The sequence below is a fragment of the Amycolatopsis anabasis genome, assembly GCF_009765355.1.
Taxonomy (GTDB): Bacteria; Actinomycetota; Actinomycetes; order Mycobacteriales; family Pseudonocardiaceae; genus Amycolatopsis; species Amycolatopsis anabasis.
Window position 1 is genome coordinate 1 of the sequence record NZ_VTHK01000010.1, and the last position, 57671, is coordinate 57671.

Consider the following 57671-nt stretch of genomic DNA (forward strand, 5'->3'; position numbering starts at 1 on the left):
GCGCGCCGCCCCCGCCCCCACCCGGCGCGCCCGCACCCCCGCCACCCCCACCGAGCGCGCCCCCGCCGCCGCCACCCGCGTCCCCCAATGTGGCTTTCGGGGCGTTGAACGACACCAATGCCGCATTGGAGGCGCCGCCACCCCCACCGCCGCCGCCGGAGTTGCCGGATCCGGTGGTGGCGAAGGCCGAGGCGCTCGTCGCGCCGCTTCCCGAGGACGCGCCGAAGCCCGCGCCCGAACTCCTGCCGCAGGAAGCCCGGAAGAAGGCCCCGGCGATCGGCAAACGGCCGCCGACCCGGCGCCTGCGGCCCGGGGACCTCATCTGCGGCGACTGCGGGGAGGGCAACCAGGCCACGCGGAAGTTCTGCGGCCGGTGCGGCTCCTCCCTCGCCGAGGCCGAGGTCGTCAAAACGCCGTGGTGGCGCAAACTGCTGCCCCGCTCCGGCGCGAAGGTCCGCGCTTCGGGCGCCCGCCCGAAGAAACGCGGCCGCTCACCCGCTTCGCGCACGATACGCACGACGTTCCGCGTCGCGCGCCGGATGATCGGGATCGCCTTGATCGTGCTCGGCATCGCCTACGGTGTCCTGCCGAGTTTCCGGGGCTGGGTGAACCAGCACGCGACCGAGGCGAAGAACGGCGTCGAGGGGCTGATCTTCCCGCGGTACGAACCGGTTGCGCCGATCAGCATCCAGTCCCCGGTCCAGACCCCGGACCATCCGGCCACCCTGGTCAGCGACGGGTTCAAGAACACGCACTGGGCGGCCCCGGTGAACGGCGCCGAACCGGTCGTGGTGCTCAAGTTCGACCGGGCCGTCGACCTGGGCCGGATCATCGTGCACAGCGGCACCCCGGACGGCTTCCAGGCCCAGCACCGCCCGGAACGCCTGCACCTGGTGTTCTCCACCGGCCGCACCGCCGACGTCACCCTCGCCGACAAACCCGATGCCCAGGAACTGGAGATCGAAGGCGGCGAAGGCGCCGAGGGCGTGGAAATCCACGTCGTCGCCACCTTCAAAGCCGTCAACGGCACCGAGGTCGCCATCAGCGAAATCGAACTCTTCCGCAAGTCCTGAATGTGCAACTCGCTTACCCGAACGTAGAACTCGCTTACCCGAACGTGCGACTCGCCGAACCTGCCCGGGCCCGGCGAGTCGCACACTCGGGTAAGCGAACTGCACACTCGGGTAAGCGAGTTGCACGTTCGGGGCGAACAGGGGTCAGCCGCGCTCGGTGAACTTGGGCGGGCCGCTGGTGCCGAACACGACCAGGAAGGCTTCCTGGTCCGACACCGCCGGGGCGCCGTCCACCGCGGCCAGAACGGTCCGGTCACCGGGGGCGCTCTTCGGCAGGATCACCAGCTGGGTGCCGAAGGTTCCCGCGGCGTCGGTCCGCGCGGTCGCCCGTTCGGGACGGCCGGGCATGGTGACCGTGATCGCCCGCGACGGCGGGAAACCGGTGCCGGTCACCGTCGTCACCCGGCCCGGCGGGGTCAGCCCGGGGTTGACCTGGATCGCCGGGACGGTCTGCTGCCCGTGCAGGCCCACCAGATGCGGCCCGCCGGGCGCGTTGCTGGTTAGCACCAGCACCGCCGCCCGGTCGCCCGGGCCGCCGGGGGTGAACCGGACCGTCACGGCACACGTGGCCCCGGGCGCCACCCCCGCGCACCCGTTCCCGGTCACCGCGAAGTCACCCGGCGCCGAACCCGGCGCCCCGGCCTCCACCCCCGCCCCGGTCACGGTCAGCGGGGACCCGCCGGTGTTCGCCACCACGAGCGTGGCGTCCGGCGCGGTCGACAGCGGCAACCGGATCCCGAACTCGAGCGGATCCGGGCTCGCCGCGAACCCCGGCGGCGCGGGCGGCGGTGGAGGCTGGTCCGGCGGCGGAGGGGACGGCGGCCGCTCACCGGCGCCCCGCAACGGCACGACGACCGGCTGCGGCACCCCGCGCAACCGCACCTCCAGCTGCGCCTGCCGCGGCCCGTCCCCGGCCGGGGTGAACCGGATCTCGGCGAGGCACCGGCCCGTCTCGTACAACGTCAACCCGGCGCACGTCTGCGTGCCGAGCACGAACTCACCGGAGTTCACCCCGCCCACGGCCAGCTGCTCCACCGGCAGCGGCCCGAACCCCGAATGCGCCAGGGTCGCCGTGCGTTCCGCGAACCCGCCGAGCACCACCGGTCCGAACTCGACCGGCTCCACCCGCGGCGACGGCGTGAACGTCCGCACGAAGACGTCCGGCACCCGGCAGCACTCGGCGTCGTTGGTGTCCCCCGGCACCAGGTCACTGGCGTCGGAGTCGTAGGCCACCCGCGCACCGTCGCCGCTCAGGTTCAGCTGTCCGTCGTTGTGCCGCGGTGTGCTGTCGGCGTTTCCCGCGCACGTGCCGTCCGGCGGCGGCTGGCAGGTGGGGAACTGGGCCGGGGACGCGAGCGCGCCGGGCAACCGGGCGCCCTGGGCTTCGTCGACCACCAGATCGCGGACCACCACCTGGCACGGGGTCCGCACGTCGCGCGGCGTCTGGTCCCGCACCACCGGCCCGTCGGAGGTGCCCCCGGAGTAGGGCCGGATGCAGGTGTCCTGGACCGGCGGCCGGTCGATCCCGTCGTGCGCGCCGGGATTGTCCGTGACGAAGGCGAGGTACCGGCCGTCCCCGGACAGCGCCGGGTGCAGCCCGTTGACCGGGTTGCCCGCGTTGTCCCGCGACACCACCCGCGACGTGAGCCGGGCGCCGACCGGACCGTTCGGGTCGCGCCGCACCAGGTACACGTCCGGCCGGTAGAAGTCGCGGCGGTCGACGAAAGCCACCGCCGAGCCGTCGTGCGAAAGCGCCGGGTAACGCAGGGCGGTCGCCGGGTCGTCCCCGAGGAACTTCCCGTCGGCGCCGGCGTCGACCCGGTACAGCGCGTTGGTCGTGGAGTTCCACACCACCAGCGCCGAGCTGAAATCGGCCTCGTTCGGGAAGGTGGCGGCGTAGAGCACCTGCCGCCCGTCCCCGGAGACCTTGGGGAAGAACTGCCGCGCCTCGATCGTGCCCTTGGACATCCGGGGCACCGGGGTGTTGACCGCCGGTCGGCCGACCGGCCCGCCGTTCACCCGGAGCACCGCGGTCATCGCGTAACTGGCGCCGCTGTCCGATTTGGACTGCCACACGACGCGGCTGGCGTCCGCGGCCAGATCCACCGTCCGCGGCGGGTACGCACTCGACTCTCCGGCGGGCAGGGTGACCAGGTGGTAGCGGTAGTCGAACCTCCCCGGTGCGATTCGCTCGTCGAAATCGGCGTCCCCGTCGGGATCGCGGTCGCAGACCACGATGATCTCGCTGGAGTAGGAGTTCTCGACGATGTTGCGGGCGCCGGTGAGGAACGCGACGTACCGGCCGTCCCCGGAAATGCTCGGCTGGGAACTCTCCCCGTCCGGGGGCACGTCCTTTTCCGGCTGCGCCTGCCGCAGGTGGATGACCGGCGGTCGCGGTTCCGGGACGACGAACTGGCCGCGGCTGATCTGCACCGTGCGGTCGCGCACCAGATCGCGGACGAAGACGTTCTGCTGAGCGTCGAAAACGGGCAGATCCGCCAGCTCCGACCGGCTGGTGAAGGCGACCTGGGTGCCGTTGGCGGAGAGGTCCGAGTCCCGCCCGCCGGACTGCGCCTGGGCGTTCGTCCCGTTCTGCACCGAAGCCCGTACCGTGGTGCCGGGCGCGGCTGCGGCGTCGGCGCGCTCGCCGCCGTCCCCGGCCACTACGATCGCCGCGGCGGCGAGCACCGCCAGCGCCGCCGCCATTCGTCTACTGTGGACAAATCTTGCAGGCACGACGAACCTCCGCACAGAGCCGGTCCGCCCAACCTAGGCAGCACGCGCGCTGATCGGCGTCGGCGGCCGGGTGGCGAACCGGACGCCGTGCCCCGCCCGTTCGGGCAGCGGCCGCTGCCCCGCCGGGCTCCCGTTCGCGGCTCCAGCGCGAATGCCCGCGCCGCGCACACTTTCCAGCCATGGGCGCCACGACATCACTCGCGGAGACCGAACTGGTCGTCACACCCGGCGACGCCGCCAGCTGCGCCGTGCACATACGCAACTCGGGCACCGTCGTCGACCAGTTCAGCATCGACGTCCTCGGGGACACGCGAACCTGGGCCGAGGTCGAGCCACCGGTCATCAACCTCCTGCCCGGCCAGGACGGTACGGCGACCGTCCACTTCCGCCCGCCGCGCAAGGCCGAGGTGCGGGCCGGCGCGGTGCCGTTCGGCGTCCGGGTGCTGTCCCGGGAGGATCCCGGCGGTTCGCGGGTGGACGAGGGCGTGGTGCACGTCGAACCGTTCACCGACCTCCAGATCGAACTCTCACCGCGCACGTCCACCTGCCGCACCAAGGCGCGGCACGAGGTCGTGGTGGACAACCTGAGCAACCACCCGGTTTCGGTGGAGGTGCTCCCGCGCGACGAGGAGGACGCGCTCAAGTTCGACCTCGACCACCCGGTGCTGACCGTCGAACCGGGCACCGCCGCGTTCCTCAAGCTCAAGGCCAGCCCCGAGGACCGGTTCCTCCGCGGCCCGGAACGCCGCCACCCCTTCGGCGTCACCGCGGTCACCAGCGAACAGCCGCCGATGACCGCCGAGGGCACGGTCGTCCAGCAGCAGCTCCTGCCGAAATGGCTGCTGCCCGCGCTCATCGCCCTGCTGGCGTTGGCGATCGTCGCGGTCACGCTGTGGTTCACCGTGCTCAAGCCCACCGTCCAGTCGGCGGCGCGCGAGGCCGCGAAACAGGCCGCCGCCGAACAGGTCCAGGCGATCACCGACACCGCGAACCAGGCCAAGCAGTCCGCGGGCGCGGCCGAGCAGAAGGCCCAGGCCGCGCAGCAGCAGGCCGGGGACATGGCGGCCAAGGGGCAGCAGGCGGGCGGCACCCCCGGCGGCACCGGGCAGGTGACCGGCCCCGGCGGGGTGGACATCAGCAAGGGCAGCTCGTTCGACTTCCGGGTCGCCGCGAACACCCCGCAACGTCCCGGCGACACCACGACCTACACCCCGTTCACCGGGACTCCGCCCGCGGGCAAGACCGTGGTGGTGACCGATCTGCTGTTCCAGAACCCGGCCGGCGACGGCGGCCGCCTGCAGCTCAAACGGGGCAACGACGTGTTGCTCGAGGTCGGCCTGAACAACATTCGCGATCTGGACTACCACCTGGTCGAACCGTTCATCTTCCCGCCGGGATCGCCCCCGGTGATCGCGGTGAACTGCCAGTCCGCGAGCACCGGGAGCTGCACCCCCGCGGTCTCCTTCACCGGCCGCCTCTCCGGCTGACCCCCAGCCAGCCGACGAGCCCCCGGCTAGATGAGCCCTTCGCGCATCGCGTAGGCCACGGCGTGCGAGCGGTTCTTGAGCTGGAACCGGTTCGTCACGTCGTGCAGGATGCTCTTGACCGTCCGCTGCGAGTAGCACAGCTGATCGGCGATCTCCTGAGTGGACAGTCCGGACGCGACCAGCCGGAGGACCTCGGTCTCCCGGTTGGTGATCCCGGCCAGGTGCAGCCCGCGGGGTTCCAGGACCTGGCGCTGCAGGCGGGAAACCCGGTTGAGCAACCGGCCGAGCAGATCCGGCGGCAGCGCGCCCTCCCCGGCCGCGGCCGCCTTGATCAACCGCACCAGCACGTCCGGAGTGGTCTCGGACCGGCGCGCGACCGCGCACACCCCGTGCTCGATGGCGCTGAGGATCTCGTTGTCGTCCACCTCTCCCGCGATCAGCACGATCCGGGTGAATCCTTGGCACTGCAGGGAACGCAGCAACTGGGTCATCTGGGAGTCGAGCCGGTCGGCGACCAGGAGCGCCACCGCGCTGCCGTCCGCGGACTCCTCGTCCACCAGCCACACCTCGTCCCGGGTGCGCAGCGCCATGCACACCCCGTTCTGCAGGATCGGGTCGGTGGCGCGGACGACTACCGGTGTGCGGGCTTTGCTCAACATGGTGTTTCCCCTCGACTGTCCTCGCGGCTGGAGTCAACTGTGCATCAGGGGAAGTCCCAGGCGCATGGGACTGAAGTCCCTATCTTGCCCGTATGGGCGTGCGAGCCTGCCCGATCGCAGGAGTCAGATCGGCGCGATCGGCTGCTCACCGAGGCCCGCGTCGCGCGCGCGGATGATCGCCTGCGCGCGGTCGGCCACCCGGAGTTTGCCGAATACGCTGGAAATGTGGTTCCGCACCGTCTTCGGGCTCAGCGACAACCGCTGCGCGATCGAGGAATTGCTGTGCCCGCAGGCGATCAGCCGCAGCACTTCCCGTTCGCGCGAGGTCAGTTCCGGGAACACCGGATCGTTACCCGGCACCACGCCGTTGAAGAACCCGAGCACCAGGGTCGCGATGTCCGGGCCGAAGATCGCCTCCCGGCGGCCCACCGCCTGCACCGCGCGCACGATCTCGTCCGGTTCGGCGTCCTTGAGCAGGTAACCCCGGGCGCCGGCCCGCATCGCCGCGAACACCGATTCGTTCTCGTCGGACATGGTCAGCATGAGCACCCCGGTGCCCGGCCGCTCGGCCACGATCCGCCGGGTCGCCTCCACGCCGCTGATGTCCGGCAGCTGGAGGTCCATCACCACCACGTCCGGCGCGAGGGCCGCCGTGGCGCTGACCGCGTTGATCCCGCTCGCCGCCTCGCCGACGACGTCGATGACCGGCTCCGCCGCGAGCATCGTGCAGACCCCGAAGCGGAACAGCGGATGATCGTCGACGACCAGCACCCGCAGCACTTCGGTATCGGTCATGAATCGGTCTCCTTCGGCGGTGGCAACGGCAGTGTCGCGCATACCCGCGTCCCTCCGGTTTCGTTTTGCTCAGCGCGGAATTCGCCGCCCAGCTCGGCGGCGCGCTCGCGCATCGAACTCAGGCCGATCCCCGCGCCGTTGCGGCCGCGCAGGCCGACCCCGTCGTCGGTGACCGTGATGGACAGTTCCCCGTTCGCCCGGAGCGCGACGGTGCACCGCCGCGCGCGGGCGTGCCGGGTCACGTTCGTGAGTGCCTCGCAGATGATCCGGTAGGCCGCCACGTCGACGGCGGGCGGCAGGTCCGGCAGGCGGTCCGGGGCGTCGAGCGCGATCGTCAGGCCCGGGGTGGCGTCCTGGGCCGCGCGGTTCACCGTGCCGATGTAGTCCTCGAGGGCGGCCAGCAGCCCGCGCTTCTCCAGCACCGGCGGCCGCAGCCCGTGCGCCAGCCGCCGGATCTCGGCGTTCGCGCCCTTGAGCGCCTCCTGCAGGCGCGCGAGCATCACCCCGGTCGGCGTGGACTCGCCGATCGCGCGGCGGCTCGCGTGCAGGCCGAGCGTGATCGCGGCCAGCGTGGGGCCGACGCCGTCGTGCAGTTCGCGCAGCAGCCGCCGGCGCTCCTCCTCGCGCGCGGTCACCAGGCGGTCCCGGCTGCGGATCAGGTCGGTGGTCAGCCGGGCCGTGTAGACGACCGTGCCGGCGTGCCGCGCGACCTCGGTGAGCACGGACCGCTCCTTGCGGCCGAGCACCTCGCGCGGGCTGCGCCGGGCGATCACCAGGCTGCCCACCGCCTCGCCCTGGTAGCTCAGGGGCAGCCGGTGGCACAGCGCGGTCGGCTCGCCGTAGCTCGCCGCCTTCTCGCGCCCGGCATCCCGGTCCAGTTCGATGGCCACATAGGGCAATCGCAGCGCGACGCCGATCGTTTCCACGACCGCCGGTAATTGCTCCGCTGGAGTGTGGATTTTCTCCAATCGTGACGCGAGCGCGGACACCACGTGGTACGGATCGTGACGCTCGCCGAACAGCCGGGTGTTGATCAGCGCCTGCACCCGGGCCCGCAGCGGCTGCACCGCGAGCGCGATGAGCGCCGCGGCGATCGCCTGCTGCCACAGCTGGTCCACCGGCGGGAACAGCAGGCTGAACACGCTCACCACGCCGACGTACAGCCCGGCGAGCAGCACGCTCAGCGTGCCGTAGACCAGCGACCGGCTGAGCACCACCTCGATGTTCAGCGCCTGGTGCCGCGCGATGGCCATGGACACCACGAACGGGACCGGCAGGAACGCCAGCGTCTGGAACCGCCAGTCCAGCCACGGCGTGCCGTGCACCGCGGCCGGAATGGTCCACACGACGAGGTACAGCGTCGCGCCGCCGCCGAGCGCGGCCACCAGCCAGCGCATGCGCTTGCGCAGCAACGGATCCTTGTGCGTCACGTACTTGCCGATCAGCGCGGCGGCGATGACCGGCGGATACGCGAAGAGCGCGCCCAGCGAAGGCGACCCGAGCAGGTTCAGCCGGGTGAGCGGATCGTCCTCCGCGAGCAGCGCGTACCCGGCGACGGCCAGGTAGAGCACCAGCCCGAGGCCGTACCCGGCGAGCACGTGGCGGCAGAACCGGCGGCGGGAGCCGACCTCCGGGAAGGACAGCGCGAAGTGCAGCATCCCGCCCCAGAGCAGCAGGAAGCAGAACTCCCCGCCGTACCAGCGCCAGAACTGGGAGCCGGCGACGAGGTCGAGCGCCTCGAGCTGGAAGTAGCCGGAACCGGCGACGGTCGCGGCGCCGATCGCGGACGCGGTGATCGCCGCCTGGGTCGCCGGATCCCGGGGCCGGGCGGCGAAAATGGCACCGGAGGTGGCCAGCAGCGCGCCGACGACGAGGATCGACGGCCACGAGTCGAGCAGGCTGTCGGCCACCGGGTACGGGCGGAGCGGAACGTCCAGATCGAGCGGCCGCCCGTCGCGGAGAACCTGGTAGCGCAGCACCTGACCGGCCTCGGCGGCGGGACCGCCGGGGACGCTTCCCGGGGTGGCGCCGTTGATGGAAAGGACCTGGTCACCGGCCCGCAGCGGACCGTCCGGGGCGGCGGTCTCGACCGTGACCGCGCCGCCCGGCACGGCGAAATCGCCGGTGTTGACCACGGTTCCGTCGCTCGGGGTGAGCGCGCGCCACGCGATCGCCCACCCGGCCGCGACCAGGAAGACGATGCAGAGCAGCAGGAAGAACGCGGGCTCGCGTCGGGCGCCCCCCGATCTGAACACGTTGTGAAGCATCCCTCAGCGGATGCGTCCAGCCCAGCGCATTCCCCTACTCGCCGGGTACGCGGCCACCCGTTCGGCCTAGGAACGGCGTCCCGTACGGCTCACTTTCCGGCGCGGAATAGCCCGAAAGGGGAGCCGTACGGGAGTTGGTCCTCAGCCGAATGCCACCGCGTTCTCGCGGGCCCAGTCGCTGAACGTGAGCGGTTTTCGTCCGGTGAGCCGATCCACGGTGTCGAAGACGATCGCTTCGGTGTGGCCCGCCGCGCGTTTCATCTCCAGGATTCCGTCCACCGCGGAGACCGGCCAGCCCCAGGAAGCGAATCGCGTTCGGGTCTGCTCGGCGGATTCGACGACGCAGCGCACCGGGCGGCCGAGGGCGTCGGCGAGGGCGCGGACCTGTTCCTCGGGGGTCGGCGCCTCGCCGCCGGTCAGCGGGTAGATCGCACCCGCGTGCCCGGGCGAGGTGAGCACCTCGGCGGCGACCGTGGCGATGTCCCGGCAATGGATCATCGCCGAGGGGCCCTCGTACTGGTTGACGTAGGCGACGCCTTCCGCGCGGACGGATTCGATCCACCCGTACCGGTTGTCCATGAAGGTGCCCGGCCGCAGGATCGTCCAGTCCGGGCCCGCGGCGCGGATCACCTCCTCGGCTTCGCGGTGCGCGGACGAGATCGGGTCGGCGCCGCCGAAGTGCACGCCGGTGGTGGACAGTTTCACCAGCCGTTCGACGCCCGCGTGCGCCGCCGCGGCGGCGAGGTTCGCCTCCTGGACCGGACCGGTCGAACCGTGGCCCGAGGTGAGCACGAAGACGCGGTCGACGCCCTCGAGCACGGGCGGCAGCGTCTCCGGCCGGTCGAGATCGCCCGCGACGACCTCGGCGCGCGGATCGACGCGCGCGGCGCCCGGGTCGCGGGTGAGCGCGCGCACGGGCGCACCGCGGTCGAGCAGGCAGGGCACGAGTTCGCGGCCGACCTTGCCGGTCGCTCCGGTGATCAGGATCATGTGAGTCTCCTTTGTGGATAGTGGTCAATGGTGTTGGCGCAGCGGGATGTTCTTCAGGCGCAGTGCGGCGATCAGTCCGATGAGGAGGATCGGCGGCGCGGTGAAGAACACGCCGCGCAGGGCGTGCGCGTAGTCCGCCGGGCCGGGTGCGCGCGTGCCGAGCCCGGCGGTGAAGACCGAGCCGAAGACCGAGACGCCGAGCGCGGTGCCGAGCGAGCGCAGGAAGGTGACCGTGCCGGAAACCGCCCCGATGTCCTCGCGCGGCGCGGTGTTCTGCGCGGCCAGGGCGGGCACCTGCAGGTTGAGTCCGGCGGCGAGGCCGAACAACACCAGGTACGCCAGCACCACCGGCCGCGTGGTCGATTCATCCATTGTGGACATCAGGATTCCGGCGACGATGCCCAGCGCCATCCCGGCCGCCGGGTACCACCGGTAGTTTCCCGTCCTGGCGATGATTTTGGCGCTGCCCATCGAGGACGCGACCACGCCGAACATCATCGGCGCGAGCAGCAGCCCGGTCGCCGAAGCGCTCGCCCCGGAGGCGGCCTGCACGAACAGCGCCAGGTAGGTCACCGAGCCGAGGAACGCGAATCCGGCGACCACGCTGACCAGAACGGAAACGGTGAACGTGGAGTCGCGGAAGAGCCGGAGCGGGATGACCGGTTCGGCCGCCTTCCGTTCGGCGAACACGAAGGCCGCCGCGAACAGGATCGCCGCGGCGCCGAGGCCGAGGATCACCGGTGAGGTCCACGAGTGGCGCGAACCCGCCCACGCGGCGAGCAGCGTCAGGCTGGCGATGGCGCCGCTGAGGCAGAGCAGGCCCGCGACGTCCAGCCGGGCGCGGACCCGGGTGTGCGGTGCCAGGCGCAGGAACCGCACGACCAGGAACAGCGCGACCGCGCCGATCGGCAGGTTGAGGTAGAACACCGCGCGCCAGCCGAGCAGATCGGTCAGCGGGCCGCCGGTCAGCGGCCCGGCCACCGAGGCGACCGCGAAGCAGGTCGCGAAGTAGCCGGAGTAACGGGCGCGTTCGCGGGGCGGGAACAGTTCGGCGATGATCGCCAGCACGGACACGAACAGGCCACCGGCGCCGAGACCCTGGAGCAACCGGCAGGCGATCAGCACCCCCATGCTCGGCGCGACCGCGCACGCGGCCGAACCGGCGAGGAAGAGCGCGACGGCGGTCAGGAAGACCGGCTTGCGGCCGAAGAGGTCGCCGAGCTTGCCGTACAGGGGAACGCTGACCGTGCTGGTCAGCAGGTAGCCGGTGGTGATCCAGGAGAACGCGTCCAGGCCACCGAGGTCGCCGACCACGCGGGGGAGCGCGGTGGCGACCACCTGGGCGTCGAGCATGGCGAGGAAGACCGAAAGCAGGAGCCCGGTCAGGACCGGGGCGACCCGGATCCGGGCAGCGGAGATCGACTCCGCTGAGGGAGCAGACAAGATGAATTCCCATCAGTGCGAAGGAAACAGGAACGATTGGGGTGTGCGAGACCGCACTACCCCGCCAAGACAGGGGATTCCGGCACGCGCCCAGTCACCACTGGATGCGGCCCTCTCCGCGCTTGGTCGATCACCTCGAATTCGTCCCACTCACCCGTTCGAACCCGGGTGGCGTCCTCACTGATGCGTGATTTCGGCAGAACACGCGCTCCCCGGCGCGTGCCTGGCTGACTCTAAACAACTGCATGTCAAAGTGCAAGTAACTCGTGAGTGTTCCGACCGGTTCCAACCGGTCTGTCCACTCACGACTCGGGGAGGCCGCGCTACGGGCGGCTGAGGGGTTTGACTTCGGCGTCTTCCTCTTCGTCGCCGTCGCGGTCGGCGTCCCGGCGGCGCTTGCCGAGATCGTCCGGGAACACCCACTTCTTGAAGCCCCAGAAGCGGAACACCATCGCCAGCAGCATGCCGATCACCGAACCGCTGGCGAAGTCGGCGGCCTCCTGCACCAGTCGCGAGACATGCGGCACCTCGAGGTGCAGCACGTACCGCGAGGCGTACAGCGGGATCAGGTTGACCACCACGGCGACCCCGCTGATCAGGAAGAACAGCGCCGCCTCGTGGTGCCGCTCCCGGCCGCCGCGGGTGCGGAACGACCATTCCCGGTTCAGCACGTACGAGCAGATCGTCGCGACGATGATCGCGATGGCCTTCGCGGTGGTCGGCTTCGATTCCAGGACGCTGAGCTTGAGCAGGTACCAGACGCCGTTGTCGATCAGGAACGTCGTGCCGCCGACGATCGCGAACTTCAGCATCTCCCGGTGCCGGATCAGCACCGAACGCAGCGGTTCGGGAGTGTGCGCGAGCACGGTTTCGACAACGTTCACAGGCCGCAGTGTACGTAGCGGGCGGGCCCCGAGTGGGCTCAGGCGGCGCGGCGGTCCTGTTCGCCCGATTCGTTCCGGCCGCCGCGCGGCCGCCGGATCCGGGCATTCGCCTGCGGAAACACCCATTTCCGGAATCCCCAGAAGCGGAACACCGTGCCGAGCAAGGTGCCCAGGATGAAACCGCTCACGAAATCGGCCACCTCCTGGGTCAGCAGGCCGACGTGCGGCACCCGCAGGTCGAGCACGTACCGGGAAACCGCGAGCGGCAGCAGCGTCAGCCCCACCGAGATCCCGCTGACCAGGAAGAACAGCGCTGCCTCGTGCCGCCCCTCCCGGCCGCCGCGGGTGCGGAAGGACCACTCCCGCGACAGCACGTACGAGCAGACCGTCGCCACCAGCACCGCGATGCCGAACGCGGTCAGCGGGTTGGCGTTCAGCACGGTCAGCTTGAGCACGTAGTTGACGACCGTGGTGACCGCGAAGCAGATCGCGCCCACGACCCCGAACTTGAGCAGCTCGTGGTGCCTGATCAGCAGCGCCTTCAAGGGCCTCGGCAGTCGCCCGAGGAGCCGGTCCGCGTCCCACATGCTCGCCGAGGCTACCCCCGTCCGATCACCAGAACGGCCACCACGGCTTGCTCGACGTGGTGACCGTGGGTTTGGCGGGCTTGCGGCCACCGCCGGACGGCCCGTGGGTCTCGGTGACCGACGGTGTGGTCGTCACGGTCGGTTTCTTCGGTGTCTTCGACGGCAGCGTCGGGGTGACCGTGGGGCCGGGGGCGCCCGTCGGCCCCGGCGTCCCCGTCGGCCCGGGCTTCGTCGTCGGGACCGGGCCGATCGGCCAGTCCCAGCACTCGAAGTACACCGTTTCCGACCGGGTGGCCGAACCGAGCGCCGCGGTGACGGTCACGGCTTCGTCGTCGTCCGGGCGATCCTCCAGCTCGAACCACAGGCGCAGGTGCTCACCGGGTTCGAGCGGTTCGGTGCTCCGGCACGTGATCGAACCGCCGCCGTCGCAGCGCACCCGCCACTGGCCCAGGATCACCCGCGCCTCCCGGCTCACGGTCACGGTCGCCGGTTTGGTGTTCGGGCCGTCGTTGCGCACGTCCACGCTCAGCCACGCCGACCGCGCCCACGGGAACGTCGAACTCCACAGCGTGTGCACGCGCAGGCCGACCTTGTCCGGCGCCTCCCGCACGGTGACCTGCACGGTGATCGACACCTTGACCTGGCCGCCCGAGCTGATCGACCCCCGCACCTGGCCCGGCTGGGCGGAGCCGTCGGCCTTGAGCCGGAAGATCAGCACCGCGGATTCGCCGGGCTGCAGGCCCCGCGCGGTCCGGCAGGTGACCGTGCCGCTGCCCGCCGGGCACTGCACGGTCTGCTGCTCGGTGGCCTGGGCGGCGAAACCGCCCGGCCCGCTGCCCGCGGCATTCGAACCCGCGGCGCCGCCGCCCGCCGCGGGCGCGACGGCGTGCACGCCCTTGGGCAGGTCGAGCGAGACCTCGACCGGCTCGGAGACCGTGCCGCCGTCGTTGCGCACGGTGATCGGCAGGTTGACCGGCTCGCCGCCCGGTTGCAGCTCGATGTTTCCCGGCGGCTGGGCGGTCAGCTTCGGCGGCTGCGGCGCCGGCGGAGGCGGCGGTGCGGGCGGCGGAGGCGGGTTCGGTGCCGGGGCCGGTGCGGGCGGGGGCGCGACCGGCGGCGGCGCCGGTTCGGCGGGCGGTGGTGGCGGGGGCGGCGCCGGTGGCTGCGCGGGCGGGTTCGCGGGCGGCGGCGGTGGCGGTGGCGGAGGCGGAGGAGGTGGTGGCGGCTGCTGCACGGGTGCCGGGACGACGGGCTGCTGTGCGGCGGCCGGGATCTCCTGCGTCCCACCGCCGGCCGCGAGCCCCACGGCGATCGCGGCGGCCATGGCGACGCCGGACACCCCGACCCCGACGAACTGGCGGGGCCCGGCGGCGGCCGCGCCCGCGGCGCCACCCGAGGACGACCCCGCCGCCGCACCCGCGGCACTGGCGGTCGCGGCCGCCGCCGCGGTGGCCGCGCTGCCCTTGAGCGCTCCGGCGGCGGCCAGGTACCCGAGGACCGAGCCACCCAGGATGATCGGCGCGATGATCGCCCGCAGGGCGCCGTTGACGTCGGCGAGTTCGGCGGCCAGCGCGCGGCAGCGGTCGCATTCGTCGAGATGCGTCTCGACCTGCGCGCGCTCCCGTTTGGACAGCCCGTCCCGGGTCCACGCGCCGAGCCGCTCGGCGGTGGCGCGGCAGCGTTCGGCGGAGGTCTCGGCGAGGTGGACCTGCAGGTACGCCTGGCGCAGGCCCTCGCGGGCGCGGTAGGCCAGCGCGGAGACACCGTTCGCGGTCAGCCCGAGCAGCGGCGCGACCTCGGCCGGGGTCTGCCGTTCGATCTCGGTGTGCCAGAGCACGGCTTGCCAGCGCTCGGGCAACCTGCGGAACGCCTTCGCCGCGAGCGTGCGCTCCAGGCCCTGCACCGCGGTGTCCGAGAACGGCACGGTCAGCGCTTCGGCGGCCGGGCCGCTGACCTCGCTCATGTCCTCGTTGAGGTCGATCCGCCGGTCCTTGCGGGTCTTGTCGTAGGCGGTGTGCCGCAACGCGGTGAGCAGGTAGGCGCGGAAGGCCGAATCCGGTCCCTTGCCCGCGCGCAGGGTGTCCAGGACCTTGGCGAAGGCCTCGCTGACCAGGTCGTCGGTCTCGGCCTTGGACTTGGCGAGCTGGCGGGCCAGGTTGTAGGCCGCCGCGACATGCCGTTCGTAGAGCGTGCCGTACGCCGCGAGCGTTCCCCCGCGCACGGCGGCGATCAGCTCGGCATCGCTCTTGCCAGTGGGATCGGCGGGAACGGTGGACACAGGTCTCCTTCATGGCAGGGGTCGTGGGCGGTGTCTCCCGCACCGCTCGTAAACCCTGACGTCGCGCGGGGACTAGTGTGACGGACGCTGAGGCGCACGTCACCTCGTGGGTAGCCCGATGACCCGGAGAGCCCAATCGGTTCACCCACCCCGAGACAAACGGCGTGCGAAAGCGCCGTCACGTCCGCGGCCATTTGCAGTCACCTGATCGGAACAATGCGACAGATCGAGAGGACGGTTGCTCAGTGGATGTGCCGGCCACCGGTGCGCTGTCCGATGCGGGCGGCAAGCACCAGGATTCGGCACGGGTCGACCGGGACCGGTCCCTGCGTGCGCTGCGTGCGCGCTGGCGGACCGCGAGCCTGGCCTCGGGGTGGCGATTTCCCAGTGACTGGGCGTTGCCCGAAGTCGATGCCGTGTGTGCCGCCGTGGTCAAGGGTGGTGAGGCGGAGGTCCCGCTGGCCGGATTGGCCCGCGCCCGGGCCGCCGCCGGAGCGGGCCTCGCCGAGACGCTGGCCGATCTCGCCGCGTTGCACGCAGTGCTCGCCGAACCCGATGCGGTGGATGGATTCGTCGCACCGGACGTGGACGCCACCCCGTCGCGGTTACTCCGAGTGACCGCGATCGCCTGGGCGGACGTCGCCGTGGACCAGCTCTCGAACGTCGAGGTGCTCGATTCGCTCACCGGGCTGCCGAGCGCCGCCTACCTGCGCACCCGGCTCGGCGAGATCTACCGGCAGGCCGCGGCCGAGCAGCGGCAGGCGGCCGAGGACCACACGCTGCTGGTGGTGTCCATGGACCTGTCCCGGGTCACCGGCTGGCCCCGGCTGACCGGCATGATCCTGGTCGCGGACGTGGTGCGCGCGGTGTTCGACCACGGCGAGAGCGTGGCCGTGCTCGGCCCGTCCGCGGTCGCCGTGCTGGTGCCGCGGGACGGCCGGATCGCGGCGCACGCGGTGATGCTGCGGCGCGAGCTGACCGAGCGGCTCTCGGTGGACGCGCAGTTGCACGAGGTCGGCAAACCGCGGATCCAGGTGATCCGGCTGCCCGGCACCCACGAAGCCGCCTGCGAACTCCTCGGCCAGCTCTCCCGCGGCTGATCTCGCACCGGCCAGGAGTCGGCGAACCAGCAAGATCAGGACATCTCGGGCTGATCGCCCCCTGACTTCGGGGGCTTGTCAACCCGCCGATACGGCTCCGTGATTTCCTGATGGGGTGACGCAGCCCGTGCCCGCCGCAACCGACGACGGCGAGTCCCTCGTACGCCCAGCGCCGCCCCGCCTCGCGCTGCGCACCTCATTGGCCCGGTTGTCCGTGCGACCGAGGTCGGTCCTGTTGCTGATCGCGGTGCCGGTGGCCGCGATCGTCTGCGGGATCATCGGCTGGCTGCTGGACTGGAAGATCGGCGTGGACAGCGCGGTGTACCGCGCGGGCGCGCTGACCCTGCTGCACGGCGATCCGCTCTACGACGCCAACACGCTGCCCACCGAACCGTTCTGGGCGCTGCTGCCGTTCACCTACCCGCCGACCGCGGCGCTGCTGTTCGTGCCGCTGGCCGCGCTGCCCACCCAGGTCGCGTGGGGCGTGATCATCGCGATCTCGGTGCTGGCGATGGCGCTGGTCATCCGCATCGCGATCGGCTCGCTGCCCCGGCCCGAGGGCGAACTGCCGCGCTGGGCCGCACCGGGCCGCGCGACGATCATCTTCTCCCTGGTGGCGCTCGGCCTGGAACCGGTCTGGCGCGGGATCTTCCTCGGCCAGATCAACCTGATCCTGATGGCGCTGATCGTGCTGGACGTCCTGGTGATCAGCGCGCGCGGGTCGAAATGGGGCGGGGTGCTGGTCGGTGTCGCCGCGGCGGTCAAGCTGACCCCGCTGGTGTTCGTGCCGCACCTGTTCTTCACCGGCAAGAAGATGGACGCGCTGCGCGCGCTCGGCACGTTCTTCGGGCTGCAGGCGCTGATGTTCCTGATCACCCCGCACGACGCGGCCCGGTTCTGGACGCGGACCCTGCAGGACACCGGCCGGATCGGCCCGTTGCACTGGGCCGGCAACCAGTCGCTGACCGGGATGATCAACCGCCTGACCGGGCTCGCCTCGTGGTCGCAGCAGCTGGCCATGGGGATCATGCTGCTGCTCGCGCCGTTCGCGCTGATGCTGATGCTCCGGTTCCACCGGCGCGGCCAGGCGCTGGCCGCGTTGCTGGTGCCCGCCTTCTGGGCGCTGCTGTTCACCCCGGTTTCCTGGTCGCACCACTGGGTGTGGGCGGTGCCGCTGATCGTGCTGCTGATCTCCCGCCTGCCGCAGACCACCCCGGCGACCGCCTGGCGCCGCTGGCTCGGCGCGTTCGCGGTGGCCGCGGTGTTCATCAGCTGCATCCTGCTGATCCTGCCGAACGGGCGGAACCTCGAGCTGCACTGGGCGTTCTGGCAGAACATCCTGGGCAGCGCGTACGTGCTGATGCCGGTGGTCCTGGCCATCGTGCTGGTGGTGCGCTGGTGGCTGATGCGCCGCAAACGTTTGCGCGCGGCCGGGGCGAGCGTGGACGACTATGTCGACGCCACGACTTCCAGCTGACCTTCCCGCGGGGCGGATCGCGGTCGCCCTGCTGGTCGCGGTCGCCCTGGTCGTCGGCGTGTTCGCCTGGCTGGACGGCTGGCGGCTGGGCGCGGACAGCGCGGTCTACCGCGCGGGCGCGCTGACCTTCCTGCGCGGCGAGCCGCTGTACACCCCGCAGACGCTCACCACGCTGCCGCCCTGGGTGGCGCTCCCGTTCACCTACCCGCCCGCCGCGGCGCTGCTGTTCGTCCCGCTCACCGCGTTGCCGTCCGGGCTGGCGTGGGGAATCCTCGCCGCCGCGTCGGTGCTGTCGCTGGCCGTGGTGGTGCGGGTGTGCGTGCGCGGGGCCGACCGGCCGTACGGGGCCTTCGCGGTGGCCGGGCTGACCGTGCTGGCGCTCGGCCTCGAGCCGGTGTGGAAGACGATCTTCCTGGGGCAGATCAACCTGATCCTGATGGCGCTGATCGTGCTGGACGTCCTGGTGCTCGGCGCGCGGGGTTCGCGGTGGGGCGGGGTGCTGGTCGGTGTCGCCGCGGCGGTCAAGCTGACGCCGTTGATCTTCGTGCCGCACCTGCTGTGCACCGGGCGCTGGAGGGACGCCGTGCGCGCGCTCGGGACGTTCGCCGCGTTGCAGGGCCTGATGTTCGCGCTGATGCCCGGCGATGCCGTGCGGTACTGGACCGAGGCCGCCTCCGATCCCGACCGGATCGGCGCGGTGCACTGGATCTTCAACCAGTCCCTCAACGGCATGCTGAACCGCGCGTCGGAGCTGGCGCCGTGGTCGCTGCCGGTGGCCATCGCGATCGCGGCCGTGCTCGCCGTGCCCGCGGTGTGGCTGGTGGTGCGGCTGCACCGGCGCGGCGAGGAGCTGGCCGCGCTGCTGGTGACCGCGTTCTACGGCTTGCTGGTCTCGCCGGTTTCCTGGTCGCATCACTGGGTGTGGGCGGTGCCGCTGATCCTGCTCCTGGTGGTCGAGGGGCGCGGGTGGTGGGCGCTGGCGGTCACCGCGCTGTTCGCCGGATGCGTGATCATGCTGGTGCCCAACGGCGGCGACGCCGAGTTCCGCTGGGGCTTCCCGCTGGCGGTGCTGGGCAACGCGTACGTGGTGGCCGCGGCCGTCGCGCTGCTCGGCCTGACCGCCCGTGAGCTGCGCAGACCCCGCGGTTAATCTGTTCCCCGTTATGGACGAACGCACCCGGCTTCCCGTTGTCGGCATGGTGGGCGGTGGCCAGCTGGCCCGGATGACCCATCAGGCCGCGATTTCCCTCGGCCAGTCCCTGCGCGTGCTCGCGGCGGGGGAGAACGACTCCGCCGGCCTGGTCGCGGGCGAGGTCGTGCAGGGCCACCACACCGACCTCGACGCGTTGCGCTCGTTCGCGGCCGGGGTCGACGTGCTGACCTTCGACCACGAGCACGTGCCCGGCGAACACCTGCGCACGCTGGTCGCCGAGGGCGTGGTCGTGCGCCCGGGCCCGGACGCGCTGGCGTTCGCCCAGAACAAGCAGCTCATGCGGGAACGACTGTCCGCACACGGTTTCCCGGGGCCGCCGTTCGCCAAAGTGTCCGATGTGGACGATGCGCTCAAGTTCGGTGACGAGCATTCCTGGCCGGTGGTGCTCAAGGCCGCGACCGGCGGTTACGACGGCCGCGGCGTGTGGATGCTCGACTCCGAGCGGGCCGCGCGCGACCTGATCCCCGAACTGCTCGCGGTCGGGACGCCGCTGCTGGTCGAGCGGAAGGTCGCGATGCGCCGCGAACTTTCGGCGCTGGTCGCCCGCTCGCCGTTCGGGCAGGGGGCCGCGTGGCCGGTGGTGGAAACCGTGCAGTCGGACGGGATCAACACCGAGGTGCTCGCCCCGGCCCCCGGCCTGACTCCGGAACAGGTGCACGAGGCGCAGGGGCTCGCGCTGCGGATCGCCGCCGAACTGGACGTCGTCGGCGTGCTCGCGGTCGAGCTGTTCGACACCGGCGAGGGCCTGCTGGTCAACGAGCTGGCGATGCGCCCGCACAACTCCGGTCACTGGACCATGGACGGCTCCCGGACCTCGCAGTTCGAGCAGCACCTGCGCGCGGTGCTGGACTACCCGCTCGGCGCCACGGACCTGCTGGCTCCCACGGTGATGGCGAACGTGCTCGGCGCGCCGGAAACCCCGGCGATGGGGCCGGACGAGCGGCTGCACCACCTGTTCGCGCGGTTCCCGGACGCCCGGGTGCACCTGTACGGCAAGGGGGAGCGGCCGGGGCGCAAGCTCGGGCACGTGAACCTGCTCGGCGGCGACCTGGAGCAGTCGCGGGAGCGGGCGAAGCTCGCCGCGCACTGGCTCTCCCACGCCGAATGGCTCGACGGCTACGAAATCCACTGAGGAGTTTTCCGCATGTCTGCGCGCGTTGGTGTGATCATGGGCAGCGATTCGGACTGGCCGGTGCTGGAGGCCGCCGGGCAGGCCCTCGACGAGTTCGGCGTGCCGTACGAGGTGGGCGTGTACTCGGCGCACCGCACGCCCCAGCGCATGCTCGACTACGCGACCTCGGCCGCCGGCCGCGGACTCCAGGTGATCATCGCCGGGGCCGGGGGCGCCGCGCATCTGCCCGGCATGGTGGCTTCGGCGACCGTGCTGCCGGTGATCGGCGTGCCGGTGCCGCTCAAGTACCTGGACGGGATGGATTCGCTGCTGTCGATCGTGCAGATGCCCGCGGGCGTGCCGGTCGCCACGGTTTCGGTTGGCGGCGCGCGCAACGCGGGCCTGCTCGCGGTGCGCATCCTCGCCGCGAGCGATCCCGCGCTGCGGGAGCGGATGGCGAAGTTCCAGGCGGATCTGCAACAGCTCGTGCTGGACAAGGACGCCGCCCTGCGCAAGCGCGTCGACGGCTGACTCACGCCTCCAGCTGGGCCCTCAGCTCGCGCTTGAGGACCTTGCCCGCGGCCGAGACCGGAATGCTGTCCACGAACCGCAGCTCGCGAATCCGCTTGTACGGCACCACTTTCGCGTTGATCGTGTCGAGGAGTTCCTGTTCGCTCGGTGCGCCGTCGCCGGGTGCGCGGACGATGAACGCGACCGGCAGTTCGCCTGCCTCCGGGCTGGGCCGCCCGACCACGGCCGCCGCGGCCACCCCCGGCTGGGCGATCAGCAGCTCCTCCAGTTCACGCGGGTACACGTTGTACCCCTTGTAGATCAGCATGTCCTTCTTGCGATCCACAATGGACAGATAGCCGTCCTCGTCGAGCACGCCGATGTCGCCGGTGCGCAGCCAGCCGTCGGTGAGTGCCTCGGCGGTCTCCTCCGGCCGGTTGAGGTAGCCGTCCATCACCTGGGGGCCGCGCAGGCACACCTCGCCCGCGGCGCCCGCCGGGACCGGGCCGTCCCCGCCGTCGGCGGGGACCAGCTTGACCTCGGTGTCGAACACCGGGATCCCGACCGAGCCCACCTTGCGCAGCCCGGACCGGAACGACGGTGACGACACCGCGCCCATCGTCACCTCGGTCAGCCCGTAGCCCTCGCTGATCACCGCCTCCGGGAACCGCCGCCGCAACGCGTTGATCATCTCGTGGGCCATCGGCGCGGCGCCGGAGGTCAGCATCCGCACCGAGGACAGGTCGCGGGCGGGGAAGTCGGGACATGCCATCAGCGCGGCGAACAACGCGGGTGCGCCACCCATCGTGGTAACCCGCAGCCGTTCCGCGTCCGCGAGGTAGGCGGGCGGGTTCAGCCGGTCGTGCAGCACCACGGTCGTTCCGGTGAGCACCGGGATGACCAGCGAGCCGATGAGGCCCATCGCGTGGAAGAACGGCGTCAGGTTGATCGCCACCCCGGTGCCGAGCCGGATCGGCCACTCCCGCTCGTCGCCGATCTGGTCCAGGAGCACGTCCCCCGCCGGGTCGAGCGCGGGGATCGATCCGGTCGACCAGCAGGCGTACTGCAGGGCGTTCACCACGACGTTGCGGTGCGGTATCCGCACGCCCTTGGACCGCCCGGTGGTCCCGCCGGTGTAGCCGAGGTTCGCGAGCGTCCGCGGGTCGAACCGCACCTGAGGCGGGGTGACCGGTTCGCCGCCGAAGGCCGCCGACTCCACCCGCGCCGGATCGTCGAGCACCTCGACCGCACGGGAGTCGTCGAGCTGCGCGGCGAGATCATCCGGTGGCAGCAGCGGATTCGCCGGGCTGAACGTGGCCCCGGCCAGCTGGACGCCGAAGTAGGCGACCGGGTAGGCGAGGCAGTTCGGCAGCCGGACGGCCACCGTGTCACCGGGCCCGATGCCGCGTTCCGCCAATGCGCGTGCGAACCGGCAGGCGGCCTGGTATACCTCCGCGAAGCTCAGGCTCCGGTCGCCGTGCGCGAAGGCGGTCCGCTCGCCGTACCGCCTGGCCGCTCCCGCCGCGATCGAGCCGACCGGGACGTCGGGGTAGTCGAGGGTTCTGGGCAGGCCCGGTGGCCAGGATCGCGTGGTGATCGGCATCACTGCACGGTACGAAGACTGCGGCCGAAGACACAAGGACGAGCAAGTAAACGAGCGCTAACATCAACAGTGGTCTTGTATCGCTCGAGAGAGGTGACACTGGTGTCTGACGGCCCCGGGCTGTACCAGCTTGCCGAGGAGCACGAGGAGCTGCGGGCTGCCGTGCGTGCCCTCGCGGAGAAGGAGATCGCTCCCTACGCCGCCGAGGTGGACGAGCAGGAGCGCTACCCGGTCGAGGCGCGGGACGCGCTGGCCAAGGCCGGTTTCAACGCCGTGCACATTCCCGAGGCGTACGAGGGCCAGGGCGCCGACGCGATCGCGGCGTGCATCGTGATCGAGGAGGTCGCCCGGGTCGACGCGTCGGCGTCGCTGATTCCCGCGGTGAACAAGCTGGGCACCCAGCCGATCCTGCTGTCGGCCTCGGAGGAGCTCAAGAAGCTGGTCCTGCCGTCGATCGCGTCGGGTGAGGCGTCCGCCTCCTACGCGCTGTCGGAGCGGGAAGCCGGTTCGGACACCGCCTCGATGCGCGCCCGGGCTCGCCTGGAGGGCGACTCGTGGGTGCTCAACGACACCAAGTGCTGGATCACCAACGCCGGTGAGTCGACCTGGTACACGGTCATGGCCGTCACCGATCCGGAGGCCGAGAAGAAGGCCAACGGCATCTCGGCGTTCGTGGTGCACAAGGACGACCCGGGTTTCTCGGTCGGCCCGAAGGAGCGCAAGCTCGGCATCAAGGGCTCCCCGACCCGGGAGATCTACTTCGAGAACTGCACGATCCCGGCCGACCGGATCATCGGCGAACCGGGCACCGGCCTGAAGACCGCGCTGCGCACGCTCGACCACACGCGCCCGACCATCGGCGCGCAGGCCCTGGGCATCGCGCAGGGCGCCCTGGACGCGGCCGTGGCCTACGTCAAGGAGCGCAAGCAGTTCGGCAAGGCGATCAGCGAATTCCAGGGCGTGCAGTTCATGCTCGCCGACATGGGCACCAAGGTCGAAGCCGCCCGGCACCTGATCTACGCCTCCGCCGCCGCCACCGAGCGCGGCGACTCGCGCGCCGGATTCATGGCCAGCGCCGCCAAGTCCTACGCCTCCGATATCGCGATGGAGGTCACCACCGACGCGGTCCAGCTCTTCGGCGGCGCCGGCTACACCCGCGACTTCCCGGTCGAGCGCATGATGCGCGACGCCAAGATCACCCAGATCTACGAGGGCACCAACCAGATCCAGCGCCTGGTCATGGCCCGCCAGCTCCTCCGATAGCCGTTTCTTGCCGGTCACCGGCCTGCGTCAGGCGCAGGCCGGTGTTCTGGCGCATGCCGGTCCTTCCGGCATCAGCCGAGCGGGGAGATGACCATGACGATCCGGAACCCGATCGCGTGGGCATACGCCTGCAATTCGCGGACGGTGACTTCGCGCTGGAGTTTCTCCAGGCGGCACACGAAAGCCGCGTCGCGACCCAGGTAGGCGGCAACCTCGCGTTGGGTGAGACCGCGGTTGTGGCGCAGCCGGACGAGATCTCGGGTCAGCTCGGTGAGCGGGTCGGCGAACGGCGCGGACATGGCGTGCTCGAGTTCGACTTGGCGATACATGATTCCGTTGTCAGGTCGTTGGCGTTCGTCTCGGCGATCTCGTCGCAGACGTGGCATTCGTAGATGTGGGGCTGGTTCCTGCGGTCCTTGGCGGGCACCCGGTGCAGCGCTTCGCACAGCGTCTTCACGTACTCGCCCGCTGGAGGCCGGACGCGGTACTGAGTCCGGTGCCGCACGCCACCGATCAACGGCCGATAGCAGGGCAGCAACTCCGGCTCCGGGCGGGCGTGGCGGCCGTGCGGCATCAGTCCGCACCGTCCTCGGTGAACACATCGCCCTCGTCGGTCTCGACCGTGCCATATTGATCAACTTTCCAGCTCATAGCCGCGACTCGATCGGGAACCGGTACCCCTTGAGAATCGCCATTTCGTCGTGACCTTCCGTGTCGTTTTTCTTCGAGTTCGCCGCTGTACTCGCGGCACTCTTCAGAGGTACGGCCAGGTTGAGTCGCGTCACGACAGCGCGAAGATCTCCTCTTGAACTTCCAGCACTCGCCGAGTCTCGTCTCTGTCTCGTCTTGCGGTAGCCTCGTCTCATGAGCAGCAACGGAGGGGGTACTCCGGTGGTCAGCAAGCCGGTCGTGCTGAAGGTGCTGCTGCGACAGCGGCACCTGCAAGGGCACTCCGCGTTCAACAAGGAATACGACAAGCTCGCCAAGAAAATTGACCCGGATCTTGTCGGTAGTGGACCGAGCAAGGCGCAGTTCTACCGGTGGCTTTCCGGCGAACTTCGCGGCCTGCCGTATGCGCACCACTGCCGAATCCTGGAAAGCATGTTCCCCGCGTGGACAGCGGCCCAACTGTTCGAACCACATACCGGCGGCAACGAGTTTGTTCCCGAGCCCCCGGCGAAGGCCGCCGCGAGCCCAGTCCCGGCTCAGGGCATGGCAGACGTGACGGCCGTATTTCCCACCCGGCCCGCGTTCCTGCACGAGGTTCCACCGCACAAGCTGTTCGACAACGCCGAGAAGATCAGCATGGTCGGGCTATCGCTCAACCTGCTGTGCCAGCAGTACTCCGACAAGTCCCTGACCGATCTCCTCGAAACCGGCACCGTCGTCGAGCTGCTGTTCCTCGACCCGCAAGGCGAGTACATCAAGGCCCGAGAATGCGAGGAGTCCCACCGGCCGGGCGTGCTGACCACGCTCACCGCACTCAACATCCAGACCGTGCAGCGCCTCCAAAGCAAGCTCTCACCCGAGGCCCAGGGGAACCTGCGCATCCGCACCTACGACGAAGCCGTACGGTTCAACATCACCGTGATCGACGATGTGACCTGCGTCGTGCAGCCCTACCTGCCCGATGCGCGCGGGGTGGAGTCGCCGACACTGGTGATCGAGAAGCAGGAAGGGGCGCCGGGGCTGTTCAACACGTTCACCCAGGTGCTCACCTCGATGTGGGACCGGGCGAAGGACGTCACCGCGTGAAAGATACCGCCGAACTACTCGCCGTCGCCCAAGCCGCGGTCGAGATTGGCTACAAGCTCATGACCACCACCGGCCCCGGCCAGGTCCACGAGAAAGGCGACCGCGACCTGGTCACCGACCTGGACCTTCGCATCCAGCGCGAGATCAAGACCTACCTGGAACGAGCCGCCCCCGGCATCGTCTTCCTCGGCGAAGAACAAGGCGGCGGCACCCTCGACCAGGACGCCAACTACGTCTGGGCGCTCGACCCGATCGACGGGACCTCGAACTTCGCCCACGGCCTACCGCTCTGCGCGGTCTCCCTTGCCCTGGTCCACCGAGGCGAACCGGTCGTGGCCGTCATGGTCGCCCCGTTCCTGGAACTGCGCTACCACGCCATCAAGGGCGAAGGCTCCTACGCCAACGGCCGCCGCATGCAGGCCAGCACCACCACCAGCCTGAACAAGGCCATGGTCTCGATCGGCGACTACGCCGTGGGCAAGAACGCTGCCGAGAAGAACCGCCGCCGCCTCGCCCTCACCAAACTCCTAGCCGAAAACGTCGAACGGGTCCGCATGTTCGGCTCCGCCGCCCTCGACCTCGCCTTCGTCGCCGAAGGCCGCACCGACGCCTGCATCATCCTCGCCAACAAACCCTGGGACACCGCCGCAGGCGTCCTCCTCGCCCGCGAAGCGGGCGTAGAAGTTATCGACGCAACCGGCGATATGCACAACTTTGGTTCTCGCGAAACAATCGCAGCCAGTCCATCTATCTCCGCTGCACTACTTTCGCTCGTCGTCACTGCTGTTGCAGAACAGGAACAGACTTAATTTTTCGGGACTCGGTTGAGGTCTCCATGTAGGGAAGCTACGAATTTGGTGAAATTGCTGCTTTCGCTATCGTCTCGTTGATCGCAGCTTGGAACGATGATCCTGTCCTTAATGGGTGAGTCGTAATTCAATTGAATCCTAGCGCCGTATGGCCATTGTCCGTTCCCATGGCTCTCAAGCCATGGCTGGTTTACGGTACGCCCAGAATTTTCACGGGGAATTATTGTGACAGAACGAAGAAGTTGACGAGACCACATATCGACTAGCACATCTGCCTGGTCGAACGGATCTGCGCCTGTTTCGGGGACTGACGAATCCTTCCATGTTGCTTTCACTACAGTCGACTCGGTGAACAGTATTGCAACTCCATCAGTTGTATCGATATTCCAGTCAATTGAAACGTCGTAGAGGATCTTCTTCTGGTTGCGAGATAAAGCATAAATGCGCCGGAGTACATGCGGGGGAATCTGGTCGCCCGCCTGAGGGTTTGCGGCAACAAACCCTTTTCGGAGTTCGCGCAATGATTCTTCTAGCATTCGATAGTCTCCATTCTCGTTTCTCACTGCTGTGGCAAGAGAGTCGGCAGTCGGTGGTTCGGCGTTACGTTGCCGAATTTGTTCTATGGGATCAAGGCGCGCCGCCTGCGGCAGCGCGCGTCAGGCCCGTCACCTTGGCGGCCGTGCCCGAGGTCGACGCGGCCAACGCCGGGCCTGCCGCTCCGCTCACGGCCCGGCAGGCCGCGCGGCACGGCCGCCCGCAGGTGGTCACCGGCGCGCCGCCGCAGGCGACCCGAAGCACCACAGGCCAGCTCTCCAGCCGGACGGCTCACGCTCGCCAGTCGCCAGCCCCACCGCCCCGAACGCCGGATCGTCCAACGGCCGCCGCACCGCGTCAAGGCGGGAAAGCGTGCCTTGACCCGGCACGACGGCCGCGTGGGATGGCTGCGTATCGGAGCGATGGGGGAGGAGTGGTCGAGCAAGATCAGGCCGTCTCCAGGCCGTCGGAGGTCGGGCACGGCCGAGAACGCGCGAGAACTGTCGAGAGGTAAATAGGCAGGTCAGCGGCCTTTTTCGGCTGAGATCCGCAGGTGATCAAGAACTCGGGGAGAGATCACCCAGATCTACGAGGGCGCCAACCAGATCCAGCGCCTGGTCATGGCTCGCGCCCTGCTCAAGGGCTGACGGCCGTCGCCGGAGAACCGCCCCGGATTCCGCGAACGCGGGTTCGGGGCGGTTCTGTGCTGCCGTCCGGGTGACGGATGTCCCGCGAAGCGGGTTTTACGTGAGCTTTAGCCCCGGCTGCGGTAGCCTCGTCGATCGGTAGTTGAAGTTTCAATTGATCGGGGAGCTGGTTCCGGATGTTCACTCGGGTTCAGGATGTGACCCTGTTGCTCGGCCGCATCGGAGTGGCGGTCGTGTTCCTGGCGCACGGCCTGCAGAAATGGGACAACGGCCTGGACGCCACGTCGGCGTTCTTCGGCAAGACGGGCATCCCGCTGCCGACCGTGGCCGCGCTGTTCGCGATGGCCGTCGAGGTCATCGGGTCGATCGCGTTCATCGTCGGATTCGCGTTGCCGCTGGTCGGCCTGGGCTATGTGGTCGTTTCGGTGGGCGCGATCCTGTCCGTGCACATCGACAACGGCCTGACCGGTCAGGGCGGCTACGAGCTGGTGCTGGTGCTCGCCGCGGCCGGGCTGGCGCTCGGGTTCAACGGCGGCCGCCTGTCGCTGGACTACCTGCTGTTCTGGCGCAAGCGGGAGGCGAAGAAGGAGCGGCAGGTGGCCGCGCCTCAGGTCGCCTGACCCAGGTCCACAGTGGTCTGCTCGGTGCGGCGCCGGTCGTCCAGTTTGGCCGGATCCGCGCCGGTGACCTGGACCAGATGCGCGCCCGCGGTCAGCGGGGCGATCAGTCCACTGAGGACGCCATCCGGCAGCGACCAGTCCAGAGTGGACAGAACGCGGTCACCGGCCCCGATGCCCTGGCTGGTGGCTCGTGCCCGGGCGTCGGCCAGGACGGAGTCCACTGTGGAGGAAAGCAGGGCGGGTGTGTCGCCGGAGATCGGGAACAGCGGGCTGAAGTCGTCTCCGGCGAGCCGCGCCTCGGCGAGGTAGTCGAGCGCGCCCTCCGGTGGCGGGGCGGAAAGCCCTCGCCCCAACGGGTCCAGGGCGACCACGGCGGTCGCTTCCGCGGTGGTCGGCGGGTTCCCCGGGGCGATGAAGGCGACCTTGGCGTCGCCCGGATCCGCGACCACGTGCGCACCGCACCACCACGCGCCCAGCAGTACCCCGGCGGTCTGCCAGTGCGCGGGCAGCGCCACCGCGACCTTGTCACCCGGTTCGACGTCGAGCTCTTCGACCAGCCAGTTGGCCGTCTTCGCCGCCCAGTTCGCACAGGTGGCCGCGGAGAGCTCGACACGGGTGCCGGCCGCGTCGTCGTAGTGCGTGATCAGTGGGCGCGCTCCGCCGGTGGTCAGCAGCGGGCGCAACAGGTGCTCGGTAACGCTCACCAGGCGACTGTAACGAGCCGCACAGTCGCCTAGTCGACGCAGGTTGCGCTACCGGCCGCGACCTGCGGCGCGGCGGGCGCCGCACCCCCGGAGCCGCTGCCGCCGCCACCCGCGCCGGGCGCCGGCGAGGCCGGGGCGCCGCGGCCGACGAGATCCCGGACGAACTGCCGGACCGCGGTCAGATCGGTTTCCACGATGCTCTGGCCGTCCGGGCTGCGCCCGCCGATCTTGGTCACCGGAATGGTCTCGAAGCGGACGTCACCGGAGACGATTCCCTTGGCCTGCTCGGCGAATTCGAGGATGTTGAGGCCGGGGTCGAGTACGACCGAGCGGTGGATCGCGTCGGTGAGCTGGTTCAGCATCGACGGGCTGGTGAGCGTGCCCGCGGACAGCACCTTGTGCAGCGCGGAAGCCAGGAACGCTTGCTGGCGCAGGATGCGGTCCATGTCCCCGCGCGGCAGGTTCTTCCGCTGGCGCACGAAGGAAAGCGCCTCGCCCCCGGACACGACCTGGCGGCCCGCGCGGAAGTCGGCGCCGGAGTCCTTGTCCTCGGTGGGGTGCTTGAGGCACACCTCCACGCCGCCGAGGGCTTCGGTGAGCAGGTAGAAGCCGAGCAGGCTGACCTCGGCGTAGTGGTCGATCCGGATCTGGGTGAAGTCCTGCACGGTTTTCACCAAAGCCTTGCGACCGGCCTGGTCGGATTCCCGCTCGATTTCCGCGTTGTCGGTCTTGCCGTCCTTGCGCAGCTGGGCGGCCTCGGCGATCTTGGCTGCCCCGTAGGCGGAGTTGATCTTGGCCTGGCCGCCCTGCGGGACATCCACCCAGGTGTCGCGGGGAAGGGAGATCCCGGCCGGTTTGCCGCCGTTCTTCGGGATCCGCAGCACCATCATGGTGTCTGTGTTGATGCCGGCCTTCTCCTCGGTGCGCAGTGCTTTGAGTACCGTGAGCGGCAACGGGTTGCCCTGCATGTCGGTCCGGGCGTCGGTGCCGACGAGCAGGATGTCGGTCGCCCCGTCGTCCGCGGGCGGCGCCTGCCGGTCGTCGCCCTGATCGAGCGCGTCCGTGGTGTGCATGTTGTCCTGGAGCCGGTCGTAGGTCGCGTATGCGTAGCCGGTGGCGACCAGCGCGGCCACGGACAGCAGTGCCAGCGCGGCCTTGCCGACGGTCCGGGTCTTGCTCGCCTTGCGGTGCCGAGGACCTGCCTCGCCGACAGGAGCCGCCCCGGGCGTCGCGGGCCTGGAACGCGGATAAGGAGTCGGACGCGGACGATCACCATGCGTCAACAGCGGAAGGTGATCCTCAAATCTGGGCGGCTCTCCGGAAACCCCCTGCTTCCCCTGGTGAGCAGTGCTCTCCCAAGGCGCAGCGTCAGGGCGCTCCACTTCGAGAGCACCGCTCTCCCCGTGCGTGGAGGCAGGGTGCTCCGTTCGGAGATCACCGCTCTCCAACTCCGCGGCGTCAGGGTGCTCCGCTTCGAGAGCACCGCTCTCCGACCACGTGGCATCCTGCCGCTCTGTTTCGAGAGCGCTGCTCTCTGTTCTTGCGGCATCGGAGCGGTCCCTCGAGAGAGCACCGCTCTCTGTTCCCGCGAGGACTGGCCGCTCTGATTGGAGAGCGCTGCTCTCGGATTCCGTGGAGTCGGGGTGCTCTGATTCGAGAGCAGCGCTCTCGGTTGCCGCGGGGGCTGGGGCTGTTTCTGTGGAGGCCTGAGGTTCCGTGGAGGCCCGGGATTCTGCGGGGGCTTGCGGTTCTGTGGGGAGAGCGGTGCTCTCGGAAGTTGGGGAGGTGGGGTGCTCTGATTCGAGAGCGGTGCTCTCTGGGGGTGGAGGGGGGTGCTCTGAATTGTGAGCGGTGCTCTTGGGAGGGGTGGGTTGCTGGTCGTGGCTGTTGTCGCGCATCGGGCTCACCTCCCCACCCCGCCTCGAAGTCGATCGTCACCTGCCGTGGTCAAGATTAAGGCACGGAGCCCGGCGCACCTCAGTTGACGCAGGGCACGCCGCCTGCGGTGATGGGGCGAGCGGGCGGCGCCGAAGAACTCGAGGCCGAACTGGACGAGGGAGTGCTCGACGGCGGGGACGACGGCACGGGCGGGTGGGCGCTCGACTGGGCGACCGGCTGGTCGGGCCGGGTGGCGGCGCCGTGGTAGTCCCGGCCGAGCAGCACCCGGAGGTGACCGCGCGCGACATCCCGATCCGGTTCGACCTGGATCCGATCGCCCAGGGCCTGCTTGATCGCCGCGGCGCCCGACTCCTCGCCCGGCGCGTACCGGACCAGGGTGGTCGCCCGGGGGGTGAGTTGCGTGCTGCCGCCGTCACGGAAACCTTTGGCCTGCAGCAGTTTCCGCGTGTCCGCGCCGAGCGTGGCGTCGCCGGTGCCGTTGAAGAGTTCCACGGTGAACGCCTCGGCGCCGGGGATCTTCGCCGTGCCGCCGGTCGAAGACGGGCTGGTCGGGCCGGTCGGAGTGCCGTCGTCGGTCAGCTCGTGGATGAACGCCTGCACCTGCGCGGCGTCGACCTTCATCACGTCCGCCCCGCCGATCACCGCGTTGCCCTGCACCGGGATCGTGTGGAACTCGACGTTTCCGCTGGTCAGCCCGCGCATCTGGTCGGCGAACTCGAGCAGGTCCCAGTCCTGGGACAGCACCACCGACTTCTTCACCGCCTCGATCACGTCGCCGACCTTGACCGGGTTGGCCAGTACGTCCGGCGACAGCACCTTGCGCGCGAGACCGGACAGGAACGCCTGCTGGCGGGCGATCCGGTCCAGGTCGCCGTTCTGCAGGTCGTACCGCTGCCGGACGAACGCCAGCGCCTGCACGCCTTCGACGGTCTGGTGACCGGCCGGCAGGTCGACCCCCGATTTCCGCTCGCGGACCGGGTTGTTCAGGCACACCTCGACGCCGCCGATGGCCTTGGTGACCTCGTAGAAACTGGACAGGTTCACCTCGGCGTACCGGTCGATCATGCCGGGCTTGCCCATGAACTGCTCGAGGGTGGCGATCAGGTTCTTCCGGCCGGCGACCTTGGCCTGCTTGTCGACCTCTTTCAGATCGGTCATCCCCTGCTGTTGCAGGGTTTTCGACTTGTCGTTGTACGCGTAGACGAAGGCGCCGTTGAGCTTGTGCTTGCCGTAGCCTCCGGCCAGTTCGACCCAGGAGTCGCGGGGGAACGAGATGGCCACCGCGCGCTTCCCGTTCTGGGGGATGTGCACCAGGATCATCGTGTCGGTCTGCCGCTCGCCGTCCGAGTCGCCGGCGTGCAGCATGTCCAGCACCTCGCGGGGCAGTGGGTTGCCCTGCTCGTCGGTGCGGCTGTCCTGGCCGACGAGCAGGATGTCCACCGCGCCGTCCAGCGGCTTGGCCTCCATCGGCTTGTCGAACACGTTGGTGGTGGCCAGCCCGTCGTTCGGGTCGCCGATGAACTGCCAGCCGTACCAGGTCAGCGCCAGGATGAGCGCGGACACCAGGCCGACCACGATCTTGCCGCTGACCAGGGCGAACACACCCGCTCGGGCGCGTCTGGGCGCGGCGAGAGGTGGCGGTACGTTGCTCACGCGCGCTCCTCCCAGGCCCGTCTGCCGATCAGCGTTGCCCCCGGACAACCGTCACAGACCGGTGTCACCGCTCCATTTTACTGTGACCCCTGTTAGACGTCCGTAGGCTCATCAAAGTTGCCCCGCGCATGGCACACTGCGGGTGGCGGCAGGCGAGCAGGTGAAAGGGCAGGGACGCAGATGCGCGTGTTGGTCACCGGGGGCGCGGGTTTCATCGGATCGCACTACGTGCGGCAGGCATTGTCCGGTGAGTATCCGACGTTGTCCGACGCCGAAGTGGTGGTACTCGACAAACTCACCTATGCCGGTAACGAGAAGAACCTCGAGCCGGTCGCGGGCAATCCGCGATTCCGATTCGTGAAGGGCGATATCTGCGATCCGAACCTGGTGTCCGAAGTGATGTCCGGAGTGGACCTGGTCGTGCACTTCGCGGCTGAGTCCCATGTGGACCGTTCGATCTTCGGTTCCGCGGATTTCGTGCTCACCAACGTGCTCGGCACGCAAACCCTGCTGCAGGCGGCGCTCGGCGCCGGGGTGGGCAAGTTCGTGCACGTCTCCACCGACGAGGTTTACGGATCCATTGAAACAGGCTCGTGGACCGAGGACCACGTGCTCGAACCGAATTCGCCGTATTCCGCGTCGAAAGCGTCCTCGGATCTGCTGGCGCGCGCTTTCTACCGCACGCACAAACTTCCGGTCTGCGTGACCCGGTGTTCGAACAACTACGGTCCGTACCAGTTCCCGGAAAAGGTCATCCCGCTGTTCGTGACCAATTTGCTGGACGGCAAGAAGGTGCCGCTCTACGGGGACGGCCTCAATGTTCGTGACTGGCTGCACGTGGATGATCACTGTCGTGGCATCCAGCTCGTCGCCGACAGCGGCCGGGCCGGGGAGATCTACAACATCGGCGGCGGCACCGAGCTCACCAACGCCGACCTGACCGAGCGGCTGCTGGCCGCCCTCGACGCCGGTTGGGAGATGGTGGAGCCGGTGGAGGACCGCAAGGGGCACGACCGCCGGTACTCGGTGGACATCACCAAGATCAGCGAGGAGCTCGGCTACGCGCCGCGGGTGTCCTTCGCGGACGGGCTCGCCGACACCGTGCGCTGGTACCAGGCGAACCGCGCCTGGTGGGAGCCGTTGAAGGGCCGGGCGGCGCTGGCGGACACCTCGGGCGGGCCGGCGCTTCCATGACCGCTCCGGCCAAGCTCTCCCTGCTCGTCCCCGGCGGCTCCGGTCAGCTGGGGCGTGAGTTCGCCGCGCTCGACGGCGAGGACGTCGAAGTGCGCGCACCCGGTTCGGCCGAACTGGACGTGACCGAGGCCGGTGCGGTGATCGAAGCCGTGGCGGACCTCGCGGCGCGGGCGGAGAGCGCGGGCAGGCGGCCGGTCGTGGTCAACGCGGCCGCCTACACCAAGGTGGACGACGCCGAGGAGTACGAGGACCGCGCGTTCGCGGTGAACGCGGACGGTCCCCGTGTGCTGGCGGCGGCGTGCACCTCGCGCCGGGTGCCGCTGGTGCACTTGTCGACCGACTACGTGTTCTCCGGTGACGGGGACCGCCCGTACCGGCCGGACGACCCGATCCGGCCCCGCAGCGCCTACGGCCGGACCAAGGCCGCGGGGGAGGACGCGGTCCTCGGTTCCGGGGCCTCGGCCTGGGTGGTGCGGACCGGTTACGTGTACGGCGCCACCGGGCACAACTTCGTGCGCACCATGGTGCGCTTGGAAGGCGAGCGCGACACGGTGTCCGTTGTGGACGATCAGCGCGGTTCGCCGACGTGGACCGCGGATCTGGCCGCCGGGCTGGTCGAGCTGGCCCGGCTGATCGCCGACGGCCGCGGGCCGAGCGCGCGGATCCTGCACTGCACCGGCGGCGGCGAGACCACCTGGTACCACTTCACCCGGGCGATCTTCGCCGAGCTGGGCGCCGATCCGGACCGGGTCAAACCGTGCGCCACCGCGGACTTCCCGCGCCCCGCGCCGCGCCCGGCGTATTCGGTGCTGTCCAAAGAGGAATGGGCCGAAGCCGGGCTGACCCCGCTCCGCCCGTGGCAGGACGCGCTCAAGGAATTCTTCAACCGCCACGGCGCCGAACTCCGCCCCTGACCCAGTCTCAATTCCCCCAATGTGGCATTGGGGGAATTGGAGGTACCCAATGTGGCTTTCGGGGCGTTGAAGGTACCGAAAGCCACATTGGGGGAAGTTCGGTCAGCCGAGGGCTTGGCGGTAGGCGGTGACGGTGGTTTCCGCGCAGCGGCGCCAGGTGAAGCCGGCGGCGTGGGCGCGGCGGGCGGCGGAGAGGGATGCCGCGTGCGGATCGGAGACCGCTTCCCGGAGGGCCTCGGCGAGCGCGGTCACGTCGCCGTGCGGCACCAGCCGGGCGTGGCCGTCGGCGACCTCGCGCAGTGCCGGGATGTCCGAGCAGACCACGGGCACATCGCAGGCCAGGGCTTCCAGGACCGGTAGCCCGAAACCCTCGTCGCGGGAAGGGAGCACGAGCGCCGCCGCGCCCGCGACCACGCTGCGCAGGTCCACATCGGACAGATAGCCGACGTGCCGGGCGCGTTTCCCGGAGGCGTGGGGCCCGGGACCGGAGAACACCAGGGGCGGCAGGTCGGGCGCGGAGTCGTGGGCGCGGGTGAGCCAGTCCAGGCCCTTGCGGGGGCCGGAGGCGCCGACGAACAGCAGGTACTTCGACGGCAGGTCCAGGCGGTCGCGGAGTTCCTGGTTCGGCGGGCGGGCGGCGAACCAGGCGGCGTCGACCCCGAGCGGGGTCACCACGACCTTGTCCCGCGCGACGTCCAGGCGAGTGGCGACGGCGTCGGCGACGGCGGCGGTCGGGGTGCAGATCACGTCGGCGCGGGCGGCGCCGCGGCGGACCAGCGCGGGCAGGTCGTGGTCGCTGGGGGCCAGTTCTTCCGGGTTGTCCAGGAAGGCGAGGTCGTGGATGGTGAGCACCCCGGCCGCGCGCAACGTGCCGGGCAGCACGAAATTGGTGCCGTGCACGATGTCCGCCCGTCCGGCGAACAGTTCGACCGGCGGGAACACCGACCGCAGCCAGCACTGGCGCAGCAGCCGCGCGGAGACCGGCATGCCCCGGGCCCGCGCGCCGTGCGGCAACGCGTGCCGGAGTTTGCGCCAGCCGCGCAGGGTGAACGCCACCGCGCGCATGTCCACATCGGACAGCGAGGCGAGTTCTTCGGACAGCGAAGCGGTGTAGCGGCCGATACCGGTCCGGGCGCCGAGCAGCGGGGTGCCGTCGAGCAGGACCCGGAGGCGCGGCTCAACCACGGCCGCGCCTGGCGACTTTGCGGACCCGGCCGAGGACGCGCCGGGCGAGTTCGCGCGGCCCGCCCTGGTCGAGGTACTCCCGCACGAGCGCGAGGTCCCGGCGGACGAGTTCGGCCCCGCGCAACGGTTCCGAGACCACCAGGTCCGCCGAACCGGGGAGCCGGTCGGCGGCGGGGCGCGGGTCCCGGCAGAACTCCACCAGCGGCGCGAGCGCGGCGGGCCAGGCGAACCGCCGCGCGACCACGGCCAGCCGCTCCCGGCACGCGGCCGCGAACTCCGCGTCGTACAGGGTTCTTTCCAGCGCGCCGGCGAGCGCCTCCGCGTCTTCGGCGGGCACCACCACGCCCAGTTTCTCGGCGCGCACCAGATCGGCGAACGCGTCGCCGTCGGTGGTGACGACCGGCAGCCCGGCCCAGAAGTAGTCCAGCACCCGGGTGCGGAACGCGAACGTGGTTTCCACGTGCTCGTAGTGCGTGGTGACCCCGCAGTCGGCGTCCAGCAGCCAGTTCTGCCGCTCGGCGTAGGGCACCCACTGCTCGTTGAAGAACACGTGCTTTCCGGTCAGCCCGAGCTGGTCGGAAAGCCGCACGGTCCGCGCGCCGATGTCCATCTCGGCGACCTCGGGATTGGGATGCCGCATGCCGAGGAACACCAGCCGCACGTCACCGCGCCGCGCGCGCAGCCGGTCGATCGCGCGGACCAGGGTCAGCGGGTCGAACCAGCTGTAGACGCCGCCCGCCCACAGCACCACGTGGTCGGTCTCGGAGATGCCGTCCAGCGCGGCCCGCAACCCGGGGCCGGTGCGCACCGGCGGTTCGGCGGGCAGCCCGAACGGCACCTCGGCGAGCAGCGACCGGGTGGTCGGATCGGCGTCGTACAGCCGCGGGGTGAGCCGCCCGAGCGCGGCGAGGTGCCCGAGCCAGAAGTGCCGCTGCCGCTCGGAGGCGCAGAGGAAGAAGTCGCCGCGCTCCAGCTGCGCGTCCAGCACCTTGGTGACGCTCACCAGGTCCGCGGCGCGCTTGTCGTCCGGCACACCCTTGCCCTGTTCCAGCAGTTCCAGGTGCATCGGGTCGTACAGGTCGCAGACGACGATCTTCGCCGAGTCCTCCGCCTTGAGCGCGGGCGCCATCTCCAGCACGTGCCCCTGCAGGATGACGATGTCGGCCCAGTCGATCGGCTCGGCGAGGTCCCGGCGCTTCGCGGCGCTGACCTGGAAAGGGGCCGGGGGCGGATCGGCGAGCGGGTTCACGGTGACCAGCCGGACCTCGTGCTCGCCGGAGAGCACCGACGCGATGTTCCACGCCCGGATCGCCGGGCCGGCCATCCGCTCGGTGAGCGCGTCGCCGGTGATCACCAGGATCTTCCGCCGCTGCCCGTAGACGCCCTCGATGCCGAACGCCTCGACCAGGATCTCGTGCGCGGCGAGGTAGCGCGGCAACGGGTAGGCGGGCTCCAAAGCCTCGCGCAGCAACGGAATCAGATCGGCGTCGGTGCGGACCCGGGCCGCCTGCTCCGCGGCCCGGGACGCGGCGAGCGAAGGCAGCAGTTCGACGAACTGGTCGATCGCGAGCACCCCGGCCAGGGTGGTGCGCGGCACCGGGATCGGGCCGGTCTCGACCGGGCCGACGCCGCGGGCGAGGTCGAGCTGGGTCGCGTCCAGCTCACCCCGGGCGGTCGCGCGGCGCACCGCGAGCGCGAGCGCGGCGGGCAGCACCTTGGCCAGCGTCTCGTCGGAGACGTTCTTGTACAGCGCGGCCAAGGCATTGCGCTCCAGCAGGAACGTCTCACGCCCGGTCTCCGGAGCGTCCACTTCGGACATGGTCGCGTGGTGGCGGTGGTAGGCCACCGATTCCGGCACGTACCGCACGCGCCAGCCGCGCAGGTTCAACCGCCAGCCGAAGTCCACGTCCTCGTAGAACATGAAGAAGCGTTCGTCGAAGCCGCCGAGCTCGGCGAACACCGCGGCCCGGACGAACATCGACGAGCCGGTGGCGAACAACACGTCCTTGGCGGCCTCGTGCTCGGCGGCGGGCAGGTCGGCCAGCGGGCTTCCCGCGTGCCGCTTGTAGCCCATGCCGAACCAGGTGAGCCCGCCGTCGACGAAATCGACCCCGGTGCCGCCGGAGTCGACGACCTTGCTCGCGACCGCGGCGACCGTGGGGTCGGCGGTGAGCACGGCGACGGCCGCGCGGGCCCACCCGGGATCCGGGCGGGCGTCGTTGTTGAGGAAGGCGAGCACGTTGCCGTTCGCCTCGCGGGCGCCGAGGTTGCAGCCGCCCGCGAAACCGAGGTTCGCCGGCGATTCGATGAGCTTGACCTCGGGGGCCGCCGCCCGGATGCGGGAGACGTCGTCACCGCCGGAGGCGTTGTCCACGCAGATGATCTCCAGGCGCGGGTAGTCCAGCTGCCCGGTCAGCGCGCGCAGGCAGGTGATGGTGTCGTCCGCGCCGCGGTAGTTCACCACGATCACCGACACCAGCGGCAGCGCCGTTTCCCCCTGGACCAACGCCTCGCTCCTTCCGCGTCTGTCACCCGAGCCTATCGGCCCGCCCACCTGCGCCAGACCTCGCCTCGTGGGACGGCCGAGCGCCCGCCGACACCGCGACGCGCGCGCAGGGTCGCGGGGAGCCGGGCGGCGACCTCGGCGAGCACGCGCCAGCGCAGGCCGGGGCGGAAGTTGGCGGCGTCCGGGACGCCGCGCCGCAGCGGGAGCAGCAGGGTGATCGCGGTGAACCGGGCGAGTTCCCGGGCGGCGACCGCGGCCGGGGCGCAGCGCAGCAGCATGAGCAGCCGGTTGCGTTCGTTCCAGCGGTGGAACAGCGGCGAACCGGGCCGCGTGCTGGCGCCGTGCCGGTGCCGCACGCGCGCGCCCGGCTCGATGCGCACGTCGTGCCCGGCCAGCCGGAGCCGCCACGCGGTGTCGGTGTCCTCGTAGTAGCAGAAGAACCCGGCCGGGACGCCGCCGACGGCCCGCAGCGCGTCCGTGCGCAGGAGCGCGGCGCCGCCGCAGAAGCCGAACGCGGGCGCCGGGGTGGTCAGGTCCGCGCCGTGCCCGTCGGCGCTCAGGCGCACCCCGAGCGACTGCGGCGAGCCGTCCGCGTGCTCCAGTGCCGAACCCGCGGCCGCCACCTCCGGGGCGTCGCGCAGGGCGTCTTCCAGCGCGCCGAGCCAACCGGGCTCGGGCACCGTGTCGTCGTTGAGCCAGGCCATCAGCGGTGTGTCCACAAGGGACAGCGCGGCCGCCAGCGCCCCGGCGTAGCCGAGGTTGCGGTGCGGCCGGAAGACGTGCGGCGCGGACGGGTGCTCGGCCAGCAGTCGCGCGGTCCCGTCGGTGGAGGCGTTGTCCACCACGAGCGTCCGATGTGGACGATCTTGGCGGGCGAGGGCGTCCAGGCAGCCGGTGATGTGCTCCGCGCCCCGCCAGGTGACCACCACGACGGTGGTGAGCAGACCCATGCTGGGCAGAATACGGGCATGCCCGAACTCGTGGTCATCGCCGAGCAGTTGCTGGCCCCGGTTCCCGGCGGGACCGGGCGCTACACCGCCGAACTGCTGCGCGCGCTGGCCGCGACCGCCCCGCCGGGCTGGACGGTGTCCAGCGTGGTCGCCCGGCACGCCGAGGTCGAGGCCGCCCGGATCGACGGGGTCGACGGGCCGCGGATCCTCCCGCTGCCGCCCCGGACGCTGATCGCGGCCTGGCAGCTCGGCGTCCCGTGGTGGCCGGGCGGCGACGCGGTCCACGCGCCGACCCCGCTCGCCCCGCCGCGAGCGCCGCGCGGGCGCACGCTTTCGGTGACCGTGCACGACACCGTGCCGTGGACGCATCCGGAAACGCTCACCCCGCGGGGCGTGTCCTGGCACCGGGCGATGATCGGGCGCGCGGCCCGCCGGGCGGACGCGCTGGTGGTGCCGACCGAGGCGGTGGCCGGGGACCTGCGGCGCCGGGTGGCGGTTCGCGCGGAAATAACCGTCGCCGGGCACGGCGTGGCCGAGGCGCTCACCCGGGACGAGCCCACCGGCCTCGACCTGCCGGAGCGGTACGTGCTGGCGATCGGCACGCTCGAACCGCGCAAGGGCATCGACGTGCTGATCGCGGCGATGCGCGAGGTGGACGTCGTGCTGCTGCTGGCCGGACAGCCCGGCTGGGGCGGGCTGGATCCCCGCGAACTGGCCCGCGAACACGGCCTGCCCGCCGAGCGGGTGCGGGTGCTCGGGCGGGTGCCGGACGCCGAACTCGGCGCGGTGTTGCGGCGCGCGAGCGTGCTGGCCGCGCCCAGCCTGGCCGAGGGGTTCGGGCTGCCGGTCCTGGAGGCGATGGCCGCCGGGGTGCCGGTGGTCCATTCGGACGTTCCGGCCCTGGTCGAGGTGGCCGGGGGAGCGGGGCTGGCGGTGCCGCGCGGGGACGCGGGCGCGCTGGCCGCCGCGTTGCGCGAGGTCCTCGGGTCCCCGGCGCGGGCCGCCGGACTGGCCGCCGCGGGCCGGTCCCGGGCCGCCCGGTTCTCCTGGGCGCGGTCGGCCGAGGCGGTCTGGACCACCCACCTGCGAAAATGATCTTTTGAGTTTGTTGGTACTTGCCCAACACTCGGCCGATCGGTCGTACGCTGCACGAGTGGTAGCAGTCGAACCGAGCGTGCTGATCGACGCGACGGCCGTCCCGGCGGACCGCGGGGGCGTCGGTCGTTACGTGGATTCGCTGGTCGCCGCGCTGGACGCCGACGGCGCTCGGATCACGGTGGTCTGCCAGCCGCGCGACGCGCGCCTCTACGACCAGCTCGCGCCGCGGTCCCGGGTGGTCCCGACGGTCCAGTCCACCGCGACCCGCACGGCCCGGCTGACCTGGGAACAGACCACGCTGCCGATGATGGCGCGCCGGCTCGCGGCCGACGTCGTGCACTCGCCGCACTACACCATGCCGCTGGCCAGCCCGGCGGCCTCGGTGGTCACCCTGCACGACGCCACCTTCTTCACCGACGCCGTACTGCACTCCTCGGTCAAGGCGCGCTTCTTCCGCGCGTGGACGGTCACCGCGCTGCGGCGCGCCTCGCTGTGCGTGGTGCCCAGCGTCGCCACCGCGAACGAACTGGCGAAGGTCACCCGGGTCGAGGCCGCTGATCTGGAGATCATCGAGCACGGGGTCGACGTGGAGCGCTTCCACTCGCCGACCCCGGAGGAGGTGCGGGCGGCGCGGGATGCGATCGGGCTGGGCCGCACCCCGTACGTCGCGTTCCTCGGGGCGCTGGAGCCGCGGAAGAACGTCCCGGCGCTGATCCGGGGCTTCGCGCGGGCGGTGCTGGACCGGCCGGACCCGCCGGCGCTGGTGCTGGCCGGGCAGCCGGGCTGGGACACGCAGGTGGAGAAGGCCCTGGACGCCGTGCCGCACCGGCTGCGCGTGATCCGGGCGGGCTACCTGCCGTTCGACACGCTCGCCGGGTTCCTCGGCGGGTCCGAACTCGTCGCGTACCCGAGCCTCGGCGAGGGCTTCGGCCTGCCGGTGCTCGAGGCGATGGCCTGCGGCGCGTGCGTGCTGACCACCCGGCGCCTGTCGCTGCCCGAGGTCGGCGGGGACGCGGTCGCGTACTGCGGGGTCGGCGCCGGGGACGTGGCCGCGGCGCTGACCGAACTGCTCGACGACCCGTCGCGCCGCGCGAACCTGGCCGCGGCGGCGCAGCGCCGGGCGAAGGAGTTCACCTGGGCGACCAGCGCCGAGCGCCACCGCGAGGCGTACGCGAAGGCGTGGTCCCGCCACCGCCGCGCCCGATGAGCAAGGCACAATGGCCCGCGTGACCGAGCCGACACGCTTTGGCGACGGGCTGGCCGTCGTCGTCGTGACCTACTTCCCGGGCGAGACCCTGGAGAACTTCCTGGACACCCTGGAAAAGGCCACCACGCGGGACGTGCGGGTGGTGGTCGCGGACAACGCGTCCACCGACGGCGCGCCGGAGAAGGCCGCCGAGCGGGACAACGTGCACCTGCTCGCGACCGGGCAGAACCTCGGCTACGGCACGGCCGCGAACCGGGGTGTCGCCACGCTCGACGACAGCTTCGGCTGGGTGGTCGTGGTGAACCCCGATCTGGAGTGGAGCCCGGGTTCGCTGGACACCCTGCTCGAGGTCGCGCGGCGCTGGCCGCGCGGCGGCGCGTTCGGCCCGCTGATCAAGGAGCCGGACGGTTCGGTGTACCCGTCGGCGCGGCTGCTGCCCTCGCTCGGCCGGGGGGTCGGGCACGCGGTGTTCGGCAAGGTGTGGCCCGCGAACCCGTGGACCCGGGCCTACCGGCAGGAGCAGGGCGAGCCGGTGGAGCGGGTGTCCGGGTGGCTGTCGGGTTCGTGCCAGCTGATCCGGCGCGAGGCGTGGGAGGCCGTGGGCGGGTTCGACGAGCGGTACTTCATGTACTTCGAGGACGTGGACCTGGGCGACCGGATCGGCCGCGCCGGGTGGCAGAACGTGTACGCGCCCTCGGCGAGTGTCATGCACATCGGCGGGCAGGCGACGAAGAAGGCGCCGAAGAAGATGCTCGCCGCGCACCACGCGAGCGCCTACCGGTACCTCGCGGACCGGCACCGCGGACTGGCCTGGAAACCCGTGCTCGCCGCGATCAAACTCGGCCTGCGGCTGCGCCTGGAACTCGAGTCCCGCCGGGGCTGAGCTCAGATTCCGTCGAGGCGGCGGGAGAGGTTCGAGCGGCCGCTGGTCTGTTTCTTGGTGGGCAGGAACCCGCCGAATTCCTCGGTGCGCGGTTCGCCGTCCGGCTGTGCGGGCAGCGGTTTGGTGTCCTGCGCGCCCCGGCGGTCCATCCTCGTCGTCGGCTGCGGCTTGGCGAGGGGGTGGTCGTGCGCCTCGATCATCGAGGACGAGAGCTTGGTCGTGGTGTCCGGATCCTGGCTGCGGTCGATCTCGCTGACCACCGCGCGCGGAATCTGCTGGGTGTTCGCCGAGTCCATCGGGGACGTCGCGTCCTCGGGGGTGACCACGAAAGCGCCGCGCGCCCGTGCCCGTGACAGCAAGGCGTCCGCCCGTTCGCGGGGGTCCATCCCGTCGGCCTCCCGACTCCGCCCGAGGCCCTCTCCAACCGGGGCCGCCTCTGTGCTGTCTAGGGTAGGCCCTCCGGGCCGCCGCCGTCATTGTTTCCCCACGGTTTGTCGCCCGGCGGTGCGTGATACGAGACGGACGGAAGGATCTTGACGTGACGTCGGAGCTTGGAGTCGACGCCGTGGTGCTCGTCGGCGGGAAGGGCACGCGGCTGCGCCCGCTGACCCTGTCCGCGCCGAAGCCGATGCTGCCGACCGCGGGCGCCCCCTTCCTCAGCCACCTGCTGTCCCGCATCCGCGCCGCCGGGATCACCCATGTGGTGCTCGGAACCTCTTATCGGGCCGAGGTTTTCGAGGATTTCTTCGGGGACGGTTCGGCGCTCGGGCTGGAACTGGAATACGTCGTCGAGGACGAGCCGCTGGACACCGGCGGGGCGATCCGCAACGTGGCGCGCAAACTGCGCGCGGAGCACGCGGTGATCTTCAACGGCGACATCCTCTCCGGCGCGGACCTCGGCGCGCTCGTCGCCGCGCACCGCGCGGCCGCCGCGGACGTCACCCTGCACCTGCAGCGGGTGGCCGATCCGAGCCGGTTCGGTTCGGTGCCGACCGACGGCGACGGCCGGGTGACCGCGTTCCTGGAGAAGACGCCGAATCCGCCGACCGATCAGATCAACGCCGGTTGCTACGTGTTCCGCCGCGAGGTGGTCGAGTCCATTCCGGCCGGTCGCCGGGTCTCGGTCGAGCGGGAGACCTTTCCCGGCCTGCTCGCCGGGGGCGCGCACGTGCACGGGTTCGTCGACGATTCGTACTGGCTCGACGTGGGCACGCCGGAGGCGTTCGTCCGGGGCTCGGCCGATCTGGTGCGCGGGCTCGCGCCGACCGCCGCGCTGCCCGGTCCGGTGGGTGAGTCGCTGGTGCTGGACGGGGCCGTGGTGGCGGCCGACGCCGAGGTGACCGGTGGCGCCACCGTGGGCGCGGGGGTGACCGTCGGCGTGGGGGCGCGGATCGACGGTTCGGTGGTGTTCGACGGCGCTTCGGTGGCCGAGGGCGCGGTGGTGGAGCGGTCGGTGCTGGGCACCGGCGCCCGGGTGGGCGCGGGCGCGGTGCTGCGCGGCGTCGTGCTGGGCGACGGGGCGTCGGTCGGCGCCGGCTGCGAACTGCTCGACGGGGTGCGCGTATGGCCCGGGATCACCCTGCCGGACGGCGGGGTGCGGTTTTCCAGCGACGCCTGATGCGGTACCGCCCGCCGTTCCCGCTCGATCTGGCCGCCGTGCTCGCCCCGCACCGGCGCGGCGGTGGTGATCCGTGCCTGCGCGTCGACGAGACCGGGATCAGCTGGCTCACCGGCAACACGGCGGACGGCGCGGGCACGCTGGCGTTGCGCCGGTGCGCGGACGGGGAAATCGAGGCCGCGGCGTGGGGACCCGGCGCCGATCGCCTGCTCGAGGGCGTTCCCGCCCTGCTCGGCGCGGAGGACGACGACACCGGGTTCGTCAGTCACCACGACGCGGTCGCGGCCGCGCGGCGGCGGATGCCGGGGCTGCGGATCGGGGCGACCGGCCGGGTCTGGGACGCGTTGATTCCGGCGGTGCTGGAGCAGAAGGTGACCGGGTACGAGGCGCGCCGGTCGTGGCGGGAGCTGTGCCGGTGGTTCGGCGAACCGGCGCCCGGACCGGCGCCCGCCGGGTTGCGCGTGCCGCCGACCCCGCGGGCGATCATGTCCATTGTGGACTGGAAGTGGCATCGCGCGGGGGTGGACCTCGCTCGGCGGCGGACGTTGATCTTCGCGGCCCAGGTGGCGCACCGGCTGGCCCGGGCGGCCGAACTCGGTGGTGCGGAAGGGCGGGCGCTGCTGCGCAAGGTGCCGGGCATCGGGGTGTGGACCGCCGCCGAGGTGGCCCAGCGGGCCTGGGGCGACGCCGACGCGGTCAGCTTCGGCGACTTCCACATCCCGGCGGTCGTCGGCCACGCCCTGCTCGGCGAACCGCTCGACGACGCGGGACTCGCCGAGGTGCTCGCGCCGTACGCGCCGCAACGGCAGCGCGCGGTCCGTTACCTGGAGGCCGCCGGATTCTCCCGGCCGCGGTTCGGGCCGCGGCACCCGGTCCGCGACTACCGCGCGATGTAGTTGGCCGTTGCCCGCCCGGCCTACCGGAACGGGGAACTCGGTGTGCCGAAACGGGGAACTCGCACGTCCGGAACGGGGGACTCGCGAGAGCGGTTACCAGGTCGGGGGTTGCTGGTGGCCCGGGGGCGGGTATTGCTGGGGTGGTGGGTACTGCTGGGCGGATTGTGGCGGGTATTGCTGGGGGAACGGCTGGTAGGGCTGGGGCTGCGGGGGTTGCTGGTAGGCCTGCGGTGGCCCGGGGTACTGCGGCGGCGGGCCGGGGTACTGGGGCGAGAAGGGTTGCTGCTGCCCGAACCGCGCCTGCCGCAGCCGCTGCTTGTTCCGGTGTTTGAGCACCAGCACGATCGTCACGATGATGGCGATGACCACCAGGATGAACACGAGATGCCAGACGGTGAAACCGTCGCCGCTGCCGTGGACCCTGACCCGTGCCAGATTCATCGGACCCCCCGTTTCCGTTCCGGGGTCTCAGCCTAGTGCCAGCCGGGTGGTGGCGGGCCGGTTTGGCCGGGCGGGGGCGGTGGCTGCTGGCCCGGCGGGTACGGGGGCTGCGGCGGGTATTGCTGGGGCGGGTACTGCGGGGGATAGGGCGGGTACGGCGGCGGCTTCGGTTTGTTGTTGCTGCTGACCAGCACCACCACCAGCACCACGCCACCGGCGACGATCACCAGGCCGAGCAACATGAGCAGCATCGTGATCCCCATGGACGCGCTTCCTCCCCTTTCAGGCGCCTTCCACCGCGGCGGTCACGATGGCGAGCGCTTCACCCGGACTCAGGCCGAGCCTACGGGCGGTGGCGGCGTACTCGGCGGCGGCCTGCCGGGCGCGTTCGCGGCTCTCGTCGCCGGAGGCCCCGACGAAACTCCCGGCCCGGCCGCGGGTCTCGATCAGCCCGGCCTCCTCGAGTTCGCGGTACGCCCGCGCGATGGTGTTCGGCGCGATGCCGAGGTCGGCGGCGAGTTTGCGCACGGTGGGCAGTTTGGCGCCGACCGGCAGGGTGCCGTCGTTGATCTGCCCGGCGAGCGCGGAACGAACCTGCTCGTACGGCGGCACCGGGGAGTCGCTGTCCACGCTGAGGTTCACGCGGGAAACCGTATCCCGCTCCGCCGCCTCGCGCCGACCCCCAGCACAAACCTCGATACAAAGCCGGCAAAAATAGCGGGGGACCTTTACTACCGAAAGACCGGAGTAAAGGTCCCCCGCTCCCGTTGAACCGGAGTGAAGGTCCCTTCCTGCGGGCGCGTGGTCAGCGGAGGGTGGCGGCGGTGATCATGGGGGCGAGGTCTTCGCAGCCCGGAGGCAGGGCGTCGATCGGCCACCAGCGGAGGTCGTCGGATTCCTCGCTGCGCACCGGTTCCGCGCCGCGCGGGGCGTGCACGGTGAAGCGGACGTCGAAGTGCCGGGTCGGCACGCCGAGCGAGCAGGTGATCGGGTGCACGTCCAAGTGCACCGGTTCCGGGTCGATGCGCAGGCCGTCGATGCCGGATTCCTCGCGCGCCTCGCGCAGGGCCGCGCCGGCCAGGGTCGCGTCCTCGGGTTCGCAGTGGCCGCCGAGTTGCAGCCAGCGGCCCACCCGCGGGTGCAGGGTGAGCAGCACCCGCGTGCCGTCGGCGTCCAGCAGGACCGCCGACGCGGTGATGTGCCCGGCCGCGCACGAACGCGCGCACGCGTCCTCCCGCGCGGCGAGGAAGCCGAGGAACGCCTGCCGCAGCGACTCCTGGCTCGCCTCGAACGGGCGCCATTTGTCCAAAGTGGACGAAGTGTCGAGGTGCAGGCTCACAGTTCGACCAGCCCTTCACCCGGTTCGCGGGGCGGCCGGGGCCCCGGTGCACGGGCCGGGTAGCCGATGGCCACCGCGCCCAGCGGTGCCCAGTTCGGCTCCAGGTCCAGCACCTCGCGGACCACGTCGGCCGCGAAGATCGTCGACCCGATCCAGCAGGAGCCCAGCCCCTCCGCCGCCAGCGCCACCAGCAGGCCCTGCACCGCGGCCCCGCCCGCGACGGTGAACATCGTGTGCTCGCACGCGTTGCGCCGCGCGTCCGGATAGGTGTGCGCGCCGTCCGGCACCAGGAACGGCAGCACCACCTCGGGCGCGTCGAACAGGATGTTGCCCCGGTTGAGCCGTTTCTCGACCTGCTCCGGCGTGAACGGATCGCCTTCCAGATCGGCCCGCCAGGCCTCGCGCATCGCGTCCAGCAGCGACTTCCGCAGCCCCGGCGTGCGCAGCCACACGAACCGTACCGGATGCGTGTGGTGCGGCGCGGGCGCCGTCAGCGCGGCGCCGATGGACCGCCGCACCGCCTCCGGATCGACGGGCTCACCGGAGAACTCCCGCACCGACCGGCGAGCGGGCACGGCCTCCCGGCGGCCCTGCGCGATCGCCTCCCGGGTACCGAGCCGGAACAGGTCCTCGGCGACCGGGCGGATCAGGTCGCGCGCGGTCGATTCGTTGTCCGCCACCAGGTTCAGCCCGCGGACCACGGCCACCGGGGTCCCGCCGAGCTTGCCCTTCACCAGATCCGCCGCGGCGGCGACCTCGTCGGCCACCGCGACCTCGGTGACGGCGAGCTCGTTGCCCTGGCCGTCCACCTCACCGGCGTACGCGTGCAGCACCCGCAGCCCGGAGGCGCCGATCGCGGCGTCGGTCTGCCCGACCCGCCAGGCCCGCCCCATGGTGTCGGTGACCACCACCGCCACCTCGACGCCGAGCCGCTCGCGCAGCCCGTTGCGCAGCGCCAGCGCGGAGGCGTCCGGATCGGTGGGCAGCAGCGCCACCTCGTTCCCGGCGACGTTGGACGCGTCCACCCCGGAGGCCGCCTGCACGATGCCGAGCCGGTTCTCGGTGATCAGCGTCCGCGCGATCCGGGCGACGACCTTGACCGCCTCCTCCTCGACCAGCTTGCGCCGGGCGGCGTCCCGCGCCTCGGGATCCTCCGGCACGCGGACCAATCGACCCTCTACTTTGGACACGATCTTGCTGGTGACCACGACGACGTCGCCGGAGCGCAGCCACCGCGCGCGGTCCGCGATCGCGCCGGTCAGATCGTCGCCGGGGCGGAACTCGGGCAGGCCCTCGACCGGGAGGATCTCCAGCCGGTTCGACGCGTGATCAGTCAAAGTCCACTCCGGACAGTTCGAGCGCGGCGCGCGCCATGGCCGCGGTCGCGTCCACATCGGACATCAGCAGCGGCACCGCGTGGACCGCCACCCCGGGTACGTCCACCTTTTCGCCGGACTGCACGAGCCAGCCGTCGAGCAGCCCGTCCTCGGAGGTCTGCCGCGAACCGTAGTGCCGCCCGACCCCCTCCGCGGAGGTCTCCACGCCGATCGCGGTGAGGCACGCGTCGGCCATCCCGCGCACCGGTTTCCCGCCGATGATCGGGGAGATGCCGACCACGCCCGCCTCGGTCTTGCGCAGCGCCTCGCGCACCCCCGGCACCGAAAGCACGGTGCCGATCGAGACCACCGGATTGGACGGGGCGAACAGCACCGCGTCCGCCTCGGCGATCGCGTCGGTCACGCCCGGGCCCGCCGACGCCTCGTCCGCGCCGACCGGGACGATCGAATGCGCGGGCAGCTCGGCCTGGTAGCGCACCCACCATTCCTGGAAGTGCAACGCCTTGCGCTGGCTCGGCTCCTCCGGGTCGTCCACCACGACATGGGTCTCCACCCGGTCGTCGGACATCGGCAGCAGCCGCACCCCCGGCCGCCAGCGATCGCACAGCGCCTCGGTGACCGCGGACAGCGGGTAGCCCGCGCGCAGCATCCGCGACCGGATCAGGTGCGTGGCGATGTCCTTGTCGCCCAGCCCGAACCAGGTCGGCTCCGCGCCGTACGCGGCCAGCTCCTCCTTGACCGTCCAGGTCTCCCCGGCATGCCCCCAGCCGCGCGCGGTGTCGATCCCGCCGCCCAGGGTGTACATGCAGGTGTCCAGGTCCGGGCAGATCCGCAGGCCGTGCATCCACACGTCGTCCCCGGTGTTCACCAGCGCGGTGACCTGGTGCGCGGCGCCCTCGGGCACGGCGCCGACCGCGGGCAGGCCGAGCGCGGCCTTCACCCCGAGCAGGAAGCGGGCGCCGCCCACTCCGCCGACTACTACGACAACCTTCACGATGTCGGATCCTCGCACGCCGCACCGACGGCCGGCACCCAGTACCGGTACCGGTGGTGTTCGGTGAAGCCGAGTGCCCGGTAGAGCCCGAGCGCGGGGTCGTTGTGCGTCGCCACCTGCAGCACGCAGGTCCGCGCGCCGCGTTCGGCTCCCCACGCGCCGCCCGCCCGGAGCAGGGCCTTCGCCAGGCCGCGCCGCCGGAAGGCCGGATCCACCGCGAGCACGCTGATGTGCAGGAGGTCGTCGACCACCGCCGCGCGCACCGTCCCCGCCGTCTCGCCGCCGGCCTCGGCCACGCCGTAGCCGACGAGCGGGGCGCCGGTGAGCACGTGCCGCTGCGCCGCGGTGGGCTCCGGCGAGCCCGCGGCGAGCCGCCACCAGTCCGGCGTCGGCGCGTCCAGCACGCGCACCTCCGGCGCGGTCGCGCCGTCGACGGGGGCGGTCAGCACGCTGACCTCGAACCCCCTGGGGTGCGTCGCGTGCGGCGTCCAGCCCGCCGCGGTGAGCGCGTCCTCGACCGCGCCGCCGCGGATCGCGTGCGCCATCGGCGGGATCCCGTTCGAGTGGGCGAAGTCACAGACGATTTCCAGGGCGCGTGCCACCGGCATCCCGGGATCACCGACCGCGAGCGCGCTGTTCGCCCGCCCGGTGAACCCGGCGGCCGCGCGCAACCGCCAGTCACCGATCTTGTCGCCGACCAGGGGCGGCCAGGCGTCCGCGCAGGCTTGTTCCAGCGTCAGGACCGAGTACACGGTTACATTGTGCTTGAGGACTGGAGGAGGGCTGATGAGCGTCTCGCGCAAGGACGACCGGCACAACGAAGACCTGGTGAACGAGATCGCGGACAGTTTCACCCGCGCGCTCGGCGCCAGGAAGAAGAGCGACGAGCCCGAGCCCGAGCGGCCGCGCTTCGTGGTCACCGGGGACAAACGCGTTCCGCCGCCCAAGAATCGCCGAGCGCGGTAGTTCGCATACTTTGGGTATGCTTCAACTATGAACGCTGTTAACCCGTGGTGATTAAGGGTGGCCTTACCAGTGAACCTCGGGCGCTGACCGCGTAATGTCCCGAATGCTGACAGACCGCAGAAGAAAAGCAGGAGAGCGCAGTGACCTACGTGATCGCCGAGCCCTGCGTCGACGTGCTCGACAAGGCGTGCATCGACGAGTGTCCCGTCGATTGCATCTACGAGGGTGAGCGGATGCTCTACATCCACCCCGACGAGTGCGTCGACTGTGGTGCCTGCGAACCGGTCTGTCCGGTCGAGGCCATCTACTACGAGGACGACGTCCCCGACCAGTGGGCCGACTACACCAAGGCCAACGTGGACTTCTTCGACGAGCTCGGCTCGCCCGGCGGCGCCTCCAAGGTGGGCAAGACCGCGCACGATCCGGACTGGATCAAGAAGCTGCCCCCGCAGGGCGAATGACGCGGCGGGCTCCGGAACTCCCCGACTTTCCCTGGGACGCGCTCGCCGGGCACAAGGCGACCGCGCACGCGCATCCGGGTGGGGCGGTCGATCTGTCCATCGGCACCCCGGTCGATCCGGTCCCGGCCGGTATCCGGGACGCGCTCGCCTCGGTGTCCGAGATCCCCGGGTACCCGGCCACGCACGGCACCCCCGCGCTGCGGGCGGCGGCACTCGACGCGCTGAGCCGCCGCCACGGCGTCGAAGGCCTCGAGCCGGACGCGGTGCTGCCCACGATCGGTTCCAAGGAGCTGGTGGCCTGGTTGCCGCGGCTGCTCGGGTTCGGCCCCGGCGACACGGTGGTCATCCCGGAACTTTCGTATCCCACCTACGAGGTGGGGGTGCTGCTCGCCGGGGCGTCGGTGCTGCGTTCGGACGGGCTCGTCGCGCTCGGACCGCAGCGCCCGGCGATGATCTGGCTCAACTCGCCGTCGAACCCGACCGGTCGCGTGCTCGGCGTCGACCACCTGCGCAAGGTCGTCGAATGGGCCCGCGAGCGGGACGTGATCGTGGTGTCCGACGAGTGCTACCTGGCGCTGGGCTGGGACGCCGAACCGGTTTCCCTGCTGCACCCGTCGGTCCACGGTGGACGGACCGACGGCCTGCTCGCGGTGCACTCGCTGTCCAAATCGGCCAACCTGGCCAGTTACCGGGCCGGATTCGTCACCGGTGATCCGGCGCTGGTCGCGGAGTTGCTCGCGGTGCGCAAGCACGCGGGGATGATCGTGCCGCGACCGGTGCAGGAGGCGATGGTCGCCGCGCTCGTCGACGACGAGGCCCTGGCCGCCCAGCGCGACCGCTACGCCCGGCGCCGGACCGTGCTGCGCAAGGCGTTGCGGGACAACGGTTTCCAGATCGATCATTCGGAGGCCGGGCTCTACCTGTGGGCGACCCGGGGTGAGGACGCCTGGGAAACCGTGCGCTGGCTGGCCGAACGCGGCATCCTGGTGGCCCCGGGCACGTTCTACGGCCCGGCCGGCGCCCAGCACGTCCGGATCGCGCTGACCGCCACCGACGAGCGCGTGGACGTCGCCGCGGAGCGCCTGGCTCAGTAGCCCCCTTCGGGGTCGCGGCCGGTGAGGCCGCGGTAGACGAACCTGGTCAGCGCGTCGATCGCTTCGTCGTCGGACAGCTCCCGCCAGCCCTCGGGGCGGGGCGGTACCAGCCACAGCTGCGCGAAGCTGTCGACCATGCCGAACATCATCGCGATCGTGGTCTCCGGTTCGGCGGGCAGCCGCATCCCGGCGCGCACGATGTGGGCCAGGTGACTGGCCACGTCCGCCTGTTCCCGGGCGCCGAACCGGGCCAGCGTCCGCGCGAAGTCGTCGCTGACCATCGCCGCCTGCCGCAGCGCGACCAGGGTCGCCGCGTTCTGCCGGTAGAACCGCCAGTAGGCCGCGATGTGCCAGCGCACCGCCGCCGGATCGGTGAAGTCCGGGCTGTGCTCCGGCAGTTCGGCGCTGGCGTCCCCGGCGGCCGACAGATCGGCGAGCAGGGCTTCCAGGAGTTCTTCCTTGCCCGCGAAGTGGTTGTAGAACGAGCCCGCCGCGCGGCCCGCCTCCCGGGTGATGTCGGTGATCTTCGTGTTCAGGTAGCCGCGCTCGGCGAAGACGCGCTTGGCCGCCTCCTTCAAGGCCGCCTCGGTCTCCGCCGCCTTCTCCTTGCGGCTTGTCGTCACGACCCCCACCTCCTTGACGCGAACGCTAGCAGCGGGCAAACTGAATTCATATTCACTGAATCTAAATTCATTCAAGGAGTCATCGTGGACGTTCAGGTCCTCGTCAGCGGGGCCGGTCCGACCGGTCTGACGCTGGCCCTCGAACTGGCCCGGCGCGGGGTCGGCGTGCGCGTCGTGGACAAGGCCGCCGAGTACTTCGCCGGTTCGCGCGGCGACGGCCTGCAGCCCCGCACGCTGGAAGTCTTCGACGATCTGGGCGTGCTGGACGCGGTGTTCGCGGCCGGGGCGCCGCCCGCGGTGACGCGCGTCCACCTCGACGGGAAGTTCGCCGGGGAACGCCGGATGGCCGAATGGCGGGAGCCCACGCCCGCGGTGCCCTACCCCAACGCGTGGTTTCTCGGGCAGTCGCGGACCGAAGCGATCCTGCGCGACCGGCTGGCCGAGTTCGGGGTGCGCGTCGAACTGGCCACCGAGCTGACGGCGTTCGAACAGGACGAGAACGGGGTGACCGCGACGCTCACCCGCGGCGGCGCCACCGAAACGGTTCGCGCGGCGTACCTGGTCGGCGCGGACGGCGGGCGCAGCTTCGTGCGCAAGGCATTGGGGATCCCGTTCGAGGGCACCACGGACGAATCGATCCGGATGCTGCTCGGGGACGTCCGGGTGGACGGCCTCGACCACGACTTCGGCTACTGGTTCGCACGGGCGGACGAGCCGATGGCCGGGATCGGGCTCACCCCGCTGTCCGGCGGCGACCACTTCCAGTTCGCGACCCCGCTCGACGCCGACGACAGCTCGCTGGCGACCCTGCAACGGCTGTTCGAGCAGTACTCCGGGCGGTCCGATCTCCGGCTGCGCGACCTGGTGTGGTCCACGATCTGGCGGCCGAACGTGCGGCTGGCCCAGCGGTTCGCGCAGGGACGGGTGTTCCTGGCGGGCGACGCGGCGCACGTGCACCCGCCGACCGGCGGGCAGGGGCTGAACACCGGCGTCCAGGACGCCTACAACCTGGGTTGGAAGCTCGCGTCGGGCGATCCGGAACTGCTGGCGACCTACGAGGCCGAACGGCTGCCGGTCGCGGCGCGGGTGCTGGGCGTCAGCTCCGAGCTGCTGCGGAAGTACACCGACGGGGCCGCCGACGCGCACGAGCGGGGCGAGGAGACGCGGCAGCTCGACATCGGGTACCGGGGGAGCCCGCTGTCCCGGGACGACCGCGCGCGGCCGGGGTCGGTGCGGGCCGGGGACCGGGCGCCGGACGCGCCCGTGGCGGACGCGAACGGGAAGCAGGTGCGCCTGTTCGACCTGTTCCGCGGGCCGCACGCCACCCTGCTCGCGTTCGGCGGCGGACCGGCCGAGGCGGAGCCGGGCGTGCACGTCCACCGGGTGCTGCGACCCGGCCAGGCGGTCACCGGGGACGCGTTGGTGGACGTGGACGGCCACGCGTTCGCCGCCTACGACGTGGCCGAGGGCACCCGGGTCCTCGTCCGGCCGGACGGCTACCTCCGGGAATTCACCGCCGCCTGACCCCGGGGCGTCGCGCTCGGGAGGAAGGGACCTTTGCTCCGGTTCAACCGGAGCGGGGGACCTTTACTACAGCTATTCGTGAGCGAAGGTCCCTTCCTCCCGCCTTGGCCAGCACCCGGTTCCCTCGCTCGCGCAGGCAAGGAGGTCACCGTGGCCGGGGAGAAGGTGCCGCCTCGACGCAGGCCCGAAAGTGCGCGCACTTTCGGGCAGCACCTCACGACCCGCCCCTCAGAGCAGGTGCTGGGCGGCCTGGTCGATCCCGGTGACGGCGGCGGGCCAGGCTGCGCGGGCGCGGGCGCGTTTGGCCAGTTCGCGTTCCGCGATCCGCCCGGCGATGAAGCCGATCTTCGCGTCGGACGCGGTCTCCACCAGGGCGCGCATCCGTTCGGCGGCCACCACGGCGTCCTGGTGGTCGCCGAGCACCTCCTGCAGGTGCTTGGCCGCGCCGATCAGGGCCTTCACGTCCTTCGCCTGCTTCTTGCGGGCCGCGGGCTTGGCCAGTTCGGCCGCGTAGCGCAGGCGTTTGCCGAGGATGCGCAGATCGTGCAGATCGTCGTCGACCGGGTCCTGGCCGAGCGCGGCCACCGCCTTGTGCAGTTTCCGGTACGCCTTGCGCAGCGCGCCCACCAGATCACTCCGGGCAGCCACCGCGGCCGGGGGCGCCTCGGTCGCCTCCCGCACCGCGGGGCGGGCGAGCTGGGCCACCGAGGTCCGCAGCGTGGCGTACCGGGTGCTGTTCAACGCCCTGGTCAGCTTGCGTTTCACCTTGCCGCGTTCGGCGACGAACGTGGCCACCAGCCGTTGCGCGGCCAACTGGTCCACGGCCTCGAAATCGGCGACCGTGGCGCGCAGGTGGCCGATCAGCACGTCGTAGTCGCGCACCTCGCCGAGCGCGGCGCCGAGCCAGCCCAGTTCGGCGCGCACCGGCTCGGCGGCCGGGCCGAGCAAGCCACCGGACAATTTGAGCACGCTGCGCATCCGGCGGACCGCGACCCGCATCTGGTGCAGATCCTCGGGGTCCACTCCGGACCGGGTCCCGGCCTCGTGGGCCAGCAGCGTGCGCGCCAGCGCGTCGAGCCGGGCCCGGACGTGCGTCGCGGGCGGGTCCGCGGGTTTCGCGGTGAGCGGCTCCTCGGGCAGGCCGATCTCCGCCGGCGTCGGCGTCGCGGTCCGGGGCTTGCCGGGCGGTTCTTCGCGCAACGTTTCGGTGCTCACCTGGTGAATACTAGGTGAACTGCGGTTATGTCGCCCTAGCCTGCGGAAACCGCACTCAGTCGTTGGCGTGCAGCGCCGCGTTCAGCTCAATCCCGGCCCCCGTCCGCGGGACGACCTCGACCGACCCGGTGGAGGAGTTGCGCCGGAACACCGCGCCGGAAATGCCGGAGAGTTCGCGGGCCTTCACCGTCCGGCCCTCCACCACGACCTTGGTCCCCGCGGTGATGTACAGCCCGGCCTCGATCACCGAGTCGTTGCCGAGGGAGATCCCGCAGCCGCCGTTGGCCCCGATCAGGCAGCGCTCGCCGACCGAGATGACCTCCTTGCCGCCGCCGGAGAGCGTGCCCATGATCGAGGCGCCGCCGCCCACGTCGGTGCCGTCGCCGACCACCACGCCCGCCGAGATGCGGCCCTCGACCATCGAGGCGCCCAGCGTGCCGGCGTTGAAGTTCACGAAGCCCTCGTGCATGACGGTGGTGCCGCTGGCCAGGTGCGCGCCGAGCCGCGCGCGATCGGCGTCGGCGATGCGGACGCCGGTGGGGGTGACGTAGTCGACCATGCGGGGGAACTTGTCCACGCCGTACACGGTCACGTGGCCGCGGGCGCGCAGCCGCAGCCGGGTGGCCTCGAAGCCCTCCACCGGGCACGGGCCGTGGTTCGTCCAGACCACGTTGGCCAGCAGGCCGAAGATGCCGTCCAGGCTCTGGCCGTGCGGCTGGACCAGCCGGTGGGACAGCAGGTGCAGGCGGAGGTAGACGTCGTGGGCGTCGGCCGGGGCGTCGGCGAGGCGGCCGATCTCGGTGCGCACCGCGACTACCTCGACGCCCCGCGCGCTGTCCTCGCCGAGGAGTGCGGCGGCGTCTTCGCCGAGCGCCTCGACGGCCTGCTCGCGGGTCAGCCGCTCGGTGCCGCCGGTGCCGGCTTCGCGCAGTTTCGGCTGGGGGAACCAGGTGTCCAGGACCGTTCCGTCGGGCCGGACGGTCGCCAGGCCGACGCCGGAGGCGCCGGTGCTCTCGGGATTCGGGCTCTGCTCGCTCACGATCGCCACGGTATCCGAGCGGGGATCGCTCAGCCCGTCGTGGCCTGACTCTGTCGCAGCGAAGCCTTGATCGCGCGCAGGGCGGCGGACATGTCGGTCAGGGCCGGGCCGCAGGGGGCGGTGCCCGGGTCCTCGGCGGCGTTGCAGCCCTTGTCGCGATAGGTGGCGACGGCCTTGTCCAGCTGATCGGCCTGCGCGGCCAGCCCGGGGTTGCGGGTCCCGGCGAGCTTGCGCGCGGTGAGCGCGGTGTTCGCGAGCTGCGTGACGTATTTCTCACAGCCCTTGGGCTTCTGCTTCTCCGGGGCGACGAAGCACGGGTCCACGGCCAGCGCGTCCAGTTTCACCTGGAGCGCTTCCGGGCCGGGGTCCGGTGCCGGGCGGCCCGGTTTCGGGCCCGCCTCGTTCGAACATCCGGCGAGCATGAGCACCAGCGCGCCGCCCGCGGCGACCAGAATCCTTCGCACGCCCCTCACCGTACGCAGCACGCGCCCCCGGTAGCGTCCGGCCCATGAGTTCGCTGGATCTGCTCGCCGACCCCGTCGAGATCACCGCCGCGCTGGTGGACATCGAGAGCGTCTCGGGGGAGGAGCGCGCGATCGCGGACGCCGTGCAGGCCGCGCTCACCGCACAGGCCGGGCACCTGGAGGTCGTGCGCAACGGCGACGCGGTGCTCGCCCGGACGCACCTGGGCCGCCCGTCGCGGGTGGTGTTCGCCGGGCACCTGGACACCGTGCCGGTCAACCGGAACCTGCCGCTGCGGCGGGAGGGCGACCGGCTGCACGGCCTGGGCACCGTGGACATGAAGGGCGGGGACGCGGTGTTCCTGCACCTCGCCGCCACGGTGACCGAACCGCGCCACGATCTGACGTTCGTCTTCTACGACTGCGAGGAGGTCGAGGCGGTCCGCAACGGCCTCGGCCGCATCGAGCGGGAGCTGCCGGACTGGCTGCGGGGCGATCTCGCGGTGGTCGGGGAGCCGTCGAACGCGGTGATCGAGGCCGGATGCCAGGGGACCATGCGGGTCGAGCTGCCGCTGGCCGGGCAGCGGGCGCACACCGCGCGGGCGTGGATGGGCGTCAACGCCATCCACGCGCTCGCCGAACCGCTGCGGCGGCTCGCCGAGTACCGGCCGCGGGTGGTCGACATCGACGGCCTGACCTACCGCGAAGGGCTGCAGGCCGTGCGGATCGCGGGCGGGGTGGCCGGGAACGTGGTGCCCGACGAGGCGGTGCTCGCGGTCAACCACCGGTTCGCCCCGGACCGCACGCCGGCGCAGGCCGAGGCCCATCTGCGCGAGGTGTTCGACGGGTACGAACTGTCCGTTGTGGACTCCTCGCCGGGGGCGCTGCCCGGGTTGTCCGCGCCCGCCGCGGCGGAACTCGTGGCGGCCGCGGGCGGCGAGGCCGCGGCGAAACTCGGGTGGACGGACGTGGCCCGGTTCGCGGCGCTCGGCATGCCCGCGGTCAACTTCGGCCCCGGCGATCCGACCCTGGCGCACACCCAGCAGGAGAACGTGGCCACCGCGGAAATCACCCAGGTCACCAAGATCCTGAAGGCTTTCCTGCGCCCCTGACCCCGCTCGAAAGTGCGCGCACTTTCGGGGTCAGTCGGGGGTGGCGCCGAGGGTGAGGAGGCCGTCGCGGAGCAGGTCGGCGGCTTCGGTGAGCCGGTGCTGCGAGCAGAGCAGCTCGCCCGCCCGGTCCAGCGACACCGCGAGCGGGCCGCGCGCGTTCAACCGGGTCGCCACCTCGATCGCCGCCCGGAAGTGTTCCTCCGCCGCCGGTTCGTCCGCCCGCGCGAGCGCCAGCGCGCCGAACTCGTACCGCACCGCCGCGGCGAGCGGATCGTCGGTGCCCAGTGCCCGCAGCACCTCGTCCAGCAGTTCCGCCGCCACGTCGAGCCGCCCGAGTTCCCGGTTGACCTCGGCCAGTTCCAGGGTGATCGCGCTCAGGTCGCCGGCCGCCGCCGACTCCCGGGCCGCCCGCAGATCGGCCAGCGCGCCGCGCCGGTCGCCGCCGAGCCGCCGGATCCGGCCCCGCGCCAGCAGGCACCGCGCGATCGCCGGGCGCAACGCGAGCTCGTGCACCAGG

The 57671-nt window shown here is 71.3% G+C and carries 53 protein-coding genes (1 of these 53 running past the window's edge); 23 read left to right on the top strand and 30 right to left on the bottom strand.

The genetic code is table 11. The annotated features are described in order from the left end of the window. On the top strand, positions 1-1073 hold a 1073-nt coding region (locus FXO23_RS50760), incomplete at its 5' end, for an NADase-type glycan-binding domain-containing protein (RefSeq protein WP_218952069.1). 144 nt (positions 1074-1217) lie between these two features. On the opposite strand, the gene FXO23_RS15095 is transcribed toward FXO23_RS50760, so the two are convergent. Then, positions 1218-3779: a choice-of-anchor D domain-containing protein gene (locus tag FXO23_RS15095; RefSeq protein WP_158885235.1), complete on the bottom strand. Its 2562-nt coding sequence runs from the start codon at positions 3777-3779 to the stop codon at positions 1218-1220. A 209-nt stretch (positions 3780-3988) separates the two neighbouring features. Here FXO23_RS15095 and FXO23_RS15100 point away from each other — a divergent pair, with 209 nt between their 5' ends. Beyond that, complete coding sequence (locus tag FXO23_RS15100; protein ID WP_158885237.1) at positions 3989-5296, top strand: COG1470 family protein; 1308 nt, start codon at positions 3989-3991, stop codon at positions 5294-5296. Positions 5297-5322: 26 nt separating this feature from the next. Here FXO23_RS15100 and FXO23_RS15105 read toward each other — a convergent pair whose 3' ends face one another. The 8 genes from FXO23_RS15105 to FXO23_RS15140 all read right to left on the bottom strand — a co-directional run bounded on the left by FXO23_RS15105 (position 5323) and on the right by FXO23_RS15140 (position 15199). Continuing rightward, positions 5323-5955 carry a helix-turn-helix transcriptional regulator gene (locus FXO23_RS15105; RefSeq protein ID WP_158885239.1) on the bottom strand — a complete coding sequence of 211 codons (633 nt, stop codon included), beginning with the start codon at positions 5953-5955 and terminating at the stop codon, positions 5323-5325. Between the two features lie 123 nt (positions 5956-6078). Beyond that, on the bottom strand, positions 6079-6750 hold the full coding sequence (locus tag FXO23_RS15110) for a response regulator (protein ID WP_158885241.1): 672 nt from the start codon (positions 6748-6750) through the stop codon (positions 6079-6081). Beyond that, positions 6747-9005, bottom strand: a complete 2259-nt coding sequence (locus FXO23_RS51560) for a histidine kinase (protein WP_158885243.1) — start codon at positions 9003-9005, stop codon at positions 6747-6749. The genes FXO23_RS15110 and FXO23_RS51560 overlap by 4 nt, the downstream gene beginning before the upstream one ends. A gap of 153 nt (positions 9006-9158) precedes the next feature. After that, entirely contained in the window at positions 9159-10007 is an 849-nt protein-coding gene (locus tag FXO23_RS15120) for an NAD(P)H-binding protein (protein WP_158885244.1), read from the bottom strand. A 24-nt stretch (positions 10008-10031) separates the two neighbouring features. Then, positions 10032-11450, bottom strand: coding sequence for an MDR family MFS transporter (locus FXO23_RS15125; protein ID WP_158885245.1), 1419 nt, complete (start codon positions 11448-11450; stop codon positions 10032-10034). A 323-nt stretch (positions 11451-11773) separates the two neighbouring features. Further along, positions 11774-12334, bottom strand: coding sequence for a GtrA family protein (locus FXO23_RS15130; RefSeq protein WP_179956773.1), 561 nt, complete (start codon positions 12332-12334; stop codon positions 11774-11776). Positions 12335-12372: 38 nt separating this feature from the next. Then, a complete protein-coding gene (locus FXO23_RS15135; protein WP_158885247.1) occupies positions 12373-12921 on the bottom strand; it encodes a GtrA family protein in 549 nt (182 codons plus the stop codon). Between the two features lie 25 nt (positions 12922-12946). Further along, positions 12947-15199, bottom strand: coding sequence for a sigma-70 family RNA polymerase sigma factor (locus FXO23_RS15140; RefSeq protein WP_158885248.1), 2253 nt, complete (start codon positions 15197-15199; stop codon positions 12947-12949). 245 nt (positions 15200-15444) lie between these two features. Here FXO23_RS15140 and FXO23_RS15145 point away from each other — a divergent pair, with 245 nt between their 5' ends. The 5 genes from FXO23_RS15145 to purE all read left to right on the top strand — a co-directional run bounded on the left by FXO23_RS15145 (position 15445) and on the right by purE (position 20631). Then, positions 15445-16299, top strand: coding sequence for a GGDEF domain-containing protein (locus FXO23_RS15145; RefSeq protein WP_246257266.1), 855 nt, complete (start codon positions 15445-15447; stop codon positions 16297-16299). Between the two features lie 115 nt (positions 16300-16414). Then, positions 16415-17776 (top strand): glycosyltransferase 87 family protein, encoded by a 1362-nt coding sequence (locus FXO23_RS15150; protein ID WP_158885249.1) that lies wholly within the window; start codon positions 16415-16417, stop codon positions 17774-17776. Continuing rightward, complete coding sequence (locus tag FXO23_RS15155) at positions 17751-18926, top strand: glycosyltransferase 87 family protein (RefSeq protein WP_158885250.1); 1176 nt, start codon at positions 17751-17753, stop codon at positions 18924-18926. Before FXO23_RS15150 ends, FXO23_RS15155 begins: the two co-directional genes overlap by 26 nt. A 13-nt stretch (positions 18927-18939) precedes the next feature. Then, positions 18940-20121 carry a 5-(carboxyamino)imidazole ribonucleotide synthase gene (locus tag FXO23_RS15160; protein ID WP_158885251.1) on the top strand — a complete coding sequence of 394 codons (1182 nt, stop codon included), beginning with the start codon at positions 18940-18942 and terminating at the stop codon, positions 20119-20121. A gap of 12 nt (positions 20122-20133) precedes the next feature. Continuing rightward, positions 20134-20631: a 5-(carboxyamino)imidazole ribonucleotide mutase gene (gene purE, locus FXO23_RS15165; RefSeq protein ID WP_158885252.1), complete on the top strand. Its 498-nt coding sequence runs from the start codon at positions 20134-20136 to the stop codon at positions 20629-20631. A 1-nt stretch (position 20632) separates the two neighbouring features. Here the strand turns inward: purE and FXO23_RS15170 are convergent, their stop codons facing one another. Continuing rightward, the gene (locus FXO23_RS15170) at positions 20633-22213 is read right to left on the bottom strand and encodes a class I adenylate-forming enzyme family protein (protein WP_158885253.1); all 1581 of its coding nucleotides are present in this window, start codon (positions 22211-22213) and stop codon (positions 20633-20635) included. Positions 22214-22306: 93 nt separating this feature from the next. Between FXO23_RS15170 and FXO23_RS15175 the strand changes: the two genes are divergently transcribed. Then, on the top strand, positions 22307-23476 hold the full coding sequence (locus FXO23_RS15175) for an acyl-CoA dehydrogenase family protein (protein WP_179956774.1): 1170 nt from the start codon (positions 22307-22309) through the stop codon (positions 23474-23476). A gap of 71 nt (positions 23477-23547) precedes the next feature. Here FXO23_RS15175 and FXO23_RS15180 read toward each other — a convergent pair whose 3' ends face one another. Continuing rightward, on the bottom strand, positions 23548-23805 hold the full coding sequence (locus FXO23_RS15180; protein ID WP_246257270.1) for a helix-turn-helix domain-containing protein: 258 nt from the start codon (positions 23803-23805) through the stop codon (positions 23548-23550). 535 nt (positions 23806-24340) lie between these two features. Between FXO23_RS15180 and FXO23_RS15185 the strand changes: the two genes are divergently transcribed. From FXO23_RS15185 to FXO23_RS15195, 3 genes are all read left to right on the top strand, one after another. Next, positions 24341-25231, top strand: coding sequence for a DUF5919 domain-containing protein (locus FXO23_RS15185; protein ID WP_246257275.1), 891 nt, complete (start codon positions 24341-24343; stop codon positions 25229-25231). Further along, positions 25228-26040: an inositol monophosphatase family protein gene (locus FXO23_RS15190; protein ID WP_158885255.1), complete on the top strand. Its 813-nt coding sequence runs from the start codon at positions 25228-25230 to the stop codon at positions 26038-26040. The genes FXO23_RS15185 and FXO23_RS15190 overlap by 4 nt, the downstream gene beginning before the upstream one ends. A gap of 1357 nt (positions 26041-27397) precedes the next feature. After that, the gene (locus FXO23_RS15195) at positions 27398-27841 is read left to right on the top strand and encodes a DoxX family protein (RefSeq protein ID WP_158885256.1); all 444 of its coding nucleotides are present in this window, start codon (positions 27398-27400) and stop codon (positions 27839-27841) included. Here the strand turns inward: FXO23_RS15195 and FXO23_RS15200 are convergent. The 3 genes from FXO23_RS15200 to FXO23_RS15210 form a co-directional block, all read right to left on the bottom strand. Beyond that, entirely contained in the window at positions 27829-28545 is a 717-nt protein-coding gene (locus FXO23_RS15200; RefSeq protein WP_158885257.1) for a TIGR03089 family protein, read from the bottom strand. The genes FXO23_RS15195 and FXO23_RS15200 overlap by 13 nt on opposite strands. 29 nt (positions 28546-28574) lie before the next feature. Beyond that, positions 28575-29828 carry an LCP family protein gene (locus FXO23_RS15205; protein ID WP_343034483.1) on the bottom strand — a complete coding sequence of 418 codons (1254 nt, stop codon included), beginning with the start codon at positions 29826-29828 and terminating at the stop codon, positions 28575-28577. 694 nt (positions 29829-30522) lie between these two features. Beyond that, positions 30523-32097 (bottom strand): LCP family protein, encoded by a 1575-nt coding sequence (locus tag FXO23_RS15210; protein ID WP_158885259.1) that lies wholly within the window; start codon positions 32095-32097, stop codon positions 30523-30525. A gap of 180 nt (positions 32098-32277) precedes the next feature. Here FXO23_RS15210 and rfbB point away from each other — a divergent pair, with 180 nt between their 5' ends. Both rfbB and rfbD read left to right on the top strand, forming a co-directional pair. Further along, positions 32278-33291 (top strand): dTDP-glucose 4,6-dehydratase, encoded by a 1014-nt coding sequence (gene rfbB, locus FXO23_RS15215; protein WP_158885260.1) that lies wholly within the window; start codon positions 32278-32280, stop codon positions 33289-33291. Beyond that, positions 33288-34205 carry a dTDP-4-dehydrorhamnose reductase gene (gene rfbD / locus FXO23_RS15220; RefSeq protein WP_158885261.1) on the top strand — a complete coding sequence of 306 codons (918 nt, stop codon included), beginning with the start codon at positions 33288-33290 and terminating at the stop codon, positions 34203-34205. The genes rfbB and rfbD overlap by 4 nt, the downstream gene beginning before the upstream one ends. Before the next feature lie 102 nt (positions 34206-34307). On the opposite strand, the gene FXO23_RS15225 is transcribed toward rfbD, so the two are convergent. The 3 genes from FXO23_RS15225 to FXO23_RS15235 are packed head-to-tail and all read right to left on the bottom strand — an operon-like array spanning position 34308 to position 38846. Continuing rightward, positions 34308-35390, bottom strand: coding sequence for a glycosyltransferase family 4 protein (locus FXO23_RS15225; protein WP_158885262.1), 1083 nt, complete (start codon positions 35388-35390; stop codon positions 34308-34310). After that, the gene (locus tag FXO23_RS15230) at positions 35383-37896 is read right to left on the bottom strand and encodes a glycosyltransferase (protein ID WP_158885263.1); all 2514 of its coding nucleotides are present in this window, start codon (positions 37894-37896) and stop codon (positions 35383-35385) included. Before FXO23_RS15230 ends, FXO23_RS15225 begins: the two co-directional genes overlap by 8 nt. A gap of 32 nt (positions 37897-37928) precedes the next feature. Continuing rightward, the gene (locus FXO23_RS15235; RefSeq protein ID WP_158885264.1) at positions 37929-38846 is read right to left on the bottom strand and encodes a glycosyltransferase family 2 protein; all 918 of its coding nucleotides are present in this window, start codon (positions 38844-38846) and stop codon (positions 37929-37931) included. Positions 38847-38864: 18 nt separating this feature from the next. Here FXO23_RS15235 and FXO23_RS15240 point away from each other — a divergent pair, with 18 nt between their 5' ends. The 3 genes from FXO23_RS15240 (at position 38865) to FXO23_RS15250 (ending at position 42034) form a co-directional block, all read left to right on the top strand. Further along, positions 38865-39941, top strand: a complete 1077-nt coding sequence (locus FXO23_RS15240) for a glycosyltransferase family 4 protein (protein ID WP_158885266.1) — start codon at positions 38865-38867, stop codon at positions 39939-39941. Between the two features lie 79 nt (positions 39942-40020). Beyond that, positions 40021-41151, top strand: coding sequence for a glycosyltransferase family 4 protein (locus tag FXO23_RS15245; RefSeq protein ID WP_158885588.1), 1131 nt, complete (start codon positions 40021-40023; stop codon positions 41149-41151). A gap of 10 nt (positions 41152-41161) precedes the next feature. Next, positions 41162-42034, top strand: a complete 873-nt coding sequence (locus tag FXO23_RS15250) for a glycosyltransferase family 2 protein (RefSeq protein WP_158885268.1) — start codon at positions 41162-41164, stop codon at positions 42032-42034. A 2-nt stretch (positions 42035-42036) separates the two neighbouring features. On the opposite strand, the gene FXO23_RS15255 is transcribed toward FXO23_RS15250, so the two are convergent. Further along, positions 42037-42420 carry a hypothetical protein gene (locus FXO23_RS15255; RefSeq protein WP_158885270.1) on the bottom strand — a complete coding sequence of 128 codons (384 nt, stop codon included), beginning with the start codon at positions 42418-42420 and terminating at the stop codon, positions 42037-42039. Between the two features lie 152 nt (positions 42421-42572). On the opposite strand from FXO23_RS15255, the gene manB reads away from it, so the two are divergent. Both manB and FXO23_RS15265 read left to right on the top strand, forming a co-directional pair. Beyond that, positions 42573-43652, top strand: a complete 1080-nt coding sequence (gene manB / locus FXO23_RS15260) for a mannose-1-phosphate guanylyltransferase (RefSeq protein ID WP_158885272.1) — start codon at positions 42573-42575, stop codon at positions 43650-43652. Continuing rightward, a complete protein-coding gene (locus FXO23_RS15265; RefSeq protein ID WP_158885274.1) occupies positions 43652-44548 on the top strand; it encodes a DNA-3-methyladenine glycosylase family protein in 897 nt (298 codons plus the stop codon). Before manB ends, FXO23_RS15265 begins: the two co-directional genes overlap by 1 nt. A gap of 93 nt (positions 44549-44641) precedes the next feature. On the opposite strand, the gene FXO23_RS15270 is transcribed toward FXO23_RS15265, so the two are convergent. From FXO23_RS15270 to FXO23_RS15300, 7 genes are all read right to left on the bottom strand, one after another. Next, a complete protein-coding gene (locus FXO23_RS15270) occupies positions 44642-44989 on the bottom strand; it encodes a hypothetical protein (RefSeq protein ID WP_158885276.1) in 348 nt (115 codons plus the stop codon). 32 nt (positions 44990-45021) lie between these two features. After that, positions 45022-45252 carry a hypothetical protein gene (locus FXO23_RS15275; RefSeq protein WP_179956775.1) on the bottom strand — a complete coding sequence of 77 codons (231 nt, stop codon included), beginning with the start codon at positions 45250-45252 and terminating at the stop codon, positions 45022-45024. A 19-nt stretch (positions 45253-45271) separates the two neighbouring features. Continuing rightward, positions 45272-45631, bottom strand: a complete 360-nt coding sequence (locus tag FXO23_RS15280; RefSeq protein WP_158885278.1) for a GntR family transcriptional regulator — start codon at positions 45629-45631, stop codon at positions 45272-45274. 163 nt (positions 45632-45794) lie between these two features. Beyond that, positions 45795-46328, bottom strand: coding sequence for an NUDIX hydrolase (locus tag FXO23_RS15285; protein ID WP_158885280.1), 534 nt, complete (start codon positions 46326-46328; stop codon positions 45795-45797). Continuing rightward, the gene (locus FXO23_RS15290) at positions 46325-47665 is read right to left on the bottom strand and encodes a coenzyme F420-0:L-glutamate ligase (RefSeq protein ID WP_179956776.1); all 1341 of its coding nucleotides are present in this window, start codon (positions 47663-47665) and stop codon (positions 46325-46327) included. Before FXO23_RS15290 ends, FXO23_RS15285 begins: the two co-directional genes overlap by 4 nt. Further along, on the bottom strand, positions 47658-48659 hold the full coding sequence (gene cofD, locus FXO23_RS15295; RefSeq protein ID WP_158885284.1) for a 2-phospho-L-lactate transferase: 1002 nt from the start codon (positions 48657-48659) through the stop codon (positions 47658-47660). The genes FXO23_RS15290 and cofD overlap by 8 nt, the downstream gene beginning before the upstream one ends. Further along, positions 48656-49411: a GNAT family N-acetyltransferase gene (locus FXO23_RS15300; protein ID WP_158885286.1), complete on the bottom strand. Its 756-nt coding sequence runs from the start codon at positions 49409-49411 to the stop codon at positions 48656-48658. The genes cofD and FXO23_RS15300 overlap by 4 nt, the downstream gene beginning before the upstream one ends. 34 nt (positions 49412-49445) lie before the next feature. On the opposite strand from FXO23_RS15300, the gene FXO23_RS15305 reads away from it, so the two are divergent. The 3 genes from FXO23_RS15305 (at position 49446) to dapC (ending at position 51180) form a co-directional block, all read left to right on the top strand. Continuing rightward, positions 49446-49625 carry a hypothetical protein gene (locus FXO23_RS15305; RefSeq protein WP_158885288.1) on the top strand — a complete coding sequence of 60 codons (180 nt, stop codon included), beginning with the start codon at positions 49446-49448 and terminating at the stop codon, positions 49623-49625. A gap of 140 nt (positions 49626-49765) precedes the next feature. Next, positions 49766-50086, top strand: a complete 321-nt coding sequence (gene fdxA / locus FXO23_RS15310) for a ferredoxin (RefSeq protein ID WP_158885290.1) — start codon at positions 49766-49768, stop codon at positions 50084-50086. Beyond that, positions 50083-51180, top strand: coding sequence for a succinyldiaminopimelate transaminase (gene dapC, locus FXO23_RS15315; RefSeq protein ID WP_158885292.1), 1098 nt, complete (start codon positions 50083-50085; stop codon positions 51178-51180). Before fdxA ends, dapC begins: the two co-directional genes overlap by 4 nt. Here the strand turns inward: dapC and FXO23_RS15320 are convergent. Further along, positions 51174-51812, bottom strand: a complete 639-nt coding sequence (locus tag FXO23_RS15320; RefSeq protein WP_246257276.1) for a TetR/AcrR family transcriptional regulator — start codon at positions 51810-51812, stop codon at positions 51174-51176. The genes dapC and FXO23_RS15320 overlap by 7 nt on opposite strands. Positions 51813-51887: 75 nt before the next feature. Between FXO23_RS15320 and FXO23_RS15325 the strand changes: the two genes are divergently transcribed. Further along, positions 51888-53327 (top strand): FAD-dependent monooxygenase, encoded by a 1440-nt coding sequence (locus tag FXO23_RS15325; protein ID WP_158885296.1) that lies wholly within the window; start codon positions 51888-51890, stop codon positions 53325-53327. A gap of 228 nt (positions 53328-53555) precedes the next feature. Here the strand turns inward: FXO23_RS15325 and FXO23_RS15330 are convergent, their stop codons facing one another. Genes FXO23_RS15330 through FXO23_RS15340 form a run of 3 tightly spaced genes read right to left on the bottom strand, consistent with a single transcriptional unit; the run spans position 53556 to position 56045 of the window. Beyond that, complete coding sequence (locus tag FXO23_RS15330; RefSeq protein ID WP_246257277.1) at positions 53556-54542, bottom strand: CHAD domain-containing protein; 987 nt, start codon at positions 54540-54542, stop codon at positions 53556-53558. A gap of 55 nt (positions 54543-54597) precedes the next feature. Then, the gene (gene dapD, locus FXO23_RS15335; protein WP_158885298.1) at positions 54598-55581 is read right to left on the bottom strand and encodes a 2,3,4,5-tetrahydropyridine-2,6-dicarboxylate N-succinyltransferase; all 984 of its coding nucleotides are present in this window, start codon (positions 55579-55581) and stop codon (positions 54598-54600) included. A 29-nt stretch (positions 55582-55610) separates the two neighbouring features. Continuing rightward, positions 55611-56045, bottom strand: coding sequence for a hypothetical protein (locus FXO23_RS15340; protein ID WP_246257278.1), 435 nt, complete (start codon positions 56043-56045; stop codon positions 55611-55613). A 44-nt stretch (positions 56046-56089) separates the two neighbouring features. On the opposite strand from FXO23_RS15340, the gene dapE reads away from it, so the two are divergent. Further along, positions 56090-57154, top strand: a complete 1065-nt coding sequence (dapE, locus tag FXO23_RS15345) for a succinyl-diaminopimelate desuccinylase (RefSeq protein WP_158885300.1) — start codon at positions 56090-56092, stop codon at positions 57152-57154. Positions 57155-57184: 30 nt separating this feature from the next. Here dapE and FXO23_RS15350 read toward each other — a convergent pair whose 3' ends face one another. Beyond that, positions 57185-57671, bottom strand: partial view of a helix-turn-helix domain-containing protein gene (locus FXO23_RS15350; RefSeq protein ID WP_246257279.1) — the final stretch only. The gene runs 830 nt beyond the window's last position; 487 of the gene's 1317 nt are visible here — the last part of the coding sequence; its start codon lies off the right edge, out of view; its stop codon occupies positions 57185-57187.

Coding starts and splice junctions, on each gene's coding strand:
- FXO23_RS15195 (WP_158885256.1), top strand. CDS start 27,398: ATGTTCACTCGGGTTCAGGATGTGACCCTGTTGCTCGGCCGCATCGGA.
- dapE (WP_158885300.1), top strand. CDS start 56,090: ATGAGTTCGCTGGATCTGCTCGCCGACCCCGTCGAGATCACCGCCGCG.
- FXO23_RS15305 (WP_158885288.1), top strand. CDS start 49,446: ATGAGCGTCTCGCGCAAGGACGACCGGCACAACGAAGACCTGGTGAAC.
- FXO23_RS15120 (WP_158885244.1), bottom strand. CDS start 10,007: ATGATCCTGATCACCGGAGCGACCGGCAAGGTCGGCCGCGAACTCGTG.
- FXO23_RS15185 (WP_246257275.1), top strand. CDS start 24,341: ATGAGCAGCAACGGAGGGGGTACTCCGGTGGTCAGCAAGCCGGTCGTG.
- FXO23_RS15265 (WP_158885274.1), top strand. CDS start 43,652: ATGCGGTACCGCCCGCCGTTCCCGCTCGATCTGGCCGCCGTGCTCGCC.
- FXO23_RS15155 (WP_158885250.1), top strand. CDS start 17,751: ATGTCGACGCCACGACTTCCAGCTGACCTTCCCGCGGGGCGGATCGCG.
- FXO23_RS15160 (WP_158885251.1), top strand. CDS start 18,940: ATGGACGAACGCACCCGGCTTCCCGTTGTCGGCATGGTGGGCGGTGGC.
- FXO23_RS15105 (WP_158885239.1), bottom strand. CDS start 5,955: ATGTTGAGCAAAGCCCGCACACCGGTAGTCGTCCGCGCCACCGACCCG.
- FXO23_RS15110 (WP_158885241.1), bottom strand. CDS start 6,750: ATGACCGATACCGAAGTGCTGCGGGTGCTGGTCGTCGACGATCATCCG.
- FXO23_RS15135 (WP_158885247.1), bottom strand. CDS start 12,921: ATGTGGGACGCGGACCGGCTCCTCGGGCGACTGCCGAGGCCCTTGAAG.
- FXO23_RS15100 (WP_158885237.1), top strand. CDS start 3,989: ATGGGCGCCACGACATCACTCGCGGAGACCGAACTGGTCGTCACACCC.
- FXO23_RS15180 (WP_246257270.1), bottom strand. CDS start 23,805: ATGTATCGCCAAGTCGAACTCGAGCACGCCATGTCCGCGCCGTTCGCC.
- FXO23_RS15275 (WP_179956775.1), bottom strand. CDS start 45,252: ATGGGGATCACGATGCTGCTCATGTTGCTCGGCCTGGTGATCGTCGCC.
- FXO23_RS15095 (WP_158885235.1), bottom strand. CDS start 3,779: ATGGCGGCGGCGCTGGCGGTGCTCGCCGCCGCGGCGATCGTAGTGGCC.
- FXO23_RS15255 (WP_158885270.1), bottom strand. CDS start 42,420: ATGGACCCCCGCGAACGGGCGGACGCCTTGCTGTCACGGGCACGGGCG.
- FXO23_RS15235 (WP_158885264.1), bottom strand. CDS start 38,846: ATGGGTCTGCTCACCACCGTCGTGGTGGTCACCTGGCGGGGCGCGGAG.
- dapC (WP_158885292.1), top strand. CDS start 50,083: ATGACGCGGCGGGCTCCGGAACTCCCCGACTTTCCCTGGGACGCGCTC.
- rfbB (WP_158885260.1), top strand. CDS start 32,278: ATGCGCGTGTTGGTCACCGGGGGCGCGGGTTTCATCGGATCGCACTAC.
- FXO23_RS15170 (WP_158885253.1), bottom strand. CDS start 22,213: ATGCCGATCACCACGCGATCCTGGCCACCGGGCCTGCCCAGAACCCTC.
- rfbD (WP_158885261.1), top strand. CDS start 33,288: ATGACCGCTCCGGCCAAGCTCTCCCTGCTCGTCCCCGGCGGCTCCGGT.
- FXO23_RS15240 (WP_158885266.1), top strand. CDS start 38,865: ATGCCCGAACTCGTGGTCATCGCCGAGCAGTTGCTGGCCCCGGTTCCC.
- purE (WP_158885252.1), top strand. CDS start 20,134: ATGTCTGCGCGCGTTGGTGTGATCATGGGCAGCGATTCGGACTGGCCG.
- FXO23_RS15250 (WP_158885268.1), top strand. CDS start 41,162: ATGGCCCGCGTGACCGAGCCGACACGCTTTGGCGACGGGCTGGCCGTC.
- FXO23_RS15270 (WP_158885276.1), bottom strand. CDS start 44,989: ATGAATCTGGCACGGGTCAGGGTCCACGGCAGCGGCGACGGTTTCACC.